A 52298-nucleotide genomic window follows, 5' to 3' on the forward strand; every position below is an offset into this window, starting at 1 on the left:
GCGGAGACGAAGGCGGCCTCGGCGGCGGCGTCAACGGCGGAGACGAAGGCGGCGTCGGCGGCGTCGGCGGCGGCAGCGGCGGCATCGGACCTGATATCGTCGGCTGGCCCAACAGCCGCAACCGACGCTATCAACAGGCTGCGCAAGACCGGCAGAGCTGTCAAATCTTCTTCGTACGCCCAATCCAGCACCGCGTCCCACCACACGGGCAACAGCCGCGCCGCGGCGCGCGACGCGATCCAGACCGACACCTCGCGCGATTGATCCTCCAGCCACGCCCTCAGGCTGTCCTCATCCTTGATATCCGCAATCTCGACCATTGCGTGCAGACTGCCCCGCGCGCGGGGCAAGGTAAAGCCTCAGCGCACCCGCCGCCTGAGCCACCGGCCCAGGTAGACCACCGGCCAGCGCAGCATCGACATGCCGCCCAGCATCACCAGCAGCCCCGCCCAGGGTCCGTGGGCATAGGTGACCAGCCCCAGGATCGGGATGCCGGCGCCGATCAGCCAATAGGCCCGGCGCCAGAGGTTGTCGCGCGACGGGATCAGCGCGGCCACGTTGGCGACCACCGCCCACAGGCAGGCCAGGATCAGCGATACGCTCATCCGCCGCCCCACAGTTGCAGGGCCAGCGCGGCGGCCGAGGCCACGAGCCCCAGAACCGGCACCGTCATCGGCACCCGGAACGACGCCTGCGGCTGCTCACGCTTCACCCCGATCAGGGCCGCGTTGACCAGCACGAATACCCCCAGCAGGATCGCCGAGGTCGCACCGGCCAGCGCCGCCACCGGCAGCGCCAGCGCCCCCGCCAGCACCGCCGCGCCGACCAGCGCCGTGGCCAGCACCGGCGTGCCGAACCGGGGGTGGGCGTTGTGAAACACCCCAAGCGCGGCGCTGCGCCGGCCCAGCCCGAACAGAACCCGGCTGGCCATGATGATCTGCGCCAGCACACCGTTGAGCGCCGCCGCCACCGCGATCAGCGCCAGCGGCGCCGCCGGCCCGCCGGTGGCGCGCGCCCATACCAGCGCCAGCGGCTGTTCGGACCCGGCCAGATCGTCCACCGGAACCGACCGCACGGCGGCCCAGGCCACCAGCCCATAGAGCGCAGCGGTGATGGCAAGCGACAGCAATATGGCGCGCGGCATGGTGCGTTCGGGGTGTTTGACCTCTTCGGCCATGTTGACCATGTCCTCGAACCCGATGAAGGCAAAGAAGGCCAGCGTCGCGCCGGCCCCGATGCCGGCCCAGGCGACGGCCTCGGGCATCTGCCAGTCGGCACTGGGCAGCGCCGTGCCGCCGGCCCAGATCACCAGCGCCAGGCCCGCCACCTCGATCACCGTGAACACCGCGGCGACGGCCAGGCTTTCCAGCACGCCGATCAGCGCCACGCCGATCAGCGCCAGTGTAGCGTGACACGCAATTTTTCAGAGTTTGACACGCAATTTTTCAGCAAACGACTTTTATTCGGGCGAGCGCTCAACACCCCTTTAAGGGCCGCTTAATCGCCCTCTTCATCCTCGCCGCGCTCGACGTCAACCCGGCTGCGCAGGCCGGCGCCGAGCTCGTGCTCCACGCGCCGGATGTGCCACTCCCCGGACAGCTCTGCCCGGATGTCCGGAAGGTCGACCAGTCCGCCCGCGAATAGCCCGGCGTCGAAGCCGCCGAGTTCGAGCGTGCCCTTGCCCAGCCCCCGGCGCGCCCGGTTGAGGGCGGCATCGGCCGCGCGCTTGGCAGCCTCCTCCGAGCCGTAGACTTCGCGCAGCTCGAGAATGGGCTCGCCCTCGCCCGCCTCGACCACGCGCACCTGGCCGGCGCCGATCTCCGCCCATTCGGCCTTCACGGTCTTGTAGACCTCGCGCCCGGACAGGTCGAAGTTCCAGCGCGCCAACCGCGAGAGCGGCAGGGGCACGGGCGGGATATCCCCACCCTCGGCCGTCTTCTTCGACCCCCGGCGCACGACGACGAGACGCCCGGCCGAGGGCTTGGCCGTCGCGTCCAGCGCCTCCGCCAGGCGGGTGAGGAGGTGCAGGTCGCTTTCCGCCGTCTGCGCGACCATGTCGTAATGTGTGGTGGCGATGTCCTCGCCGACCACCGGCTCGAGCCCCGCTTCGCCAGCGATCTTCTTCACGATGTCGCCCAGGGTCACGTCCTCCCAGGCGCGCGTCTTCGGCGCGCGGATGCGCCCGGTCATGTCGGCCGCCTGGGCGCGGATCGTGATCTTCTGGACGGGCCCCTCCACCGACACCGCGTCGACCACGTAGAGCCCCATGGGCGAAAGGCCGGTCTCCCGGTAGCCCAGGCGCAGCTTCAGCTCCGCCTCCCTGGCGGGCAGTGCCACCCGGCTGTCGCGATCGTCGATCGTCATCACCAGCCGGTCGGCCTCGAAGCCCTGCTCGTCGACCAGGCGCAGCGACACCAGCCTGTCGCGCACCAGCGGCGTGATGTCCGAGCCGTCAGCCTCGATCAGGAAGTCCGGCGTCACGCTTCTTTCCCCCAGAGCCGGATTTGCGACACCGCGGGCGCCGTGACGCTATCGGGCAGGCGCACCTCGACACCGGCGGGCAGGATCGGGCCGCGACCCGCGAGCCCTGGGTTGGCGCGCAAGAGGTCGAGCGTGTAGCCGTCATCGCCGTACTCGGCCCAGGCGATGGCATCGACGGTGTCGCCTTGCTGCGTGGTGTAGGTGGTCATAGCAGGTCCGCCCCGTAAGCGCGCAGGGTCACCGTGAACTCGATCTTGCGCGGCGCGCCATCGCGCATGAAGTAGCTCTTACGCTCCTCGACGCCGACGATCACCCACTGCTCCCAGATCCAGCCGAGCCCGTCGACCAGCATCATAGGCCGCCCCTGATCGGCCGTGGCGCGCATCAACTCGACCTGTCGCAAGCCCCCCTTGAAGTGCGGGTAAATCACCCCTTCAAGCACCAGATCGTGGGCGTCCGGTCCGAGGTATTGAAGGGCCGGCGCGCGGCCGACACGGTCGAGCTTTTCCCACCGCCATGCCGCCTGCCGCGTGAGCGACTGGTAGGCAGCATGGTTGACGCCGAAGCGGAACGCGCCGAGCGCCATCATCACCAAGCTAGTCCCGATCATACTGCCCTCCGTCGTGCAGGCCGTTTTCCGCGCCGCTCTCGCGCCCGATGCGCTCGATCTCACGCCGCACCTCGGCCGCGATGTCCTGCGGGCTCATACCGGGCGCTGCGTGGATGTGAATATCGCCGACCGTTACGCCACCGACCTGGCGCCCGCCCCCGGTACCCACCAGGCTGGGGCTGTGGTCGATGTTCGGCATCTCGGCCGCGATGGTCGCCGGATTGAACGACGCCAGCGCGGGCATGTCGACCGCCCCGGCCGCCGCGACCGCCGGCACCCCCGCCATGGAGGCGGCCATGATCATGCGCGCCGCCCGCGCCGGGATCACCCGGCCGGCGACATCCGGCACGAAGATTTCTTCGCCCTGCTCGTTGATGCGATAGCCGAAGCCCGGCCGCACCGAGCCGCCCAGCGCCCGCGCGCCGACCGGGCGCGGCTCGCCGCTGGTGGTGCCTGTCGGCGCCGCCCCGTTGGCCGTGCCGCCGGGAAGGGTGCGCAGCGCGCCCGACAGCTCGCGCACACGCTCAAGGGCGCGCTCGATCGACGTGATGTTGACATCCGGCGCCGCCTCGGTGTCGGACAGAAGCGCGAGCGCGGCCTCCAGCTGATCCGACTGCGTCTCGGCCTCGGCGATCTGCTCGACCAGCGCCTGCAGCGCCGCCTGGGCCCGCCCAAGCAGCTGCCGGCGCAAGCCCGACGCCATCATGTCGCCCGGCCCCATCGGGCCGGTGAGTTGATCCTCCAGCGCGGCGATCTCGGCGCGCGTGACTTCCGCCTCCTCTCGAAGCTCCGCGATGCGCTGCGCCGGCAGGGCGCTACGCCCCGCCGCCGCCTGCACCGTTTCGGCAGCTTGCCGCACCTCGGGCGTGAGCCGGTCGAAGCCGGGCATGTCCGCCGCCACCGGCGCCTCGACGATCGGGCTGTCGTCGCGCCCCATCAGCCAGAGCAGCCAGGCGGGCGGCTCGGGCCATGTGATCAGGTCGCCGAAGTCGATCCTGCCGATGAAGCTCCAACTCCAGTCGGGCAGGAAGTCGCTCCATTCGAACCCGAAAATCCGCTCCATCAGGGCGGTGAACGGGGCTATCGGCAGCCACGTCACCCAGGAAATCACCTCCAGCAGGTTTTCCCAGGTGAACCACTCCTTGATGTCCTCGATGTATCCGCTGAGCGCATCGAGGCTGAGGTACTCATCCCAGCCGAGGGGCTTGATGAGCAAGTGCCAGAGAAGCTCGCCCGCCAGCGCGGCCCAGCCAATCACGGGAATGAAGCGCAACGCGCCGCGCCCGATCCATGCGAGGGGCGTAATCAGCGAGCGCCAGCTCAGACGGCCGGCCAGCGACGCCCAGCCGATCGCCGGGATCAACCTGGAGACCCATCTGAGCGGCGTGACCAGCGCCGAGGCGGCCAGACGCGCGCCGCCCGCCGCCAGCGCGCGGAACCGCAGCGGCGACAGACGAGGGATGAGTGCCGCCGTCCATGTCAAGGGCGCGACCAAAGCAGAAACGGCAAGCCTGCTGCCCACAGCCAGCGCGACCCACGCCGCACTGGCCAGGCGAGGAATAAGGGCTGCCGTCCACACCAGCGGACGGATCAGTCCAACCACAAGGAGACGCCGACCGCCGGTCGCGAGGGCGCGAAACAGCGCAACAGTGAGGCGCGGAATTAGCGCTGCCCCCCACGTGAGTGGCCTCACAAGTCGCGAGAGCCGCAGCGCGCGCAGCCCCGACAGCCGCGCCAACGTCCCGACCACACCGCCGAGCAGGCGCCCGGCCAGCCGCAGCGGCAGGGCCACCACGCGAAGCGCCAGGCGCAGCCCCATGACGCCGGCAGTAACCAGCGCGACGCCCTTGGCGACGGCGGGGGATGCCTCGATCCACTCGATCAGCTGGGCGACTACGCCGCCGAGCCAGCTCCCGGCCGTCTCGCCCCATTCGGCCCACGCCTCGGCACTCGCATCCAGTGGCGCCACCAGGGCGCCGACCCATTCGGCCAGCGCCCGCGCCCGATCCACCAGCCAGTCAAGCAGGGGCGCCGCCGGCCCAAGCGCGGCGCGCAGCCCCACGCCGAAGCCCCGGAAGAAGACCAGCAGCCCCTCCCAGTTGTTCCAGATCCAGAGACCCGCAAGCGCAATGCCCGCGACGATCGCGCCGATCCCGCTGGCCAGCAGCGCCACGCGCAGGGCGATCATCGCCCCGCGCACCAGCGCGAAGGGGTTGAGCAGGGCCAGCAGTGCGCGCCCCAGAACCGGCAGGAAGGCCACCAGCCGCCCCCCCGCACCGATCAGGCGCAGCACCGGCACGGCCGCCGTGAGGGCGGCAAAGCGCAGCGCGAGCGAGGCCAGCCGCATCGCGAAGAGCCCCGCCGTGGCGATGCCGATCTGGCGGATCAGCTCGGGGTTTTCCGCGACCCAGTCGCGGAAGATGCCCACCACCGGCATGACACCTTCGAGCAAGGCATTGAGTTCGGGCAGCAGGACGGAGCCGAAGGTCGTCGAGAGCGCGGTGATGAAGCCGCGCAGCCGCGCCACCGCGTTCGCCGTGGTCGATGCCTGCTGCTCGTACTCCTCCAGCATCGCCCCGGCAAAGTCCGACGGGTCGGCGACCAGGTCGAAGCTCTCGCGCAGCAGGTTGAGGTTGTTGAGCAGTGGGGCGATGGCCCCCATGCTTTCCTCACCGAAGAGCTGCGAGAGCGCCGCGCCGCGCCGCGCGTCCGGCAGCTCGGAGAGCGCGGTCATCACGTCGGTGATTGCGCCTCGCGCATCGACCTGCATGCGCTCGGCCATCTCGGTGGCATCAAAACCCAGCCCTTCCATGACACTGCGCTGACGCGCCGTCATGGCCTCCCCGCGCGTGAGCGCGCCGGTGAAGTTCTTCAGGGCGGTGGCCGCGATCTCCGGACTGGCCCCGCCCGCCAGGAACGCCGCGGACAGGGCGGCGACCTCCGTTTCGGCCAGGCCGGCGGTCATCGCCACGGCGCCTTGCCGCCGGATCACCTGGACCAGGTCCGGCGCGGACGCGTTCATGCTGTTCGAGATGTGGTTGACCGCATCGCCAAGCCCGAGGGCCCGCTCCTGGGTGAGCCCGAGCGCGCCGCGCCACTGCGCCATGGCCTCGCCGGCCTGGGCGGCAGACATATCGAACGCGACACCCATCTGCGCCGCATCGCGGGCGAAGGCGATCAGCTGCGCGCGCCGCTCGTCGTCGGGCAGGGCATCGTCGATGATCCCGGCCTGCCCGGCCGCCTCGATGATCGAGGCCACGCCCTCGGCCGCCATCGGCAACCCCCCCGAAGAGGTCAGCGCAAGGATGTCGTCGCCGAGCCGTTCAATGGCGGTTTCATCGTCGAAGGTTACGACCCGCCGCACGCCCGCCATCGCGCTTTCGAACTCGATGGCGGGCTGCATCGCGCGGTAAAGGCCGTAGCCGATCGCGGCGGTTTCCAGCGCGGAGCCGCGCATCGCAGCCCGCTGCGCGTCAAGCGCCGCAACGTTCCGGTCGGCGAAGGCGGTGGCGCGGTTGCCGGCCTGCGTCGCGCTGTCAGCGATGCCGCCGAGCGCCCCGCGGACCTTCCGCGCCGGGGCGCTGACCCGATCGACCAGTCTCAGGATCATGGCGATGTTGAGATCGCTCATCGTCTCGGGCCCCCGTTCGCGCGCGCCTCCGCTTCCCTGCGCTCGCGCGCCATGGCGAGCCAGCGCGCAAGCTCTTCGATTTCCATGGCCAGCATTTCAGACGGCTGGACATTCAAGACCATGGCCACATCGGCCATGGCCTCTTCCACGTCATCGGGGAGCTTCAGGCGCTCCCCTGTGGCGCCAGCCCCTCCAGCTGCTCGGCCCGCGCGAAAAAAAGCAGAAGCTTTCCGGACAGGTCGGTGAAGTCGGCCGGGTCCAGCGCGGCCACCTGGTCGGGCGCGAGCGCGGGCTGCGTCACGCGCGGCAGGAGCGTCATCAGGGCGGTGACATCCATCTGCAGCACGTCGGTCATTTTCAGGCCGCGCAGCGCGCCGACCGAGGGCTTGGTGACCTCGACCTCGTGGATCTCCTTGTTGCCGACCTTGATGGGGTGGCTCAGCCGTGTCGTCTTGGTCTTGTCACTCATGGCTCAACCCCCTCAGATGCCCATGGCGCGGCGCAGCTCGGCGAGCTGATCGACCCCGCCGATGACGCGCACGCCGTTTTCGATGTCGATCTCCCACAGCTCCTCGCCGTCCTTTTCGAGGCGGTAGTAGTCGACCTCCATGGTGATCTTCAGGGTCGACTTGTCGCCGGCCTTCAGATCCTCGGGGCCGTTGACGCTGATGCGCCCGCCCAGGGTGGCGATGTAGGTGTCGGCCGAGAAATCATCCTCGCCCATGGCGCCGGGGCGCATGACGAAGCGCGTGCGCCGGCCGAAGGACTTGAGCAGCGCGGGATCCCATTCGGCGAAGGTGATCTCGGACTGCATGCCCTCCATGCCCATGTCGATCGCGACGGGGCCATCCATGCCCGCGCCACGATGCGCCTCGGTGTTGAGGGTGACCGGAGGGAGTTTCGCCTCATCGACGCGGCCGAAATAGCTTGTGCCGTCGACGAAGGCGTTGAAGTTGCGGATAGTACGAGGATATGCCATTTGCCGGTCTCCTTAGCTGGCCTGGGCAACATCGGCGACGAGTTCTTCGTAGTACTCGCCGTTGCGATGCGCGCGGAAGGTGAGGTGCTCGAGCGGTGCGGGTGGCTCGATGTCGAAGTCGAGATAGAGCTTGCCGGCCTTGAGCTGGGCCTCGGTGTTGAGCTCGGGGTCGAGCCAGACGCGCCCGCCAAGGATCGCGCCGAGCGCCTTGAGATGGCGCAGGTAGGCATCGACACCGTCGCGGATGTCGTTGATCAGCTGCCCCGAGAAGGGGCGGTCCATGGCCCACAGGTGCGCCTGCTCGACGCTCTCGTAGATCATGTCCGCGGTGCGGCGCACGCTCAGGAAGGCCCAGAGCGGATCGGCCGTGGTCGAGCGGTTGCCCCAGAGGCGGTAGCCGTCCTTGCGCACGATCGTCGCCACCTCGTTCTCGTTGAGGATGTTCGCGCGCGAGTTCGGATCGGACAGGCCGAAGGACACGGCCCGGGCGGTGCCGGTGATGCCGTTGATCAGCTTGTTCGAGGGCGACCACCAGAAGCCGTTGTCGGCGTCGGTGCGCGCGATCACGCCCGCCACCCGCGCCGAAACCGGGGCCACGACCTCTTTGGCGGCCACCGTGTCGAACACCGTCACCCAGGGGTCGACGATATAGAGCCGATCGGAGCCGAACTCGCCGCGATACTCGATCGCCTCGGTGTCGGTGGTGTTCGGCCCGTCGGCGATGATGACCGCGCGCAGCCGCCCGGCGATGCCGATCATCTCGCTGACCACGCCGGTGTTCTGGGTGAAGCCCGGGGCGATCAGGATGCGCGGCGAGACATGCACGATGCTCTCGGCCGCGGCGAGGGCTTGCAGGCCCTCGTAGTCGCCGGTCACGCCGTCGACGCCGCCGATGATGTTGGCCTGCGTCTCCGCGTCGTCGGCGCCCTCCTCGACCCGCACGACCACCACGACGGCACCGGCCTGGTCGAAGATCGCGTCGAGCGCGGCGGGCAGCGTGCCCAGGCCCTGGTCGGTCGCGTCGAGCTTGGCCGCCTCGCGCCGGCTGCCCGCGATGAGCACCGGCGTGTTGAGCGGAAAGGGCTCGGCGGCGCCATCCGCCAGCTTGGTTGCCGCCTTGGCGCGCACGACACCGGAGCCGTCGCTGGTGCCGGCATGTGCGACCGCCACCAGGGCAGCGGCATCGACATCGCCCTCGATCGCCGTCTTGACGTCGGCCGCGGTCGAGGTGATCGCGCCTTCGAGGTCGGTCGCCAGCGCCACCGAGATGGCGTTGCCATCCACGGTCACCGCGATCGCGGCGCTGATCGTGCCGGGGTCGGTGAACGCGACGGAAATCAGGTTGCCGTCGAGGCCGGCGGTCTGGGCGGTGAAGGTGAGCGCGGTATCCAGCGCGGTCGAGCCCAGGGTCAGGGTTGCCGCTGTGGCGCCGGCGGCGTCGGGCGCGGTGCCCACCACCCCGATCACCGAGGAGCGGACGGTACGGATCGGGCGCAGGCCGTCGTCAATTTGAACGACCTCCACCCCGTGAAGAAACTGCTCAGACATTGAAGCCTCCTTTAAAGAGCGTGTTCAGGGTTCGTGAAATCAGGCGGGAGCTCATGCGCACTGCCTCCTTTCGGGCTCGTGGGGTGCCACCTCGCGTGGCGGCGGGACGAAGACCTGCCCGCTGACCACTCGGCGGCGCAGCGTGTAGGTCTGGGCATGGGCGGCATGGCCGACCCAGCTGGCGACGACGCGTTGCACGCGATCCATGTCGATCTGGCCCGCGTGATACTGTTGCGCCATGCGCTTCATCTTCTTGCGCATCCGGCCGACGCTGTCCCGGCGCAGAAGCCGGTGCGTGGGCCATATCCTGTAGCCGAGGAAATCCAGTGACCGACCGCCGGGGCGGACGGGAAAGACCTGCGTCTTGCCGTTGAGGCGCAGCGCCAGGTGCGCGTAAAGAAACCCGTCGATCTCGCGGCGCAGCTCATGCAGCCGGGCCTTGTCGGGATCCACGACCGCGAAGTCATCCATGTAGCGCAGGTACCGCTGCACGCGCAGGTCGTTCTTCACGAAGCCGTCGAGCTCGTGGAGATAGATGTTGGCGAAAAGCTGCGAGGTCAGGCTGCCGATCGGGATGCCGCGCGGCAGCGGATCGCCGGGCTCGGCGGTGCTGTCGATGATGTCGTCGATCAGGCGCAACGTCGGTGCGCAGGCGATGCGGCGGCGCAGGAGGCGCTTGAGCGCATCGTGCGACACCGACGGGAAGTACTTGGCGATGTCGGCCTTGAGCACGTAGATGCAGCCCGCCTCGCGCTGGACGGCGCGCAGCATGGCCTGCACCCGGTCAGCGCCGGCATGGGCGCCCTTGCCGGGCCGGCAGGCATAGCTGTCATGGATGAAGCGGCGCTCCCAGATGGGCTCGATCACCTCGATCAGGGCGTGCTGGACGATCCGATCCTTCAGCGGCAGAGCCGAGATCGCACGTTCCTTGGGTTCGAACACCTTGAAGTTCCGGTAAGGTCCTGTGGTGTAGGTGCCCGCCAGCAGGCTTTCCTGCAGCGCGATCAGGTTGGGCTCGAGATCGCGCTCGAAGCGCAGTACGTCCGCCTGGGCGCGCCGGCCGCGGATCACGCGGCCCCAGGCGCGATGCAGCGCCTCGAAATCCGCGATCCGCTCGAAGAGGTTGTTGTAGGTGCAGGCCATCACGCGGCCTCCGAGAGATTGGGGCGGCCGGCGCGAAGGGTCGCGCATGCGCTACTGTCCCGCCCCGGCCTGTTCATTTTTTCCGGCGCTTGGCCGAGGGATACGGGGCCTTTCGAGGGTGCGCTGGACGGCGCCCCGTGAGGCACCGCCTTCCGGCATTCCACGAGAGCGGGCCGGAACCCGATGTTCGAGTTCGCGTTCGAACGCGGGTTGTTCAGGTTGAGGGCGAACACGCCGGCATTCACGCCGTTGTTCCAGTTGCCCCCACGGATCGGCAGACGTTCAAGCCACATTGCCCGCACCCCTTTGCTTGAGGCTCCGGAACCAGCCGCCCACCATGCGCCCGAGCTCGTCGAGGTGACGACTCCAGACCTCGTACTTGCGGAACGGCAGATACTGCAGCTCACGCGACAGCCGCACCTGGCTGCGCAGCAAGTCGAGATCCCCGTCGAGGTCCTGCATGGTGGTCTTCTTGTGGTAGCGGCGATTGCAGATGATGATCAGCCGCAGCACCCGCCACATGGTCTGGCGGATTTCCTGGCTCAGGACGTGACGCTCCGCCTTCGGGAACTGCCGCAGCGCGACATAGCCGTAGGCAATCATCTCTTCGCATTTGCGCCTGATCTTCAGATCATCCACTGGTTCGGGCCTTTTCCTTGGTGTTATCCGGGCGGGTTTTCACCCGCCCGGGCAGATTTCAGGTGGGCGGATTTCAGATCGCGAAAGCGGGCCGGAACCCGATGCGCGAGTACGCGTACGAACGCGGGTAGTGCAGGACGAGGGCGAACACGCCGGCACCCACGCCGTCGCTCCAGTAGCCCCCACGGACCGGCAGACGTTCCCCCTCGTTGTTCATGTAGAAGCGCGCGCGCGTCATATCGACTGCATGCGGGAAGAGGCCCAGAACCTTGGCGATCTCGGGCACCGTTACGCCGGCCTCGGCCGTCAGGTCCTTGTACATCGCCTGCGCATAGTTCGAGCCGTCGGACTGGCTGGTGACGCTGGTGTTGAGGATCGGATCGCCGGCGCCGGCAGCGCCGGTCGCGTCCCATTTCAGCGTGTCGGTCGTGCCGGGCGCGACCAGCGAGCCGTCCTGGAGGATCGCCTGCCAGAGCGTGCTGGTGTCCGAGTGATCGGCGTCGGTGGCGGCGGCGTTGTTGTCGGCGATGATCTGAATTTCACCGCCCACCAGGCGCAAGCCCCGGACCCACTCATGGACATTGCCGGTGAGGTCGGCGATGCCGGCCGGGCTGTTGTCGTGATACCAGCTTGCCGGGCCCGACCCGGTAAGTGTCCGCGCCACGCCCGAGTTGTCGCCCGGATCGCCGCCATCCTGGCGCCGGCCGGTCTCGTAGGTCTGGTCGTAGTCGCGGCCGTAGTCGGTGTTGCCGCGCGGCATGAAGCCGTTCTTCCAGCACCAGAGTGCCACGGCCGACCATTCGGCATTCGTCATCATGTGCCAGCCCGGCCCCTTGTCGGCGCAGCGCTGGTCGGCCGTGTCGAAGTTGATGCTCGTCGCCGGGTCCTGGCCGGGCAGGGACAGCGCGCGATCGTCGTGGATCGTCGCCTGGAACTTGCCGACCATGATCTCGGACTTCTGCGCGCCGTCGATCGTGAAGGCCGGATGCACGCCGGCGCCCAGTGCGGGGTCGATGTCCTCGATATTGAAGCGGGGCACGACGCACATGATCGAGGGGTAACCGCGATCGTCGTAGAGCACCGTGTTGACGCCGCCCGAGGCGGCCTCGACCGACTGCCGGAAAGCATCGGGGGCGGAAATGATGATGGACATTGTGGTTTACTCCTCGGTTTCCGTGGGCAGGTCCGGCAGCCCGTAGAGCTGCAGCGTCACGGCCGCGAGATTGAGCGGCTGGGCGACACGGTCCTGGTAGGTGATGGTTTCGCCGTCGCTCTCCTCGGTGACTTCGCCCATCTCGTAGCGGCGCGGCGGGATGATGATCGTGGCGGCGTGCAGGTCGCCCTCGGGGTCGAGCCCGCCGGCGGCGTCGGCGCGCAGGCCGATCACGACCTCGGCGTCGCGCTCGCGCGCGGCCAGGTCGATGACCTGCGCCGGGGTGCCGATATGCAGCTCGGTGCCCTCAAGGTGGTGGTCGAGCACGCGGCCCTTCGTCATGTGTTGAACGTTCATTTAAGCCTCACTGGTAGCGGGGGTTGAGAAGGGTCCAGCGGATGCGGATGTTGTCGGCCGAGCCGCTGGCCTTGATCTTGAAGCCGTTGCGCGCCTTGTCGTAGGCAGTCAGCGCGCCGACCCCGGCAAGATTGGTCGCGCCCTCGACCTCCAGCTCGACGCCGTAATCGGCCGCGGGCAGCGCCTCGGCGAAGGCGACGGAGACGAAGGGCGCAGCGTCGACCCACCATCCGCTTTGCGGGCGCACGACGCGCAGGTCGGTCAGCGTGACCGCCGACAGATCCCCGGCCGTGTCGTTCGCGGGCAGGTCGAGCCGGTAGAGCACCAGCCCGTCATCGGGCACCTGCTGGGCCACGCCGACGCCGTAGCCGCCGGGGCCGTCATGCAGGAAGGCGTAGTAGGTCACCGCCTCGTCGGTCTCGTTGGTCGGCACCGAGACGTGGGTCGCCTCGTCTGCCAGCGTGATGGTCAGCCCGTCGATCCAGGCGCGCGACGATCCACTGCCCACAGTGCCGCTCTGCGACAAATCCAGCGCGCGGATCCCCGACTTGCTCAGCACCATCCCCGAGATGACGTGCTTGTTCTTGAGCACCACCTCGCCCTGGGCGAGCACGCGGTTGCGGATCACGTCGATCTCGCGCGACAGGACGCCGGCCAGGCCGAGCGCCTCCTGCGTCGCGGCGATGATGGCCACCTGGTGCTCGGGCGCCAACGCCTGCAGCAGATCCAGCCGGGCGCCGAGCGACGCCTTGTCACCGCGTGCCTGCGCCACTTCGTCCGCGTACTGCTTGAGCCAGGCGGTCCGGTTGGCCAACTGTTTGGCCTGGACGTTATCAATCCCGTCCGGGCCGCCAACCACCGGGTCGGTGGTTTCGATCTGGTAGATGCCGCTCGGCCAGGAGGCGTTTTCGGGTAGGTTCGCCATGTTGTTTCCCCTCTAGAAGATGATGGTCCAGCTGCCGTCGAGACTGATGTCGTCGGCCTTCTCGATCGGTTGCCTGGTCTTGCGCGCAAACAGTGTGCCGTCGGCCGTGATCAGGCCGAACTCGCGGATCGCCAGCCCGTTGGCCTCGGTGGTCTCGAGGCGCCAGTCGAAGCGCACCTCGCCGGCAGCCGGGTAGGCAAAGCCGCTCACCGGCTTGGTGAAGGCGCCGGTCAGCCCGGTATCGCCGGGCGCCGGGCCGTCGCCATTGGTGCCCACGCCGATCTCGGCGATATCCTTGCCCGCGCCGTCGCCCGCGATCAGCGCCGCCAGACCCAAGCGGGCGGCCTCGAGGATCATGTTGGGCATGGCGATCCGCTCGATGATCACGCCGCGCCTGCGCACGGTGATGTCGAGCGCGCCCCTCACTGTCAGCTTGTCGGTTGCCTGCATTGTGCCCCTCACATTGCCGTCATCGCGGTGGTCTCTGCCCCGCTGTGGTAGATGCCCGCCCAGTGGGACTGGCTTGCGTCGAAGCTCAGCGCGCCATCATGGAGCGCGCCCGCATGCCGGTGCCGGCCGTCATGCAGCCGGTGGCGCGTGAGCCGGATCGGCATCGCCATGTCGGCCGCCGGCGGCTGGCCTGCGCCATGCGTGATCCCCGAGTGCCGGAACCGGCCGTCATGCCTGGGCGCGATCTCCATCCGGTCGGACTGGCCGAGGTCGATCCCGATCCGGGTCCGCGCGCGCACGGCGTCGTGGCGCCCCTCGATGTCGGTCCAGCCGGCATAGGCCACGGCCCCGCCGTGATCCTGCGCCCCGTCATGCGCCAGTCGCACCGCGTCGTCGTGCTGCGTCGCGCCATCATGGCGCCGCCCCCAGGGCAGGACGTCGGACGCGGTATGCGCGACTTCAGTCTCGGCGCTCTCGGCCAGCTCGGCGGTGTCGGCCACGCCCACCCGGAAGGCGAGATCGGCGAGGTGCGAGCGCACGGGCTTGACCCGCCCGACCGCGTCGATGACACGGGCCACACCCTCGTCGCTCAGCCCGCGCCACTCGCCCAGGTCGAGCAGGAGCGTGAACATGGCCCAGCGGGTGCCGCCGCCATGGGTCTCGGCGCCAGCGTGGGTTTCAGTGCCGTCGTAGCGCGCGATCGGCAGTCCCTCGTCGATCTCGACATCCGCGAACCCGATCGCCTCCAGCGCATCGCGCAGCGCGGCCGGCGTGCCCTTGCGGCGATGCACGGCCACCGAGCGGCGCAGCGTCTGGCGCTTGACCGCCTCGGGCCAGTCGGTCTCCCAGTTGTCGACCGAGAGCGCCCAGGCAAGCCAGGGAAGATGCGCGGCCGGGCAGGTGTCGGGGTTCCACAGGTGGCGCACCGGCACAGCCATCTCGTCGAGCCGCAGCCCGGTGCGCTCGACGCCGCGCTCTGCGTCGGTGGCGCTGGGTGGCAGAAGAGCGGCAAACTCAGACATCGCGCCCCCCCACGCTTACGGAGATCGCGCCGCAATGGGCGGCCTGGGTGTCATCGACCACGATGTCGGCCGCGGGCTGGATCAACTCGACGCGCTGGACGCCCTCGACATGCAACGCGGCAAAGAGACCCGAGCGCGTGATGTCGTGGCCGATCCGGTGATGACGCGCAGCAAAGGTCTCGGCCGAGGCGCGCGCGGTGGTGGCGACCACATCGGCGTCGGGGCCATGATAGAGCGTGAGCTCGGCCTCGATCGTGTAGTCGACCACCGCCGCGCTGGACACGGTGACATGATCGGTCAGCGGGCGCACATCCTCGGCCCCGACGGCCGCCTCGACCGCGTCCACCAGGTCCTGCGGCGCGGTGCCGTCGCCCGTCGATGCGAGCACGGTGACCAGCACCTCGCCGGCGCCGGGCGAAATCACGCTGGCGTCGCGGACGCGCTCGTCGGCCGCGCGAGCGTGGAAGAGATAAGCACCCTCGGGCCCGGCCACACTCTGTGCCTCGAGCGACAGCTGCACGCGCTGGCGCAGCGCGTCGTCGGTCTCCATCACCGCCGCGATGGGCGGGACGGCCTCCGGATCACCGGGCGAAATCGTGAGCCGCTCGACACCGAAGAGCGCCGCGAGGTTGTCGAGGTCCGAGCTCGTGGCGCGCGCCAGCATCACCGCCTCGGCCGCGTCATTGACGCGCTGGCGCAGCAGCAGCTCGCGATAGGCGAATGCCTCGATCAGCTTGACCGCCGGCTCGCTTTCCAGCGCCAGCACGTCGGCGAGCTCCGGCGCGGCCGCCTCGACGTCCGCCTTGATGGCCGCGACGATCGCCTCGTAGTCGAGGGTCTCGACGACATCGGGGGGCGTGAGCGCCGACAGGTCGATCTGGACGAAGCGGCTCACGCGCCACCTCCCAGGGCGGTGCGCACCACCCGGTTGACGCCGGCGACATCGCCCTCGACCACCAGGTCGAAGCGCCCGGCCTCGGCGCGCTCCACCTGGACGCGGCGCGCCCGGAAGCGCGGCTCCCACTCGGCGAGTGCCTCGGCGGTGGCAAGGAAGATATCGACGACCGTTTCGCCGTTCATCGGCTGGTCGACGATCTCCGCCAGCCGCGATCCGTAATCGCGCCGCATGACGCGGCTGCCCACCGGCGTCATCAGGATATCGCCGATCGACTGCTCCAGGTGCTCAATGTCACCGATCCGGCGAAGGGATGTGGTCGCGAGCCCGGCCATCACTGCGGCTTCCCTGTGACCGAGCCGACGCTCTCGGGGTGGGTGTGATTGACCAGGCTGATGCCGTTGGCGATCACGTCCTGGGTGACCGTGACGGTGCCGTCGATCTTGATGTCGCCGATGATCGACAGGATCGAGCCGCCAAGATCGATGGTCGGGGTGGCCGCGTCGGGTGCCACCGCGCCCCCGTCAACGGGGATTGAAGGGCCGATGAAAGCCCGCTCCATGTCGCCGCGCGGGGCATAGACCACGACCTGTTCGCCGGGCGAGGGCATCCACTGGAACCGGACGGTCCCCGAGCGCAGCTGCGTGACGGGCAGCGGCTGGGTGTCGAGCCCGCCGATGCGCACACGCGCGCGGTTGGTGCCGGTCTCGATCGCGGTGACCGCGCCGACCTGGACGATGTTGGTGGCCCGGCGATCGGCCTCGGCGTGCTGGAACCCGGCCATCAGTTCGCCCCTCCGATCTCGGTGTAGTCGCCCTCGTGTCCGGCCCCGACCTCCGGCGCCTGGCCGAGATAGAGCTCGATCGCCAGCGGCTCGGGCGTCGTGTAGCCCTGCACCACGGCCGGCTGCGACCAGGTGACCGCCCAGAGGCTCGTCGCCGCGTCGCGCGTCTCCGGGGTGACAAGCGATTGCAGGCGCACGGCCCGGGCCTGCCCAAGTGCGCTCTCGCCCCAGTTGTTGTCGGGGATCATGCTCAGCAGCACCTGCCCGATATTGGCCGCCGCCGCATCGCGGGGCAGGCCGAGCCGGTCCTTGGTGATGACGAAGGCGGCCATGTCGAGCAGGAAGCCGTGATGCGGCCCGGTCCAGTCCTGCTCCTGGCGCGCGCCGAGATGGGCGACCAGGACGGCCGGATGGCGGATCGACTGCTTGCGCAGCTCGCCCACGGAAAACCGCCCCGCGATGCCGCGGCACTCGGCGAGATCGGGGATCCGCGTGGCCACCTGCGTGGCGACCACATCGGGCAGCGTGGCGAGGAGATCGTCGCGCACTTCGCTCATTGCAGCAGCCCCCCCAGCCGATCGGAGACGAAGGTCTCGATCTCCTGGCGATCATCGTCCGACAGCCCCAGATAGGGGCGCGCCGGAATATCGCCGAAGGGGATGGGACTGCCGCGCGATGTGTTGCCGAACGCGCCCTGGGCTGCGCCGAACTGGTGCACCGCGGCGTAGACCATGTTGCTGCCGACCTCGACTTCGGTCGGGGTGGCGTAGCGCTGGATGCTTTCCAGCAGGCCCGGGTTGCCCGAGGCCACGAGTAGCGAGTGCTGGGCGCGCCGGGTGGCGGCGTAGCCTGCCGACCAGTCGGCCCAGGGCGTGCCGTCCGGCGCGGTCTTCTCGTCGGCGACGCGCACCTTCGTGCTGTCCTCGACGATCGCGCCGACCTCGTCGAGGATCTGCGCGGCGTCGAAGCCCGCCAGGCGTTGCAGCCCGTCGAGCGCGGCCTCCATGCCTTCGGTGGTCAGGGTGACAGCCATCAGAAGTCCCGCATCTTGTCGCGCGAGAACAGCCGCTCGGGGCCGTGGCGCACGACGGGCGTGGGCCCGTCGCCCTCGCCATCGCCGTCGGGGTCGGCCTCGAGCGAAGGCATGTGCAGCGCGGCCCGGCCATCGGCGATCCGCTTGAGGTGGTCGCGGCCGTCTTCGTAGCGCCGGCGATGTTCATCCGAGAGCACGTCGCGCGAAAGCGCCAGCCGGTAGAGCGCGAAGTCGACAGCGATCTGGCGCAGGATGCCCGGCACCTCGGGAAGCGGCAGGCGGTAGCGCACGGCGAGGTAGCTGTCGATCTCGTCGCTGGCCTGCTCGAGCGCCCGGGCCACCGCGTCAGTCTCGACCGTGCCGTCGCCGTCGCGATCGGCCACGTAGAGCGCGTCGGCGCTGTAGAGGTCGGTGATGTCGCTCTGCGTGGCATAGGCCATGTGTGAAACCTCTTCAAAACGGGCCTTTTAAGGTCCTGCCCAGGACCCGCCTTTCACTGCGGGGGGGGGGGTCGGCGACGCCCCCCCTCTCGGGTATTTCCTCGGCCGTCAGCCGGTCTCGCCGGGCGGCCGGAAGCCGCTCTGCGCCAGCCGGCGCATCGCTTCGTCGCGGGCCTCGTCGGTGATGAGCGCGTCGTCCATGCCTGGCAGGGCCGCACGCAGCGCCCGCATGCGCGGCTGGCCGTCCTGGGTGAAGTCCCCGGGCTCGAGCCCCGGGATCACCCGCACGAGCTCGTCGACCGGGCCGGGCGCCTCGTCCTCGACGAGGGTGTTCTCCTCGGCCTCGGCCACATCCTCGGGCGCCGCCTCGTCCAGCGGCTCGACCTTGACGGCCGGGTCGGCGCGCAGCCGCGCCCACTCGCGGGCGGTGAAGGCGCCGCGCTCGAACACCGCGCCCTTGTCGGTCAGCCGGACGCCGCAGCGCCAGATGTGCCCCGTGACGCCGGGGGCCGATACACGCGCCGCCATGATCACGCTCCCTCCGGCGGCTCGAAGCCCTCGGCCTGCATGGCCTGGAAGACCTCGTCGCGGATCGCGGCGGTGATCAGAACATCGTCCGCAAGGACGTCACGCAGCGCGGCGACCTTCGGCTTTCCGTCCTGCTGGTAGGCGGACGCGTCGAGGTCGGCGATGGCCTCCGCGATCGCGGCGCGCGCCTCCGCGTCCGCCCCCGGCGTGTCGTCCGGGGCCGGCGCGATCTTCAGGGAGGGCTCGGCGTGCAGCCGGGCCCATTGCGCCTCCGAAAAGGCGTTCGCGGCAACGCGGCGTCCCTCGCGCGGAAAGAAGGTCCCGCAGCGAAAGAAGCCGTCCGGCCGGGTGGAGCTGATCAGGTACATGCTCATCGGCTATCCCCTTATGCTGCCAGCCAGGGGATGACCTTGACATCGACGGCCTTGTAGTTGGGGTTCGAGGCCCCGCCGTCGCCGAGCATCACCTCGACGGTCTTGTTCGCGGCCGAGCGCAGCGCGGGCGGCACGACCAGCAGGTTCGGCATGATGCCCAGCGGACGCCCGCCATCGGCGGTGAACTCCATCATCGCCTGCATTGCGGCGTCGAGGTTGTCGGAGTTCAGCGGCTGCCGCGAGGCATAGGCGCACTGCCAGAAGCCGTAGCCCACGTTGTGCCGCGCATAAACGCCGTACTGGAACTGGTTCGAGGTGAAGACCGCGTCCGAGGTGCGCGGGTCGGTCTTGGCCTCGAACTCGGGCCGCTTGCGCTCCTGGAAGATGAACGGCTTGAGCGGGCGCGAGGTGTCCAGCAAATACCAGGTGGTTCCGGGGCTGGTGCCCGGAACATCGTAATTCGAGACCGTCGCCGCGGTGCCCGTGCCGTCGTGGTTCGGGTAAACCGGGTGGTCGGTGTCGAAGAAGTACTGCCCGTCGTAGCACTCGTTGGCGTTGCCGTTCTTGATCAGCTCGGCGATCAGGATGTCGGGGTGGCGCGCCGCGGATTGCCCCATGGACTGGACCATCGGCGTGTAGATGCCGAGATTGTCGTCCTCGATCTGCGGGCGCTTCACGCCGACCGTGCTCTCCCATTCCTTGTTGAGGACCTGGTAGCCGCTTTCCTTCATGTCCTTGATGACACGATCGCCGACCCACTCGCGCAGATCCGGGAAGTCCCCGAGCCAGCCATAGGTCTCGGAAGCGGTGGTGGACGGCACGATCGTCGCGACGTCGGTGTAGAAGGTCGTTGCCTTCATCGAGGCGTAGGCGTCCTCGAAGGTCTTCTTGAAGCCCGTGCGCAGGGCCTCCAGAAGCGATGCGGTGATGATGGCCATCGGTTACTGCTCCTCGCTTGCCTTCGCCTCGGCGAAGGTTTTCTGATCGATCCCCAGCTGGCGGCAGATGGCGATCTCTTCCTGGGTGAGTGTTCCGGCCTTGGTGCCCGGCGTCTTGTCGTCCAGGCCCGAGTTGCGCGCGATCACGGGCGCGGCCTCGATCATCTTCTCGAAGCGCTCCAGTCCGCCCTCGGCTTTGCAGGCCGCGAGGTGGAAGTCGCGGCTGGAGGGGGCGATCTTGCCGACCTCGATCGCCGCGTCGACTGCGGCGTTGATGGCCTCGTCGGTCCGCTCGGCTTCCACTTGCTCGAGCTCGCGGACGCGGTTCATGGCCAGGTCGTAGTCGCCCTTGGGCACGAACTTCTCGGGGTCCGGCGACTGCGCCCGGTTCAGCGCGGTCGTCTCGCGCTCCTTCAGCGCGTTGATCGCAACCACCGCATCGGCAGTCGTCGCGTCGGAATTGAGGCCCAGGGCCTCCAGGACAGCCTTGTCCATTGTCGTCTCCTCTTCTTCGCGCACGCTGTTGAGTGCGGCAAGCTGCAAGTTCGGGCTGTTGGTGAGTGCGGCCGAGACCATCTTCACGATCTCGCCCGCGGGCTTGGTGAATGCGAAGACGGGGCTGATGTAGCGATACCCGCGCGAGCTCAGCAGCGCGGCGCCGTCTTCCGTCCAGGTGACGCGCCCCCAGAGCGCGCCGTCGCGTGCCTCCATGTCGGAGATCCAGCCGACGGCTGGCGCGGGTTCGCCCTTCGCGCCCTTGATCTGGGTGGCGTGCTCGATATCGACGGGCAGCTCCGCGCCGTGCCGCTGGAAGGCCGCGACGACCTCCTCGGGACTGGGCAGCGTCCAGCGCCGACCGTCGCGCCCCTGGATATCGGGGCCGGCCGGCGTGAGCTGTATCCACTCCGGGGCCGCGGCCCCTTCGAGGTTCAGCGCCACCGCCTGAATTTGTGTGTAATGCGTCCTTGCCATGCGGCCACATTCGCGCACGGAGCGGGGCGTATCAGCCTTGAAGGAATTCAGGGGCAGGAAATCGTGCCGGGGCCGGTTGCGTCAGAGCCGCTCAGCGCGCCGAGGAGCGCGGCCTTTCTCCTGAGGGTAGATGCTCCGGGAAAACCCGGCAAGGGTATTAAATGGGTATTTAACGGCGCGCTGCGGCGGTGCTGGGCGCCCCGGCCGCCAGATCACTCCGCCCCGCCCCCGAAAATCCGCCTCAGGGCGTCCAGAAACGGCAGGTCGTCGCGCCACTCCGGATGCTGGCGCGCGCGCTCGGCCATCCAGCCGCCGCGCAGGTCGCGCTCGGCCACGCGGGCCACCTCCGGAGGGGCGCCGCGCAGGCGGCCATCCAGGAAGTCGATCGCCGCGCGCACCCGCTGGGCGCCGGGGTTGCGCTCCCAGCCCGGATCGATGCCGCGGGGCACATCGCGCACCTCGCCGGTGCGGCGATTGACCACCCGGCGCACCGGCACCTCGGGGCTTTCACTGACGCCCAGGCGCTCACCCTCCTCGCGGCTGACCTGGCGGACCCAGCATTTGCAGTTCCAGCCGTTGGGCGGCATCCAGCGATCCCAGAACGGATCGTCCACCGGCAGGACGAGCCCGGCCTTGGCCGCGTGCTCGGGCCGGTGGCGCTCGCTGGGGCCGAGCCGGTAGACCAGGTAGGGCCGCGTCTGCTTGGTGCGCTCGATGCGATCCCACTGCCCGGCGGCGCGAGCCGCGCGCAGGTTGGCGCGGTAGATCGTGCGCAGCCGGCGCGGCGAGCCGAGCTGGACGGTCTCGGTCAGGCCGGTGGCGGGATCAACCATCTCCCGGCGCCCCCACCAGCCATGTTTCTCCAGGCGCGGGCGCAGGGTGCGCTGGAACTCCTCGAAGGGCACGCCCTCGTCGATCGCGCGCTGCACCTCCTCGCGGATATCCGAGAGCACGTCGACCTGCATCGCCTTGGCCACGGTGAAGGACACGGCGTGTTCTTCCGGCTCTACGTCGCGCCAGGAGAAGGCCGGCTTCCACCCCTTGTTGGCGAGATAGCGCGATGCCTCGGGGGGCGGCCCCGACCTGAAGCTGTAGCCCGGCCGGTCAGTCATCGGTCACGTCACCCTGGGCGCGCGCCTTGAACATGCCCTTCACGAGGGTGTCGATGATGCGGCTCGCGGGCAGGCCGTCGAGCCCGGCCAGCCGCTCCATCACGTCTTCGTAGCTGCCGGCGCCGTCGATGATCTCCTCGATCGGATCGAGGGTTTCGCCCATCACCTCCTGCCAGTCCTCCAACATCTCTGCCTCGAGCTCGTCGAGCTCGTCCGTCGGCCCGGGCGCTTCGCGGTTCATCGCGGTGCCGGAGCCGGGCCGCTTGGGCTCGGGCGGGCCGCCCACCACGTCGTCGCCGGGCTCGGGGTCGGAGAAGCCCAGGCGCTGGCGCACTTCGGACTGGTTGAACCGCACGCCCGCGACGGCCAGCCGGGTGACGTTGCGGATGATCATGTCCGTATCTTCGGGCTCGGCGATCGGGATGGTGATGCGCGGGTACTGCTTCGGCACACCGAAGTTCAGATCGACGTAAGGCTTGACCAGGTCGCGGTTGAGCGTGCCGGCCACGGCGCGCGCATCGGCCGAGGCGATGTCGTGGCGCACGTTGTCGTGCACTTCCGCCTGGGCGCGCGACGAGCCGTTGTCGGACGTCATGGTCTGGCCCAGAACCGCCTTCGAGGTCTGCTCGTCGACATAGCGCGCGAGGCTCTCAAATATCCGGTCGCCGTTGACAGAGCCGGTCTCCTGGAACTCGATCTCCATACCCCGGGGCAGGACGGCCGCCGCGTCGGTGCCGATATTGGCGACGGCCGAGAACAGCTTCTCGATGTCCTGCGCCGAGTGCTCGCCGCCGTAGCGGCCGAGGCGCAGCGGCAGGCCGTAGGTCTCGATGAAGGCGACCCAGTCCTTGAGCGTGTACGCCTTGCACATCCAGCCGAAGGCCACGAGCCGGGCAAGCCCGCCGCGCGCGGGCAGCCCCGACTTCAGCCGGGTGCGGTGCTCGATCCACTTGAACGGCTCCAGCGGAATGCCCTCGGCCGGATCCTGCTCGTCGATGAGCCGCAGCTCGCGCCCGGTGGCGCGATCGAACCGGAAATACCGTTGGTCGCGATGGATATAGGCGCGCGGTGTCCAGCGCTGCGCGCCGCGCTTCCAGTCAATCTCGATTGCGGAGAACCCCTTGCCGAGCGCGTCGAGCATGTCCTCAATCAGGTCGGGGAAGGCATCGCTCATGGCGATGGTCTCGCGCACGTCCTCGGCGATCTCCTGGTCGCGCGGATCCTCGGAGGCGGGCTCGACGACGGGCTCCACGCCGGAGACCGCGCGCTTGCGCACGCCCAGCACCGAGGCGTAGTGCGGGTCGCGCTCCTCCATTTCCTCGGCCAGCACCAGGTAGTCGTGGGTGTTGCCGTCGTCGCAGGCGCGCAGGATCGCGGCGAGCCGCTGGGGTGTCAGCCCCGGCGCCACGCTGGGGCCGAACGCCTGGCGCACGCCGGTCAGGCCGGGCTCGGCCTGCATCTTCGTCAGCTCGGCACGGCGCACCGGGCGGCCGTAAGGGTCGAGAAGTGTTGGGGTTCGGGCCATGGTCTCTCCTACCTATCGCCGGCCGGGTCGGGCGGCACGTCCAGCGCCGCGGCAATCCGGTCGCAGGCCGCCTTGAAATACGCCCGATCGCGCTCGATGCCGATGAAGCGCCGCCCCTCCAGCGCGCAGGCCACGCCGGTCGAGCCGACGCCCATGAAGGGGTCGCAGATCACTTCCGCCTCGGGGAGTTGCTCCAGGCACCACCGCATCAGGTCCACCGGCTTCTGGGTCGGGTGCTGGCGCGTGCCGTCGCGGTTCGAGTGCCGCCCGTGATAGCACAACGAGAAAGCGTCCAGGCGCGCGCCCTTCAGGCTCGTGATCGCCAGCTCGCCCTTGGAATAGGACGGCATGCCCTGCCGCTTGTCCCAGTAGAGCCAGCGCCCACCCTGGGGCAGATGGTGTGCGAAGTACTGCCCGCCCCATATGATCCATGCCGGCGCGAGCTGCGCGCACATCTGCAAAACGATAGGGGGGGGGGGCAACGTCCCAGCTGCCCCGGGCATAGCGGCGCGCCGTGCGCGGCACCTTCTTGCCGTTCTTGCGTCGGGAATACCCGCCGCCGCGATGCCCGTAGCCCTGGCCGATGCCGTAGGGCGGGTCGGTCACGACGGCGTCGACCCCTTCAAGGAAGGGCATGATCCGCGCGCAGTCGCCGCGATAGAGCGTGGCGGTGCCGATCTGCCGCTTTTCCACGTAGCGCTCCATCACCAAACTCCTCTGCCTGCGCCGAACCCGGCCGTGGCGCGCACCGGCCGGTCGGTATCCCGCGCCCCGCGCGTGACGGGTCGATAGTCGAAGGGCTGATAGTCGATCTGCGCCGAGGCCACCGCCAGCGCGCCGGCCCAGAAGCGGTCGGCGTGCCCGTCGGTCTCGCCATCGGCCACCAGGCGGCGGATACCCGTCGCGCCGACCTGGCTCTTGATCGCGTGCAGGTCCGCGCGCAGGCGCGGATCGCCGGCGGGAATGCGGATCCTGCGATCCTGCATCCGGTCCTTGAGCCCGGTGGCCATGTCGAGCTTCGCGGCCGAGGTGAACATCACACCGTCGACGCGGCTTTCGCCGTGGGTGCGCTTGGCGTCCTCGACGGGCTTTTCGCCCATGCCGGTCTGGTCCATGGCGCAGCGCACTACGCGGTAGCGCGCGAAGGCATCCGCCAGCAGGTGATCCTGCTCGGCGAAGGTGGCCCGCCGCCGAACGATGATCTCGCGCGTCCAGAGCACGTCGCCAACCTGCTCGAGCACCCAGATCACGAACAGGTCGTTGCGCGCGGCGATATCCACGCCCACGAAGCAGGGGCCGCCCTGGTAATGGCCGGGCTCGCCCGCGGCCTCGCTCTCGCAGCCCGAGATGAGCTCGTAATCCAGCCAGCTCGATGCTTCGTCCATCCACTTGAGCTCGAACTCCTGAGCCCAGGCGTCCTCGTCCGCGATGCCCGCACGCAGCTCGTCGATGTCCACGTCGAGCCCCTCGGCGACAGCCTGGTAGATGTCGACCATGTGCTTCGACCAGGTGTCGTCCTCGGCCGTCATCAGCTCGTAGAACTTGTTGCCCTTGCCGTTGGGTGTGGAGATCACCCTGATCTTGTGCCCGCCGCGTGCAGCGACGGGAAAGGCCGAGGCCCAGATGCGGCGGCTGTCCTGGTGAAAGGCGAACTCGTCGAGCAGCAGGTTGCCGCCGAAGCCGCGCGCCGCGTCGGGGCTGGCCGAAAGCGCGGTGACACGGCTGCCGCCGGGGAAGCGCACCTCGTGCGTCTTGTAGCGGGCGTCGAGCTCCGGGGCGTAGAACTCGCCCTCGTCGAACTCCGGGGTGCCCTGCCGGGCGAGCTCGTTATAGACCGCGTAATACCCCCTTGTGATAGGCTTCAACGCATCTTCAAGGGCCTCTTTCGCGGTCGCCTCCGATCGCGACAGGATCGTCCAGCGCACCTTGCGCCGCTGCATCTCCGCCTGGATGCAATCGTCCACGATCTCGCCGCAGGAGCCGAAGGTCTTGCCGCCGCGCCGGGTGAACATGCCGATCTTGAAGCGCGCGGCATCCGATATCCACGCCTTCTGGTAGGGCAGGAAGGTGATGACGGGCTGGGCCATCAGGCTTCCTGCCAGTAGCCGTTGCGCAGCCAGCCGTGCCAACCGCAGTTCAGCTGACGCACCGAAGGCGCCAGCGTCGGCTCGGTAAGCGATCCGTTCCACGCCCAGGACGGCTCATGCGCCGGCTTGGCCCCCTTCCGGATGGAAACGCGGCACGGCCCTTCGCAGCCACAGGGGCAGAAGAACCACATGCCGACCGACCCATCGGGCTCCACTCTTGTCAGGTCGATGTGGACGCTTCCCGGCAACGCCAAACGGCGATGTTCCGCGCGATCGGCGATATGAATGGCGCGGATCATTGGGCTGCCTCGCGCATGGAGATCAGATAGGGCTTTCCCTTGCGCCATGCGACCAGGCAGCGCATGCCCAGGTGCTCGAAGCGCTGGCGCCGCCCGAACAGGAAGGCGAGCGCGGCAGGCCTGAACGGCCCGCGCCGCCAGTTGTGATCGCCAACCAGGACGACTGCGCCACAGGCAAGATCGATTGCCGGCTCCATCACACCACCCCGACCAGCAGAGCGGCCACCAGGAGCCAGACACCGGCGGCACCGACGATCAGCAGCGGCACGTGCCGCCAGAACGTGCCCGCCCGATCCGCCGCCCAGATGCCCGCGATCAAAAACCCCGCCGCCGGCAGCAAGGCCAGCACCCCCGCTGCGATGATATGCAAAACCCAGTCCAGCATGATATGCCTCCTCCTGTCAGCCGAAGCCCATGATTTCCCGCGCCTTGGTCGCGGCCGCCTCGTCGATCGCCCCGTCGGCCACGGCCTCGTCGAGCCGCGCCGACTGCGCCTCGCGCTCCGCCCTCAGGATGCCATCGCGCAGCGAGGTCGAGCGGATCAGGTTGTTGAGCGCCGTGGTCAGATCCTTCATGCCCCGCGGGTCGGGCATCGCGTCCGGATCGGCCATCATCATCTGCAACCGCCACTGGATCGTGGTGAGCTGCTGGAAGAGCGCCGAGGTCACGTCGACCTCCTCCTTGAGGCTCGCCTCCTCCAGGAAGGTGCGAATTTCCTCCTGCGCCTGATCCTGCATCCGCGCGTAGTCGCGGAACTCCTGGCCGTAGGCGTGCAGCGCGGACTTGCCGACGCGCAGCTCGAGCCCGGCCTCCTCGAGGCGGAAGTTCAGCGCCTCGGCCAACTCCTCGTAGCCGGCAAACCCGCGCGCGCGCAGCTCCTCCTGGAGCCACCCGCGCAGCTCCGGTGGCAGCAGGTCGATCTTGCGGGGTTGCGGCATGGATCAGCTCCTCGGGCGAGGGCGCTGGATGTCGGGATGGCTCGACGCGCCGCGCGCGATCTCCACGCCGTCGCCGGTCGCGGTGACCACCACGAAATCGGCCCGATCGTCGTAATCGACGAAGCCGTTCTCGCGCAGCCAGGCGAGCTCGGTAATCACCTGGCTGCGCGTCGAGGTGACGCCGAGGCCGGCCAGGACATCCGTCAGGATCGCCGCGTTCGAGGTGTACTCGGCGCATTGCTCCAGGTGCCTCAGGATTGCGAGGCGGCGATGCCGCCGCAGGGTTTCGGAATAACTGCTCATCTGTTTCTACCCCCTTCGAGAAGGTGATCCTCGTGCCGCGTCACGACCCGCTCGAGCCGGGCGAGGATTTCATTCTGTCCGCTCATCGACGCCGACATGGCGCTCATCGACCCGGCCATCTCCGTGAGCCGCAGCTCCAGCCGGTGGGTCTCGTCGCGCCCCGGCATGTCGTGGACCGTCTGCTCGAGCCGGGCGATCCGCGCCTCCAGGCTGTCCATGCGCTTTGAGCCCTCGTGCAGCCGGCCGTCGACAGCCTTTCCGCGCGTACGCACCCAGGTGAAGACCACAGCCGCGATCGACAGAATGAAGCTCGCGGACTTCAGCCCGATATCGATCACGTCCGCCATCATGCAGGCGCCTCGCACCCGGCCGCAAAACCGCGCAGAAGACGGGTCCCCGTCTCGATCGCCGCCGCGTCATCCGAGCTTGCCAGCGCCCGCGCATGGGCGCGGGCCAGCGACTCCAGCCCAGAGCAGATGGCTTCACCGCTTGGGCGCACCGCCGTCTCCGTATTGCTGCAGCCAGCTGCGATCATCATCACCGCCATCAGTGCCGCTCGTCGCATCGTCGATCCTTTCGCGTGTCTTCTGGTAGTCCTGCGCCGCCTGCGCCGCGACCTCCTGCTCGGTCTCGCGGCGCCCCTTGCGGCGCGAGCGGGCCATCAGCGCAAAGAGCGCCCCCACCGCGGCGGCGATGCCCAGCAGGATTTCGACAACGCCGCTCATGTCAGCACCCGCCGGAACACCAGCCGGAAGCGCGGCGCCCGGCGCTCCAGCCACGCCCAGAGCCCGAACAGCGCCGGCATGATCGCGACGACGAAGTCGAGCAGCTGGCGCTCGCCGGCAAAGCCGAGGCGCTCGATCCAGCCGGCAACGTCGATGCCCGCCGCCTGGGCGAGCACGGTGACGATCAGCAGGATCTGGGCGTAGAAGCTCCGCGCGTGCCAGGCAGGGAGTTCGGGGGCGGTCTCGCTCATTCCGGCGGCTCCTTGAGATAGTTCTCCACGACCCAGCCCTCGGCGCCGCCGAAGGCCACTTTCACCCAGCGGCGCCCGGAGAAGCTGCCCGCCTTGACAACCGGCACCAATGTGCCGTCGGGGATGCGATCGATGACGTTGGGGTTGAAGCTCGGCCAGCGGCGCATGTTGAGCGGGTCGCCGCGGGTGTCGACCTGCATCAGCTCGTCGCCGTCGATGTCATCCGCTGCGGCATCGGCCTGCCACTCGGCCGGCTCCTCGCGGCCGACGATGCGCGCGCGGACATGGCTCAGGGGGAAAAGCGGGTTGGTGTCGACCTTGCGGCCGGGCGAGATGTACCAGTGGGTGACGATATCCTCGAGTGCGTCGCACCCGTCGAACAGCGCCTCCAGCAGCCGCAGGACCGCCTCGATCTGCTCTTCGGGATAGGCCATCCAGAGACCGTGGCCATGCGCCTCGGTGCGCAGCTCCTGGATGCCGTAGGTGTTGATGTCGAACTCCTCGCCATACCAGGCCCGCGCAAAGCCGCCAGGCGCGGCCTCCATGCGGCCGGGATTGACAATCTCGATGCCGACCGAGAAGGCGTTGACGTGATCGCGGCCGTGGTAGTGCGATCTTCCCGCATGGTTCGCCCGCACGCCCACCGGGACCTGCTGGACAACCCGGCCGTCGCGCTCGATCACGAAATGCACCGACACCTTGCGCGCGTTGTCGGCCAGGTACCTGGCCGCGGCGCCCGGCGTCAGCCGGCTGGCGGTGTCGTGGAGCACCACGACGGTGGGGGTGATTTGTCCTCCGGTCCAGCGCGCCTCCGTAAAGGAAACACCCTCGACCCGGCCATCCTTGAGTTGCATGCGTGCCTCCGGGTTCTACGACCCGACAGTCGCATGCACCGGCACGGCAATTCAGTCTTGAATGTATTCAGGGGGAACGGTGTTTTGCGCGGCGCAAGGTGCTTCGCAAGGTTGCAGGCGCCGGCTCAGCTGTCAAATGGCAGATCCATCTGGCCGCTGTCGCGGTCGATCTGCGCACGATAGTTGGACACGGTGCGAATATGGAGGTCGCACGCCAGCGCGACCTCCTGAAGCGAGTGGCCCTTGCGCAGCATACGCATGGCGCGCGCCCGCCGCGCGCCGACGCCGCGGGCGCCGGCCGTCGGTAGCGTGAGCTTGCCGGGCCCGAAGGTGTCGATCATCGCCTGCGCTTCCGCCTCACCCACGAGGCGCGCCAGCATGGACCCTGTTGCGCGCACCGGGATCGATATCTGCGTACCGCCCCGCGCCCCCAGAAGGCGCAGGGCGGCGGCCTCGCCGATCACCTCGGCAATCTCGGCAGCGACCGCGGGAAGATAGTTACCCATCGCCCGCCCCCTTTGACCGGCGGCGCGGCCTCCGGTGGTTGGGCATGTGGCTGGGCACGACGGTGGTGACCACCTGGCCGCGCAGCTTGTAGGTGAAGCCGCCGACGCGCACGCCGCAGGCGCCCGGGTGCGCCATGGCGCGATCGACCTTACGCCCGACCTCGCGCCGATGCGTCTCGACATCGATGCGAAGGACGCGCTCCAGGTAGCGCAGCAGCGCGTGATCGGAGACTTCAGCGACCGGCTTTTTCATCTGCCGCGCTCCTGCTCGTCCACCTCGATGCCGGCGCGTTCGCACCAGTCCAGCAGCGCCTGGATGACCGTGTCGATCTTCTCCCAGTCGCGCAGCATGTCGATATCGGCCGGCATCGAGCCCCAGGCATCGCCGAAGCGGCGGCGGATGAAGGCGTTAAGCCCGGCGCGTCCGGGCTGCTTGAGTTCGCCCGCGTCGCCCAGCAGGCGCCAGAGCACATGCACCAGGCGCAGGTCGGCGCGCGGCGCGCGCGGGTGGCGCACGCGCCCCGGCGTCGGATCGAAACCAGATGCCTTGAGGCGATCCACCACCAGTCGCAGATCGGCCTCGGTCATGTCCCGCATGCTGGCCTTGCCCGTCGTGGCGTGCTGCAGGTCGCGGCGCGCATCGGCGTCGAGGCCCAGCTCGCGACACCCGACATGGATCATCTTCTGAAGGTCGCGCGCGCCCATGTCACACCTCCTCCACCGTGCCCGCCTGCTCCAGCGCCATCCGCGCCAGCGCCGCGCGGATCATCGCGTGCTGCAGCTCGTCCATGCCGATGACAAAGACCCGGTCGTCGATGCGCAGCTCCAGCCTTGCGTCGTCCACCAGCTTCACCTGCCCGGCCGCGCGGGGCCCCTTGTCGCGGACCGGCAGATCTATGATCGCGATCTGATCTGCCATGGATCACACCCGTGCCAGGTCGAGCACGGCCGGCTCCCAGGCCGCCTCGGCGTGATCGCGCATGTAGCAGCGCACGTAGGTTTTCGAGCCGACCACCCGCATCGCGTCGCGGATCGCCCGCATGGCACGCTGCCAGCGCGCATCCTCGATATCCAGCCGCAGGAGCATGAAGATTTCCGAGCGGTTGATCTGGCCTTCCTTGTCGGTATTGAAGGCGCGGGTAACGATGGCGCGGATTTCCGGGCGGGCCTCAGCGGCCCACTCGTTGAGGCACTCGTCGATCAGCGTCTTGGCGATCTGCAACTCAGGCCCGAAATCCACCCGGTCGGCCACGGCAATCTGAACTCTGAAGCAGCCGTCATAGGACATCAGCGTCTTGTTGCCCTTGGCGCCGCCCAGCGTCAGCTCGTACTCCTGGGCAAGCAGGGCCTCCAGATCACCGACATCCTCGAAGACATGGGTCTTGAACCGCCGCATCTGCTCGCTCAGCGCCCTGGCATACCCCACGATCTTGCGCACCGTTTCGTCCTGCAGCTGATCCTGTGGCTTGACCACCTCAACGGGCACGAGCGCACCCTTGGCGTCGCGCATGTATGTCTTGCCGTCCATCTCGATCTGACCCGAGTGGATCGGGGCGGGCGTGTGTTCGGTCATTGGTCATCTCCTGTTGAAGAGGGGGTTGAAGAGGCGGTTTGCACCTCATCGTTTTGGTGCTCGGGTGGCACCAGCGCACCGGAGGCCACCAGCACGCCGGCCATCGCCTCAATCTCGTTCATAGTGCACAGCGTGGTGCCGCGCGGACCGAGAATGTCGATCTTGTGGACCGCCTTTGCCGCCAGGCGCAGCATCTCGCTCTCCGCAAAGCGCTCAGTCATCTTCACCTCCATCGTCGAGGATCGCGTCGACCAGGTCGTCATGCGCCACCGCCGTTTGCAAAAGCGCACCGGCAAGCTCCGAAACGGTGATCCCGCGCGCCTCGGCATGGGGGATGAGCGCATCGCGCAGCCCGTCGGGCGGATCGAGGATCACGAACCGCGTCCGACCGGCGGTGGGCCCTGTCTTGAAAAACGGGATGTCGGCGCCCTTGCGCCGCTCGCGGCTCAGTAAGTCCGAAACCGTTTTGCCACCCAATCCGAGCATTTCCGAGATTTCGCGCGGCGGATGCCCCTGCCGCGCAAGGTCGAGTATCCGGTCCCGGTGAGCTATCCGTGACTTACCCATCAGAGCCTCCCTTGTTGATCGGGCAGCGGTTGCAGGCCCGGAACATGGTCACGTTGCGGGTGTTGGCGTTCGACAGCTTGCGCGACTTGGCACGCCAGTGCCGGCACTGGTCCAGCGGCATCACCCCCATCGCCGGGCAGTCGACGGTCTGCGCCTCGAAGGCGCCGCGATAGAGATCCTCGACCCGCGCCATGTCGCCCGGGTACTTGCCCGCGATCACGTTCGAGATCATGGCAGCAGACACACCCATACGCTTGGCGACGCGGTTCTGACTGGTCTCGGCGCAGGCCCGCGCCAGCCCCTCGACCCAGTCGGGGATGTCCGCGCCATAGGCCGCCCGCGCGCGCTCGATCGGTGTCACCTGGCTCATGCGACACCTCCGGCGATGTAGGCGTATTCGCCGCGGTTGTCGTCCCAGACCGCGCGCACCCGCTTCTCGCGCGGCGGGCGGGGGCCGGTGTCGCGCACCAGGCGGTAGACCGCCAGCCGCCCCTTGGGGCGCGCCTTGCGCTCGACACGCAGATACCCGGCATTGGCCAGCATCCGGCAGTAGTCGCGCGCAGCCCCCTCGGAGACCGGCACGCTGCTTGTGTTGGCGTGCATCGCCACGTCGCGGTAGGTGAAGGCCCCCAGCCCGCGGATGGCGCGCCACATGTTGCCCTGCGGCGTGGCGACCCTGGCGCGGTTGCGCGTCATGCCGAGATCCTCCGCGCGTCGGGCGTGATGCCGGTGAAAAAGTCGCGCCGCCCCCAGTCCTCGAGCGTCAGTCGATCGAGGTTGCGGGTGGCGGCGATCTCGCGGGCCAACTCGAGGTTCTCCACGATCCGCCGCGCCGAGCCGCCCGACGCCGTGCGCATCTTGGCCAGCAGCGCCGCGTCGATCTCGACCTCGGGGCAGCGGATGCGCCGCAGGAGATCGAAGTCGTCGTCGTCCGCGGGCTCGGCTGCGACCCAGCTCAGGATGCGGCCGTGCACCCGCTCCCACTTGCGCAGCTTCTGCGGCAGGAGCTCCTCGCCGATCAGGATGACCGGCACGAAGGAGCTCTCGTAGATGTCGCGCACGATCTCGATCATGCCCTTCTTGACCAGGAAGTCGGCCTCGTCGATCAGCAGCGGCACGCCATCACGCGCCAGCACCTCCGCGATCTGGTCGACCATGTCGCCGATGACCTTCGCGGGATGCACACCCAACTCGGCGAGGATCGCCTGGCAGAGCTTCTTCTGGGTCCAGACCGACTTGACCTGGACGACGCATGCCTGCTCCTCGTTGGCGACGTAGACGCTGGCGGTCGTCTTGCCCAGGCCCGAGGGGCCGTAGAAGCACCCCATCCCCGGCAGCCCGTGGCCGCGGTTCTCCAGTCGGCGCATAAGCGTCAGGAACGCAGTCACGTTCCGCATCGGCGCCAGTGTATTGTATAAGGCTCTTGTCTCTGCCATGTTTACCTCGCTTGTGTTAAGCATCGGCGCGGACGGGCTGGCGGGCCCGCCGCGCCACCTTTCACCCCAGCATGTCGGGATGTTTCCTCAGCACATCGCGTTGCGCGATGTACTCGGCCGTGGATTGGTAGCTCGCCAGCCACGCGGCCTGCTCGTCTCCGATCTCCTCTCCGCGCCCCAGGCGCGCCTCCAGCTCGATCGCCGCCCGGAAGCGTGACCGCTCGGTCTCGGCGCGCGGGCGGGTCGCCTCGGCCTGCCGCCGCTTCGCCTCGAAATCCGCCACCACTGCCTCGTGCGCGGCGTCCTCCTCGGGGCTGCGCTCGCGCGGCTTGAGGGCGTTCGCCGGCGCGGGCTTGCGCTCGAAGGTCGGGCGGACGACCTGCGCCTCGACGGCCGGCGCCTCGCCGGTCGGCCGGGTCGCGTCCAGGTAGCCGCCGATCTCCGCGGCGCGCATCCGTTGCAGCGCATCGGCCGCGGCACGCTCCTTCTTGACGAAGTGGCGCTTGGCGGCGGCGTGGTTGCGCGCATCCTCCAGGTCGAAGAAGCCGCCCTTCTCGATGCACTCGGCATGGCCGAGATAGGCGCTGTCGAGACCGTAGAGATGCAGCCCGGCATGCAGGTCGGCCGGATCGAACCGCGCGACGACGCGGCGCCCGGCTACCTGGTGCATCCAGGGCGCCCAGTACTTGTTCTCCATGAACTTGATCTCGCCGTTGCGGCTATGCGCGTGCATGCCCTCTGCGCCCATCAGCCAGAGCCGGCGCTGCTCATCGGTCGCCTTGCGGATCGGCGCGGTCGCGTAGCTCTCGTCGAAGGTCTCCAGCAGGCTCCGGCCCTGCGTGGTCTGGCCGCGCCGCCCGGGGCGCGCGTTGTGCTCCTCGATCCCCTCGGCCAACACCGCGAGAAACTCCTCCAGCGGGATCGCGCGGTTGCCGTAATTCTCCGGTTTTGCATCCGGCCGATTGCCCGTATAGGCGCCGGCGAGACGTGGATCTTTGGCGATGTCGTCGCAGAAATCGCGGAAGGCGCGCTCGATCGGCTTCGACTGTCCGCTGTAAGGGGTGGCCCAATGGACCTCGCAGCCCAGCGTCTTGAGGATGCCGGGAATGTCGTCGTCCTTGACCTTGAAGCGGTAGCGCGTCGGCACCTGGCCGGTGAGGAACTTGTTGGCGAACTCGCGGCCGTTATCGAGAAGGATGTGCTCGGGGATGCCGAAGCGCTCGATCATGTCGCCCAGCGCGAGGCTCACGCCCACCTTGTTCGGCGTCCGGTCGACGCGCCAGCTCACGATGCGCCCCGAATAAATGTCCTGGAACGCGACCAGCTGGGGCCGGACGATCTCCTCGCCGCCCGCCAGCCCCTCCGAGGGCCAGCGCACGAAGACGTCGAAGCGATGATAGTCCGCGTTGACCGCCTCCATCGCGTGCAGCGCGGTGCGGTCCCTGATCTGCGACGGGTAGAGCCGCTTGAGCGCCTCGACGCCCTGGCGGCAGAGCACGATCGTGGTTTCGGGAACCTCCGCATCCAGCCGGCGGCGCATCGTGCGCTCGGGCAGTGTGGTCCAGCCCTCGGATTTCGCGATGCGCGCCGCGCGACGATAGCACGCCGAGAAGCTCGGCTGTTCAAGGCGCAGGTAATCGGCCTTGAGCACATCCCAGAACTCCGGGCTGCAACCGGCCGATGTTTCGCCGCGCACGGCGGCGCCATGGCGCGGCGCAAGGTGGGGCAGCCGGTCGTCGCTGCGCACGCCCTCGATCCGCCCCAGCCAGTTCCAGACCGTGCGCGCGCTGCATCCGAACTGGCGCGCCACCTGGTGGCAGGCCAGATCGCGGGTCATCCCGCCGCGCTCCAGCGCCTCGACGGTCTGTACTGCCTCCAGGGCGCGGTGCGCCTTGCGCTTCGTGCGCTCCGCCAGTCGGTCGAAGCGCGCCCAGAGGGCCTCGCGATCCACCGGCGCGGGCGCACCCGGGGGTGGCGCGGCTTGCGCCAGCAGCGCCTGCTGCGCCCGGCTCGGCAGCAGCGTCCAGTGATACTCCCATCCGCCGCCGCGGCTCTTGCGCCGCCGTGCCGCGCCCGGCGCCTGCCGCCAACCTAGCCGCTTGACGGTCAGCTCGACCCCCTGCCGGCTGGCCGGAAGGTCCGGCAGCGCGGCCTCGGCCAGCTCGGCGGCGGTCCACCATTCGCGATCCGGGCGGCGCTCACTCATCGCGATCCCACCCCATCTGCTCGATGTCCTCGGACATGTGATCGAGAAACCGGCGCCGCGCCGCCATCGGCGCGCGCGTCCATGCCTTCATCAGCGCTTGAAACCCGTCTTCAACGGGGTCTTTGGGCGCGGGCTCGACGTCGCCCTGGCGGTACGCCTTGCGGGCGGCATTGACGGTCCCGGCCTCACCGTTCGAGAGCGCAATGCAGACCTTTGCGCGCTCGGCGTCATCTGTGATCTTCGAGATAGCCTGAAGGTCAGACATGGTGGGCGGTTTGGGCGCTGCGCGAAGCCACCGCGCCTGATCGGAAGACAGGGCCGCCCCCGCCGCCACGATCCGCTGGATTTGTCGCGTCGACAAGCCGAGAAGATCGCCCACGAAATCTGCAAACGACAAATTTGTCAGTTGCAGACCGTGCCTGGCGAGCGCACCGGCCGTGCCGCGTGCTGTCTCCGGGTGCAGAGCCTCATACATGTCCTTGCGCGCTGCCAGGCTCAACGCGAGGTCGAGTGGCTGCATATGTGTGAATGACACGTTCGCGTCAGCCTCCATCAGCCGCGCCTGGTCGAGCGTGCACTCCCAGACCTTGGCTGAGATGGTCTCATGACCGAGCTGGCGCGCCGCCTCCAGGCGGTGCCGACCGTCGATCAACTGGTATCCATCCTTGGCCTTCCTGACATGGATCGGATCCCGGATCGCACCGACCTCCTCGACGGACGCCTTGATGATCTCCACTGCCTTGTCGTGCAGGGGCGTCACGCGCACGCGGCTCGTGTCGATCTCATCTACAGGCAGGTCGATCAGCTTGGCGTCACGCATCCCTCGGTCCTTTCGTCATCGTGTATCGACAGATCAGCCGGTCCTTGCGGCGCTCCCGCGTGCAGGCGATCTCGGCGCCGTTCTGGCGCAGCTCGGCGATGCAGCTGTTCACCGCGCACACCCCGGCCGCGCGAACGATCTGACGCGTCGTGTGCGGGCGCCCGTCCTTCAGGACGGCCAGCACGCGCTGCAGGCGCGGGGAGGTGAGCGGCGCGGCATGCATCACGGCACCATCTGCGGATCGACACCGCCCGCCACCGCGCGGCAGTGGTTGCACATGCGATGCCCCGGCCCGGTCGAGACAAATTCCGCCTCGCAGCGCAGGCAGTTGCGTGGCCGGCGCTGGCGCTCGATCGCGATCCGGTCGCGCCTATTCTCGGCCAGGTGTTTTTGGGACAACTCCGGTGTGACGGGCTTGCCGCCCTCGAACACCGCCCAGCCATACCCGTATTTGCGCACATCAAGGCTCATGGCAGCACCTCCGGCAGCCAGAGACCCGCGAACAGAAGGATGAAAAGCGCCGCCACCCCGAGCGCAGCGCCCAGCAGGCTGTTGTCGAGATACCAGGCCACGCGCCGGAATAAGCCGCCGCGGCCGCGGGGCTCCGTGAGTGGTGGCGTGCGGCCGGGGCGTTCCCTACCATCGGAAGCGCCAACAACCAGATGGAGGAAACTCATGGATAAAGAAAACGAAGACCTGAAGGCTCGCGTAAGGGCGTTGGAGATCATGATCCTATCCCTCGCCGCTCTGAGCGATGGCGACCTCGCATCGCGCCTCGCCGATATGATCAAAGGTCAGGCCGCTGCAGCCGAGCGGCAGGGTGACCTTCGTGCTCACTACCGTCTGCATTCGCTCAAGGACGAGCTCGAGCAGATCCTCGGTTGAAATCAGGCCAAGCTGCTGATCCAGCCGGGCCAGCCTGTGCCGCCGCACGTCCTGTCGCGCGACGCCGGCGTCGAAAAAACCAGTCATCATCCGCACTCCTGTTCGAATTGGCAGCGCAGGATGCGGCTGCTGGCGGCCGTGGCTTCCTCGGCCAGCCGGCTCAGCGCGCCGATGCAGCGCCCATCCTCCACGTCGCGCACCAGCAGGATCGCCAGCTTGACGCGGTCGGCCTGCGGAATGCGCGCGATGTCCTGGGCCACGCCGGGCGCATCCAGCGCCCCGGGCAGTCCGCGTTTGGGGTGGGTCATTTGATGTCCTCCGGGTTGGCGATTCGTTGGTGGTGATCGACCCGCCTGCCGGCGGACCGGCAGGGCGCAGGGGTGCGGATTTCAGAATGCGAAAGCGGGCCGGAACCCGATGATCGAGAGCGCGACCGAACGCGGGTTGTTCAGGCTGAGGGCGAACACGCCGGCATTCACGCCGTGGAGCCAGTGGCCCCCACTCAGGGCGATGGTGACGCGCCCCGACCAGTGCCCCCAGGCCCGATCAGGGATGACCGCGGCCTCCTTGTCCGCCACAACCTCCGAGGGCAGGAAGAGCGGCGACAGATCGAAGCCGGAGCCGCGCTCGTCGTGGAAGTCGACCGGATAGCCGTCCTTCTCGCCGGGGCCGTAATGCACGCCGGTCGCGACCCAGTCGTCGCCGCCCGGCACGTCGGCGCTCCACAACACGATCTCGCCATCCTCGGCCAGCTGCAGCCCGTCGACGAACTGCCAGACATTGCCCCACAGATCGTGGATGCCGCGCCAGACGGCCGAGGTCTCGCCGGTGGGCTTGACCCCGCCGCCGTCGACATTGCCGCGCCCCAGCGCGCCCTGCATGTCCGTCCCGCCGATCTCGATCAGCATCAGAAGCTGGATTGCCGCCAGGTCGTAGATCGAATAGAGCCGCCAGCCCTGACCCAGCGCCGCGCAGTGCTCGCGCGCGTCACCGATCGTTACCCCGGTCCAGGGCTTGTTGCCCGCCTCGCCGACGATGCGACCCTCACGCTCCGAAGCCGGATACTTGCCGACGCGCAGCGCTGCGCAGGCAGTTCCATCGGGGCGCAGGAAGGCCGGGTGCAGGCGGTAGCCGGGGCGCGCGCAGGGCGAGACCAGCCAGAGCCGCTCGTCGCCGCGCCGCTCGCTGCGCACCCAGAAGCGCGGGATTTCCACGGTGACCACGTCCACATTTGTCGGCACGTCGCGGATGCCCGCCCAGACCGGGTGCGTGTCGAAATACGTCCGCTCATGGTGAAGCGTGCGGCCCGCCGCATCCACGCGCCGCCAGGCGCCGTTCTTGTGCAGGGCAATGCCGACGACATCACCCTCCGCGCCGATCGTGCCGCGGTATTCCACCGCCTCGATCGCGCCATCGGAGCCGTACGGCCCCTGCACGAAATCCCACAACGCGCGCGCCTGCCCCAGCGCCTCGGCTGGCTGCAGTCCGGCGTCGAGGGCGCGATTGACCAGGTATAGCCGGGTCTCCATTGCGTCATTCATCTGCATGAAGGTCTCCTTGCGGGTTGGGGTGAGGTGGATCATGCGGCGTCCTCCGATTTGCCGGAGGGGCGCGGTATGTCGGCGGGCCACTCAAGATCGCAGGGCCAATTGCTCGAGAACCAATGAAGCGCGCGCTGGTATGTTTTGACGGTGCACCCCTTGCCGGAGCGCAGCCGACTGAACAGCCGCGCGTGTCCAGCGATATGGTTGGAGATCGTCGCCTCACTGCGCCGAACGTGTGAGCCGTAAGCCTCCGCCAAGGCTATGAGGTGTAGGTTGTCCATGCCATTGTGGTAGTAAATTTACACTGCATGAGCAAGGCAAAATTACACTCATTTGGAAACAGCGTGTTTTCTTGCATCTTGGGCGGGTCTAGTGCATTTTTACACCGTGAATGTCAGAGAGCAGATATACACGCTCTTCGAGGGGCGCCGGAAAGCGCTCGGTTTCTCGCAAGCCGAGCTTTGCCGTCGTGCGCTCGGCACGCCCAGCACCTCCGCGATATAAAACATTCGACGAGGCGCATCACCTTCGGTCGAGACAGTCAAGAAGCTGGCCGACGCACTCGATCTCGAGTTCTACGTTGGCCCGCCGCGCGAAGAGGGTCACATCTACACCACCGAGATCGCCGGCGAGGAGTTTTCCCCGATCCCGCGCTACGACGCGCAGCTGGCCGCCGGCGGCGGCGCTTTCAATGGCGAGGGCGACCCGATATCAACCCTCGCCTTCCGGCGCGAATGGCTGGCACGAAGCGGCATCTCGCCCGCCTCGGCCTGTATTCTGTCGGTTCGCGGCGACAGTATGCGGCCAACCCTGCACGACACCGACCTGGTGATGATCGACACGCGGCGAAAGCAGATCCGAAACCGGCGCATCTACGCCTTCGTCGATCGGGATGGCGAGGCCCGCGTCAAGCGCCTCGAGGCGATACCGGGGCGCATGATCCTTCTGCTTTCCGACAACCCTGACCACGAGACCGAGTTGCGCGAAGGCCCCGACATGGATAGCCTACAGATGCTTGGCGAGGTCGTGTGGTCTGCCCATACCTGGCTGGACCAGGTCCACATAAAGGTGCCGGAGGCATTATGAACCGCAACGCTCTACTCGCCCTTGTCGCGGCATCCCTCCCCGCCGGAGCTGACGCGATGGAGAGCGATCTTCTTCACTGCCTTCAAGGGCACTTCGTGATCTCGGACGTCGAGGTTGATGTTGTGGAGGAAGCGGTCGATGTCACTTTTGGGGTGGCCAACAATCTGAGCTATCCCGTCGGCGGCGCACATGTGATGATCACTGTCACGCACGCCGATCGGCCCACTCCGATCGCGAGCTGGGGGAGCCAGGCGCTGCTCACCATTCCGGGCGGCCTCCTGCCTGGCGAGAGTATGACCACCGAGACATACATGTACATCGAGCCCCGAGTGCAGGCCATGATCGAGGACCCCGGCCAGCTGTCCGTTCTTGTTGAGGTCGAGAGTATAGCGAATGGCGATCTCATAAGCGTGCGCAACGGGCTTTGGGTAAGCAGCTGGACCGAGGGGCCGTCGGGTGACGGCTGCCCGTAAGCTGGCCCGGTCATAGGCCGTGAGAGCAAAAATCGCTTGCAGGTTATGGTCTGCCCCGCGCTGCGCTTCATGAATATTAAGTCTTTGATGCCACGCCAAAATTCGCCAAGGTGCAAGCGCCACCGCAACCTGCAAGTCGAGTTGCATGTTTCGCGCCCAGCCCGCGGCCGGAAACACCCGCTTCAACGCCCCTTTTCAGTGCGATTTATGGCGCGTTAAACGGCACTTAGCTTGATCGTCCCGCGAGAAGCCCACGACGCCACCGAAGCGATCCACACCGGCCACACATGTCGATTTCCGTGCCTCTCTGCAATTTCACGCGAGCGCCGCCGCTTCCCGCAGCATCTTTATTAAGGTCCTGTTTTTGCGGCCTCATCCGCCTTCATCCGGCCTCACCCGGTCTCTTCCGGCTTTCTGAAAGAACAGGTGTCAACGCACAGCCAGCCCGACGACCAGCGTCGTCGCCAGCGTCGGCAGCGTGACCACCGATGTCAGGTAGCCCACCCCGCCGCGCAGCACCGCCGCCGCCGAGACCGTGCCCGCGGCCACGATGGCCAGCCCGACCAGCACCGCCAGCGCGCGCGAGTGCAGCCCCCGCTCCACGAACGCCGCCTCGCCGGCGGCCTCGGGCATGCGGGTGGACAGCTCGGCATAGCTCAGCGCCGAGGGCACCGCGATCAGCCCGGCCAGCACGAACGACAGCGGCGCCCAGGTGCCGGCCTGCGCGGCCACGGCACCGACCAGCACGTAGATGCCGGCACCCACCATGACGCCGACGCCGTAGGCGGTCAGCAGGCCAAGGCCGATGCGGCGTTCAAGCCCCGCTTGTGCCATTGTTTTCCGCCTTTCGCAGGCGTTCGGGTAATTCGTGCGCCCATGTGCTGATGGTGCCGGCGCCCAGGCACACCACCATGTCGCCGGGGCGCGCGACCTCGCGCACCAGCGCGGCGAGGTCGTCGCAATTGTCCAGCGCCCGCGCCTGCCGGTGGCCGTGGCGGATCAGCCCGACGACCAGGTCGTCGCGGCTGGCACCCTCGACGGGGTCTTCTCCGGCGGCATAGACCGGGGCGATGGCGACCACGTCGGCCTCGTTGAAGGCACCGCAGAAATCGTCGAACAGCGAGTGCAGCCGCGAATAGCGGTGCGGCTGGTGCACGGCGATCACTCGGCCCTCGGTCGCCTGCCGGGCGGCGCGCAGCACCGCGGCGATTTCCACCGGGTGGTGGCCGTAATCGTCGATGATGGTGACGCCATTCACCTCGCCCACGCGGGTAAAGCGGCGGTTGACGCCACCAAAGCCCGCGAGTGCGGCGCGGATATCGGCGCGTTTCATGCCCAGTTGACGCGCCACCGCCACCGCGGCCAGCGCGTTCGACACGTTGTGATCGCCCGGCATCGGCAGGGTGCAGCCCTCGATGCCTGTGTCCTCGGCCTGCAGCACGATATCGAAATGCGCCACGCCGCGGGCGTAGCTCAGGTTCACCGCCCGCACATCGGCCTGGGCGTTGAACCCGTAGGTGACCACGCGGCGGTCTGTGATCCGGCCCACCAGCGCCTGCACCTCGGCGTGGTCGGTGCAGCATACCGCCATGCCGTAGAAGGGGATGTTGCCGACGAAATCGTCGAAGCCGCGCCTGAGCGCGTCGAAGTCGCCCCAGTGGTCCATGTGCTCGGGGTCGATATTGGTGACAATGGCGATGGTCGCGGGCAGGCGGTTGAAGGTGCCGTCGCTCTCGTCGGCCTCGACCACCATCCATTCGCCCTGGCCCATGCGCGCGTTGGAGCCATAGGCGTGGATGATGCCGCCGTTGACGACCGTCGGGTCGATACCGCCCTTGACCAGCAATTCGGCCACCATGGTGGTGGTGGTGGTCTTGCCGTGGGTCCCGGCCACGGCGATGTTGGACTTGAGCCGCATCAACTCGGCCAGCATCTCGGCGCGGCGCACCACCGGCAGGCCACGGGTGCGCGCGGCGTCAAGCTCGGGGTTGCCGGGCTTGATCGCCGACGAGATCACCACCACCGTGACCCCGTCGAGGTTGCCGGCATCCTGGCCCGTGAAGATGCGCGCGCCCAGGCTCTCCAGGCGCTCGGTCAGCGGCCCGGTTTTCAGGTCCGAGCCCTGCACGTCGTAGCCCAAGTTCAACAGCACCTCGGCGATACCCGACATGCCGATACCGCCGATACCGACGAAATGGATCGGCCCCACATCGGTGGGCAGCTTGGTTGCGGCGTTCATGTCCTGCCTTTCGCGGCCAGCGTTTCGACCATCTCGACCAGCGCCTCGGTCGCGTGCGGCTTGCCGCAGCCCATCGCGGCGCGGGCCATTCGCTCGGCCCCTTCGGGGTTGGTCAGTACCGTCTCCAGTTGCGCGGTCAGCACCCCGGCGTCAAGCCGCGCCTGCGGAATCAGGATGGCGCCGCCCGCCTCGACCAGGCCACGGGCATTGGCGGTCTGGTGGTCGGCGGTGGCGGCGGCGTAGGGCACCAGAATCGCCGGGCGGCCGATCGCGGCGATATCGGCGATGGAGGACGCGCCGGCGCGGCTGACGACAAGCTGTGCCTCGCTCATCCGCCGCGGCACGTCGCGGAAAAAGGGCTGCACCTCGGCATCGACGCCAGCGTCGCCATAGGCCGCAATCACGCGGTCCTGGTCTTCGGCACGGGCCTGGTGGCTGACCCGAAGGTTGCGCCTGAGCCCTTCGGACAGGCCGGCCACCGCCTCGGGCACCACGTCGCTGAGGATGCGCGCACCCTGGCTGCCGCCCATCACCAGCAGGCTCATCGGGTAATCACCGGGCGGGATATAGGGCGCGCCGGCGCGGTCCCTGACCGCCGCGCGCACCGGGTTGCCGGTGGCGGTGCCCGCGACCCCCTTGGGCAACTCGGTGGGCCAGGTGCCGCAAGCCACGGCATCGACGCGGCACGCGAACAGGCGGTTGACGCGCCCCAACACGCCGTTCTGTTCATGGATCATGCGCGGTCGGCGCAGCAGCATCGCCGCCGCCAGCGCCGGGATCGACGGGTAGCCGCCGAAGCCCACCACCACGTCGGGGCGCGCGCGCCACATGCGCCAGGTCGCCGCCAGCACGCCGCCCAACACCCGCGGCGCCACCAGCGCCCGCGCCAGCACACCGCCGCGCGCGAAGGTGGCGCTGGAGACCTGCTCGATCTCGACGGAATGGGGGAAGCCGCCCACGTAGCGCGCGCCGCGCGCATCGGTGCTCAGCCGCACACGCCATCCGCGGCGCAGCATCGCCTCGGCCAGCGCCTGGGCGGGAAACATGTGCCCGCCGGTGCCACCCGCCGCGATCACCAGCAATGGCGCCGTCCCGGTCATCTGAACCGCCCCCGCAGGATATCGCCGATCTCGCCCTGCGGCCGCGCGCGGGTGAACGCCAGCAGCATTCCCATGGCGATACCGGCGGCGATCAGCGACGATCCTCCGTAGCTCACGAACGGCAGCGTCATGCCCTTGGCCGGCAACAGCCGCACCGCGACGCTCATGTTGATGAAGGCCTGCACCCCGAACACCGCCGCCAGGCCGGTGCCGGCCAGGCGGATGAACGGGTCACGCTCGCGCATCAGCCGCACCAGCGAGCGCAGCACGATGGTGCCATAAAGCGCGATGATCGCCAGCACCAGGATAACGCCATATTCCTCGGCCGCCACGGCGATGATAAAATCGGTATGGGCATCGGGAAGCGACCATTTCACCTCGCCCTCGCCGACGCCGACGCCCAGGAACCCGCCCTCGCGGATGGCGTTGGTGGCGTATCCAAGCTGCGTTGTCGGGTCCAGGTCGGGGCTGAGAAAGCCGTCGATGCGGCGGGCGAAATGTTCGGACTGGTTATAGGCCACCGTGCCGGCCAGCACGGTCAGCCCCCCGATTCCGACCAGAAGCAAAACCGGGGCACCGGCGACGAAATACATCACGCCCCAGCCGAACAGGACCAACAGCGCCTGCCCGAAATCGGGCTGCATCGCCAGAAGCCCCGCGATGACCGTGGCCAGCAGAAACGACAGGCCCCGCCCCGGCGGGCCGTTCAGGTCCTGCGCGGCGGCCATGAGCCACGCCACCACCACCACGAAGCCCGGCTTGAGAAACTCGGAAGGCTGGAAACTGCCGAATCCCAGCGAATACCAGCGCACGGCGCCCTTGCCGAAATCGGTGCCGAAAAACGGCAGCCCTATCATTGCCGCCAGCGCGCAGAAGAACCCGATCACCGCCAGCCGGCGTACCAGTACCGGCCGCATCATCGACACCGTCAGCATGGCGATCAGCGCCAGCGCGCCAAACAGGGCCTGCCGCTGGACATAGTGGAAAGGATCGAACCCGTTGCGCTCGGCCAGCGGGGGCGATGCGGCAAACCCCAAAAGCAGCCCGATCGCGAACAGAATAAGAACGCACGACACCGACCACTTGTCGATGGTGCGCCACCACTTGGGCAATACCGGCTCGCCTTCGCGCACCGGTGCCGTGCCATAGACCATTTCCGTCATGGAAAACCGCCGCTCGCTGCCTCATTCGCCGCCCCTTTGCGGGGTCTGGCAGCAATCGTATCACGGCTCTTCATGCTTGGGAAGGCATGGCCTCCCGCCGCGTGGGCGCGAGGCCGGGGCAACGCCGGCAGGCGCGCGCGCGCGATCTCAGGCGGCGTGGGTGCCGCGAATGGGGTAATCCTTGGCGCGGATGAAGGCCAGCCCGCCGGCCAGCCCCTCCAGCTCGGGGCGCGCGAAGGGCGCGTTGGAGATATCCACAAGGTGCAGCGCACCCTCGCTATTGATGACAAACACGCCGGGCTCGGGGAACGGGCGGTCGGTTTCCTCGGCCGAGCGCGGGTCCGAGACATAGAGCCCCAGTTCGTGCATCTGCGCGACGCTCAACCCGTAGCCCACCGGCACGGTCAGGCCCAGGTCCTGCGCGAAGTCGCGGGCCTTATCCTCGGGATCGCCCGAAACCGCCACCACATCGATACCGGCCTCGTGGAACTTGTCCTGAAGGCTCTCCAGCGTTGTCAAATACTTGCGGCAGATCGGGCAGTGCTTGCCGCGGTAGACGACGACCAGTTGCCAGTCGAAGCCCTCGCGCGGCGTGCCCAGTTTCATCTCGCCGCCCGCAAGGGACGCCACGGTCTGTTTGGGAAATTGCTGCCCCGATTGAAGTTTGCGGCTCATCGTGCGCTCCTTTCGTTTCATGTCGTCTCGTGTTGCGCGACACCTGCGCCCTTGGCCGGCATGCCGCAACAGCGCCCACGTCGGTGTCACCGGCTTGTGATCGCGCGTGCGCGCGGCCACGCCGCCCCCTTGCCAAGGCGCCCGGCCTGCGGCACAGGGCACCCATGAGCGCAACGCCGGACCATGACACGCTGATACTGGGCGCCGGTGCCGCGGGGCTGATGTGCGCGGCCCATGCCGGCGGTCGGACACTGGTAATCGAGCACGCCCGCGCCCCGGCTGAGAAGATCCGCATTTCCGGCGGCGGGCGATGCAATTTCACCAACCTGCATACCGGGCCGGAAAACTTTCTCGGCGCCAACCCGCATTTTCCCAAGTCGGCGCTCAGTCGCTACACGCAGTGGGATTTCATCGACCTGATCGACCGCCACGACATCGCCTGGCACGAGAAGACGCTGGGCCAGCTTTTCTGCGACGGCTCGGCACGGCAGGTCGTGGCGATGCTGATGGACGAGGCCGCCCGCGCCGGGGCCGAGGTGGCGCTGCGCACCCGGCTGGTGGAACTGGACAAGGACGCGCGCGGTTTCACCGCCACCCTGGAGACCGACGGCACCCGCCGCCACGTCACGGCGCGCAACCTGGTGGTGGCGACCGGGGGCAAGTCGATCCCCGCGATGGGGGCCACCGCGATGGCCTACGACATCGCCCGCCGGTTCGGCCACGCGGTGACCGAGACCCGCCCTGCGCTGGTGCCGCTGACATTCCCAGATGGTCGCTTCAAGCCGCTGGCGGGGGTGTCGCTGCCGGTGCGCGCCAGCGCCGGTGGCGCGGCCTTCGACGAGGCGATGCTGTTCACCCATCGCGGGCTGTCGGGGCCGGCGATCCTGCAAGCCTCGTCCTACTGGCGCGAGGGCCAGCCGCTGACGCTGGACCTGGTGCCGGGCGTGGATGTCTTCGACTGGCTGCGCACGGAACGACACCGCGCCGGGCGGCGCAAGCTGGCGACGGTGCTGGGGCAGATTCTGCCGGCACGGCTGGCGGCGTGGCTGGAGGCGGAGCTTTCCCTGCACGGCAACCTCGCCGACCAGAACGACATGGCCCTGCGCGACCTGGCTACGCGGCTTTCCCGCTGGCACCTGACGCCCTCGGGCACCGAAGGCTACCGCACCGCCGAGGTCACGCTGGGCGGTGTCGACACCGGCGCCCTGTCGTCGAAGACGATGGAATCGCGCCTCGTGCCGGGGCTCTTTTTCATCGGCGAAGCGGTCGATGTCACCGGGTGGCTGGGCGGTTACAACTTCCAGTGGGCGTGGTCCTCGGGCGCCGCCACCGGCCGCGCCGTCGCCGCTGCCCGTGCCGCGCAAATCTGAACGCGCCGCCCACTCAGACCAGCCCGGGCAGCCACAGCACGATCATCGGGAAAGAGACCAGCAACCCGATGGTGATGCCGTCGGCGATGAAAAAGGGCATCACGCCACGGAACACGTCCTGCACGCTCAGATCGGGCCGCACGCCCGCGACCACGAAACAGTTCAGCCCGATGGGTGGCGTGATCAGGCAGAACTCGGCCATCTTGACCACCAGAATGCCGAACCAGATCGCGCACATCGGCCCCGACATGCCGAAAGTGCTGTCGGCCGCGGAAACGAACTCGCCGCCGTTCAATGCCATCACGGCGGGGTAGACCACCGGCAGGGTCAGCAGCAACATCCCGATCGCGTCCATGAACATGCCCAGCACCGCGTAGGCCAGCAAAATGCACACCAGGATCAGCATCGGCGACACGGAAAGTGACGTGATCCAGTCGGCAAAGGCCGAGGGCAGGTCGGCAAAGCCCAGGAACCGCACGTAGATCAGCACCCCCCAGATGATGGTGAAGATCATCACGCTCAGCTTGGCGGTTTCCAGCAACGCATCCTTCAACTCGGGCCAGCGCATGCCGCGGTAAAGCGCCATCACGAACACCACGAAAGCGCCGATGGCGCCGCCCTCGGTCGGCGTGCCCCAGGCATCGCCGCCGAACGGGTTGTAGACGAAAAAGATGATGGTCACGACGACGAACAGGATCGGCAGCGCCGGCGGTAGCGAAACCAGCCGCTCGCGCCAGGTAAACCCGCTCACCGGCGGGCCGAACCCCTTGATCGTCAGCGCCATGCCGATGATCAGCGCCGCATAGACCAGCGCCGAGAATGCGCCGGGGATGAACCCCGCCAGCAGCAGCTTGCCGACGTCCTGCTCGACGATGATGGCGTAGATCACCAGGATCGCCGAGGGCGGGATCAATGAGGCCAGCGTGCCCCCCGCCGCCACCACCCCGGCCGCGAACCGCTTGTCGTAGCCGATCTTGAGCATTTCCGGGATGGCGATGCGCGCGAACACCGCCGCGGTGGCTACGCTTGCCCCCGACACGGCGGCAAAGCCGGCGGTGGCAAAGACGGTGGAAACCGCCAGCCCGCCGGGCACCCAGGCGATCCAGCGTTTGGCGGCCTCGAACAGCGCCTTGGTCAGCCCCGCGTAGTAGGCCAGGTATCCGATCAGGATAAAGGTGGGGATGAGGCTCAGCGCCTGGCTTGAAACCTTGGAATGCGGCACCTGCCCGGCGGTCTTGGCCGCCACCGTCAGCGCCCAGCCGAATTCGCCGGCGTCGTAGCCCTTCTTCGACCAGAATATCCAGATCAGCCCGACCATGCCGGCCAGCGCCGCGGCAAAGGCCACGCGCATGCCCAGTACCACCAGGACCAGCAGCCCGCCGGTGACGGCCAGGCCGATATCAATGGGGTCCATGCCGGCGCCCTCCGCTACTCGTCATGGCCGGACAGGTGCTCGGCCTCCATCTGCGCCTGCGTCGCCACATCTAGTACCAGCGGCACCGCGACGGGTTGCGACGTGCCCGTGACCAGCGCCCGCCCGAACCCCCAGACCTGAAGGCACAGCCTGAGACACAACACGGAGAACGCCACCGGCACCAGCAGCTTGGCCGGCCAGATCGGCAGCGCGATGTCCATCGAGCTGTCGCGGCTCCATAGCGGCGCGTTCCAGTCGAAGCTGCGGTCGAAATGCGCCCAACTGCCCCAGACCAGCAGCACCATCAGCGCCAGCACCAGCAGCGTGGTAAGCAGTTCCACCGCATACAGAACCCGCCCCCTGAGCGCGCCGACGACGATATCCATGCGAATATGCCCGCCCTCGCGCTTGACATAGGACACGCCCATGAACGCGATCAGCGGCATCGCCTGTTCGATCCAGTCAACGTATCCCGGCAGCGGCCGGTCGAGGAAATTGCGCCCCCCAACCGACACCACCGCCAGCACCATCAGCCCGAACACCGCCAGCCCGCTGAGCAGGGCAAAGGCCCGTTCCAGCCGCAACAACGCGCGGTCGAGGCGGCTGAGCGCGCTGTCGTCGCTCAGAACCGAGGCGGCACCGGCCATAGGGTGCTCCTTTCGCTGTGCCGGGCAGCCCCGGTCAGGACTCGCCTTTCAGCTCCGCCAGCTTGTCGGTCGCGAAGTCGTAAAGCTCCTGCGCCGGCAGGCCGCGCCCGGTATTCTCATCGATCCAGGTTTGCGCGGCGGGCGCGGCGACGGCGGCCTTGAACGCGGCCAGTTCGTCGTCGGAATAGGTGATCCGCTCGATCCCGCGCTCGTCCAGCGCCGGGCCCCACCGGAACATCGTGTTGTTTTCATAGTTCGCGATGTAATGGTCGAGCGCCTCGTCGATCGAGCCCAGAAGCGCCTCGCGCTGCGCATCGGGCAGGCTTTCCAGCGCATCCGTGTTGGCCACGACGGGGCAGTTCACGGTGCCGGGGTTGAGGTTCGTGGTCCACCATTCCGCGTTCTCGATGGTGCCGAAGGCCATGTGTGCATGCGGCGCGAAGGCCACCGCCTTGACGACGCCCGAATCCAGCGCCTGGCGTACCTCGGTGGCCGACATCGACGTGGGCACCGCGCCCAATGCCGCCATCGCCGCGCCGATACCGCCGGTGGCGCGCACCGCCAGGCCTTCGAAATCGGCCAGCGTCTCGGGTTTGTCGCCCAGCCCGGCGATGTTGTATTGCGGCAGCGGCGAAGGCATCAGCAGCGTCGCATTCCAGCGCGCCAGATCCTTCTGCACGGCCGGGTGGTCGTAAAGCGCCATCGACAGCTTGCGCTCCTGCTCCAGCGTCTCGACGCCGAGGAAGGGAAGTTCCAGCACCGTGATCGAGGGGTTCTTGTCGCGGTGGTAGCCGGCGCAGAACTGCGCCATCTCGAAGGCGCCGATGCTGATCCCGTCGAGGTTCTCGCGGTTCTTGCTCAGCCCGCCATAGCTGATGTTGAGGGTGAACTCACCGTTCGTCTTCTCTTCGACCAGTTCGGCCAGCTTCTCGACCTGCTCGGTGAAGGCGCGGCGCTTGCCCCACAGCGAGACGTTCCATTCTGTCGCCATCGCCTCGGCCGCGAAGCCCAGACTCACCCCCGCCAGTACGGCGGTCGATAGGAATTTGTTCATCTTTTTCATAATGTCCTCCCGTTATGCGGTCATTTTTCCTGACCTGACACACAACAGGCTAGCGCAGCCGCATGCGTCTGCCAACCCGCCAGGGCGGCAAAGTGGCCCCGCAAACAGGGCGCGCGGCTCGGTACGCACGGCCGGGACAAACCGTACCGGTGGCGCCGCCGCTCAGGCGCCGGTGGCTTTTGCGTGGGCCTCGGATTCGGCGGCCAGCAGCGCGGCATTGCCGCCCGCGGCGGTGGTGTCGATGCAGATGTGCCGTTCCAGCCGGCAGCGCGCCGCCAAATCGCCCGGCCCGCAGGCCAGCCCGATCAGCGCGCCGTCGCGTCCCGCCAACGCCCGGCGCGCGGCGCGCATGTCGTCCGTGTCCGACCACAGCGCCACCACGTCCACGCCGCGCAGCGCCGACAAGTCGTCGCGCGCGAGGCAGCCATCAATCCCGGAATTGGCATCCACCCCCGGTGCCACGGCCAACGCGCGGCAGCCGTTGTCGCGCGCAATGCGCGCCTGTTCGACGGCGTCCTCGGCCGTGGGGCCAAGGCACAGAACCGTGCCGCGCCCGATCACCGACAGCCGGTTCGATTCACCCGTGGGGCTGGGCAGGTCTTGCGCGCCGAGCGCGCGCACCGGCATGCCGGCCAGCCGGTCGAGCCGCGCCTGCACCTGCGCCACCGGCACCGCCGCGCCGGGGGCGGGAGCATGCGCGACACGCTCTTGCGCGGCAAAGCGCGGCACGTAGGCCGGCCCGCCCGCCTTGGGCCCGGTGCCCGAAAGCCCTTCCCCACCGAAGGGCTGGCTGCCGACGATGGCACCGATCTGGTTGCGGTTGACATAGGCGTTGCCGACCCGCAGGCGCGACGTCACCTGTTCGACCCGCCCGTCGATGCGGGTATGCAGACCGAAGGTCAGGCCGTAGCCGCTGGCGTTGACGGCATCGACCACCGCGTCGAGCCGGTCGGCGCGAAAGGTCGCCACGTGCAGCACCGGACCGAATATCTCGCGCTCGAGATCGGCGATGCCGTCAACGCGGATCACCGCGGGGCCGAAGAAATGCCCGCCGCCCGGCGCGTCGAGCCGTTTCATGAGCCGCCCCTCCTTCGCCGCCTGGTCCACGTAATCGGTGAAATCTGCCTTTGCGTCCTCGTCGATCAGCGGGCCGACATCGGTGGCAAACGACCACGGATCGCCCAGGCGCAGCTCGTCCATGGCACCGAAAAGCATCTTGAGAAAGCCGTCGGCAATGTCCTCTTGCAGATAGAGGCACCTGAGCGCCGAGCACCGCTGGCCGGCGGATTGGAAGCTCGACGCGATGATGTCGCGCACCGCCTGTTCGGGCAGCGCGGTGCTGTCCACTATCATCGCGTTCAGGCCGCCGGTTTCGGCGATCAGCAGCGCCTCGGGCGCCACGCCATCGGCCATGGTGCGGTTGATGCGCTGCGCCGTGGCGGTCGAGCCGGTAAAGCACACCCCGGCGACGCGCGCGTCGCCGGTCAGCGCCGCGCCCACATCGCGGCCATGGCCCGGTACCAGTTGCAGCGCCGTGCGCGGCACGCCGGCGTCAAGCATCAGTTGCACCGCACGGTGCGCCAGCAGCCCGGTGGGTTCGGCCGGTTTGGCCAGCACCGCGTTGCCGGCGGCCAGCGCCGCGGCAATCTGTCCGGTGAAGATGGCCAGCGGAAAGTTCCACGGCGATATGCAGCTTATCGTGCCGCGCGGGCCGGACGACAATTCCTGCCCGCGCGCGGCGTAGTAGCGCAGGAAATCCACCGCCTCGCGCAGCTCGGCCACCGCGTCCAGCGGCGTCTTGCCGGCCTCGCGCCCGAGGATCGCGAAAAGCTCGCCGAAGTTTTCCTCGTATAGGTCGGCCGCGCGGCCCAGCACCCGCGCGCGCTCCTCGGGTGGGGCCTGCCAGGGGCGGGCACCGGCCAGCGCCGCCTCGATGTCGTCGGGGGTGGCCAGCACCATATCGCCCACCGTGTCGGCGGTGTCAGAAGGGTTGGTGACCGCCAGCACCTCGCCGCCCGTAGCGTCGGTGGCCAGCAGCGGCCCGCCCGTCCAGCGGTAGGGGGCGGCGAACGGGGCGCGCGCGGCCTCGATGCGGGCGATGTCGCGCGGCTCGTGCAGATCGAACCCCTTCGAATTCGGCCGTTCCGGCGCGAACAGCTCGCACGGATCGACCACCGCGTCAGAGCGTCGCCCGCCCGGCCCGTCGAGCGCCTCGAACGGGTCGGCGGCGACGACCTCGGGCGGCACGTCCTCGTCGACGATCTGGTTGACGAAACTGCTGTTGGCGCCGTTTTCCAGCAGCCGTCGCACCAGGTAGGCCAGCAGATCGCGATGCGCGCCCACCGGCGCGTAGATGCGGCAGCGGGTGCCGGGTTCGCCCTTCATCACCACGTCATAGAGCGTCTCGCCCATGCCGTGGAGGCGCTGGAACTCGAACACCGACCGGTCCGGCGCCATTTCCAGCACCGCCGCAACGGTATGGGCGTTGTGGGTCGCGAACTGCGGGTAAATGCGGTCGGTCATGTCGAGCAGCTT

Annotated in this window: 72 protein-coding genes (1 of these 72 running past the window's edge); 3 read left to right on the plus strand and 69 right to left on the minus strand. The window is 68.5% G+C overall.

Translation table 11 applies throughout. The features are described 5' to 3' along the window. The 60 genes from Q0L89_RS04805 to Q0L89_RS05100 all read right to left on the minus strand — a co-directional run. A partial coding sequence (locus tag Q0L89_RS04805; protein WP_296762985.1) for a hypothetical protein occupies positions 1–320 on the minus strand: 320 nt, incomplete at its 3' end. A 39-nt stretch (positions 321–359) separates the two neighbouring features. Then, a complete protein-coding gene (locus Q0L89_RS04810; protein ID WP_296762986.1) occupies positions 360–605 on the minus strand; it encodes a DUF2484 family protein in 246 nt (81 codons plus the stop codon). Then, positions 602–1420 (minus strand): APC family permease, encoded by an 819-nt coding sequence (locus Q0L89_RS04815; protein ID WP_366937896.1) that lies wholly within the window; start codon positions 1418–1420, stop codon positions 602–604. The genes Q0L89_RS04810 and Q0L89_RS04815 overlap by 4 nt, the downstream gene beginning before the upstream one ends. Positions 1421–1497: 77 nt before the next feature. After that, positions 1498–2481 carry a phage late control D family protein gene (locus tag Q0L89_RS04820; protein ID WP_296762987.1) on the minus strand — a complete coding sequence of 328 codons (984 nt, stop codon included), beginning with the start codon at positions 2479–2481 and terminating at the stop codon, positions 1498–1500. Further along, a complete protein-coding gene (locus Q0L89_RS04825) occupies positions 2478–2690 on the minus strand; it encodes a tail protein X (RefSeq protein ID WP_296762988.1) in 213 nt (70 codons plus the stop codon). Before Q0L89_RS04825 ends, Q0L89_RS04820 begins: the two co-directional genes overlap by 4 nt. After that, the gene (locus Q0L89_RS04830) at positions 2687–3091 is read right to left on the minus strand and encodes a phage tail protein (protein ID WP_296762989.1); all 405 of its coding nucleotides are present in this window, start codon (positions 3089–3091) and stop codon (positions 2687–2689) included. The genes Q0L89_RS04825 and Q0L89_RS04830 overlap by 4 nt, the downstream gene beginning before the upstream one ends. Continuing rightward, a complete protein-coding gene (locus Q0L89_RS04835) occupies positions 3078–6722 on the minus strand; it encodes a phage tail tape measure protein (protein WP_296762990.1) in 3645 nt (1214 codons plus the stop codon). Before Q0L89_RS04835 ends, Q0L89_RS04830 begins: the two co-directional genes overlap by 14 nt. Continuing rightward, entirely contained in the window at positions 6719–6859 is a 141-nt protein-coding gene (locus Q0L89_RS04840; protein ID WP_296762992.1) for a GpE family phage tail protein, read from the minus strand. The genes Q0L89_RS04835 and Q0L89_RS04840 overlap by 4 nt, the downstream gene beginning before the upstream one ends. Positions 6860–6885: 26 nt before the next feature. Next, positions 6886–7191 (minus strand): phage tail assembly protein, encoded by a 306-nt coding sequence (locus Q0L89_RS04845; RefSeq protein ID WP_296762994.1) that lies wholly within the window; start codon positions 7189–7191, stop codon positions 6886–6888. Between the two features lie 12 nt (positions 7192–7203). Next, the gene (locus Q0L89_RS04850) at positions 7204–7701 is read right to left on the minus strand and encodes a phage major tail tube protein (protein ID WP_296762995.1); all 498 of its coding nucleotides are present in this window, start codon (positions 7699–7701) and stop codon (positions 7204–7206) included. Between the two features lie 12 nt (positions 7702–7713). Beyond that, positions 7714–9249 (minus strand): phage tail sheath subtilisin-like domain-containing protein, encoded by a 1536-nt coding sequence (locus Q0L89_RS04855; protein ID WP_296762996.1) that lies wholly within the window; start codon positions 9247–9249, stop codon positions 7714–7716. Between the two features lie 51 nt (positions 9250–9300). Beyond that, positions 9301–10392: a reverse transcriptase/maturase family protein gene (locus tag Q0L89_RS04860; protein WP_296762997.1), complete on the minus strand. Its 1092-nt coding sequence runs from the start codon at positions 10390–10392 to the stop codon at positions 9301–9303. Continuing rightward, complete coding sequence (locus Q0L89_RS04865; protein ID WP_296762999.1) at positions 10392–10685, minus strand: hypothetical protein; 294 nt, start codon at positions 10683–10685, stop codon at positions 10392–10394. Before Q0L89_RS04865 ends, Q0L89_RS04860 begins: the two co-directional genes overlap by 1 nt. Then, positions 10675–11031 carry a diversity-generating retroelement protein Avd gene (avd, locus tag Q0L89_RS04870; protein WP_296763001.1) on the minus strand — a complete coding sequence of 119 codons (357 nt, stop codon included), beginning with the start codon at positions 11029–11031 and terminating at the stop codon, positions 10675–10677. Before avd ends, Q0L89_RS04865 begins: the two co-directional genes overlap by 11 nt. Positions 11032–11104: 73 nt before the next feature. Then, positions 11105–12184 (minus strand): SUMF1/EgtB/PvdO family nonheme iron enzyme, encoded by a 1080-nt coding sequence (locus Q0L89_RS04875; protein ID WP_296763003.1) that lies wholly within the window; start codon positions 12182–12184, stop codon positions 11105–11107. A gap of 6 nt (positions 12185–12190) precedes the next feature. Next, positions 12191–12541, minus strand: a complete 351-nt coding sequence (locus Q0L89_RS04880; RefSeq protein WP_296763005.1) for a hypothetical protein — start codon at positions 12539–12541, stop codon at positions 12191–12193. Positions 12542–12548: 7 nt separating this feature from the next. Next, positions 12549–13466 carry a hypothetical protein gene (locus Q0L89_RS04885; RefSeq protein WP_296763007.1) on the minus strand — a complete coding sequence of 306 codons (918 nt, stop codon included), beginning with the start codon at positions 13464–13466 and terminating at the stop codon, positions 12549–12551. Positions 13467–13478: 12 nt separating this feature from the next. Beyond that, positions 13479–13916, minus strand: a complete 438-nt coding sequence (locus Q0L89_RS04890) for a hypothetical protein (RefSeq protein WP_296763008.1) — start codon at positions 13914–13916, stop codon at positions 13479–13481. A gap of 8 nt (positions 13917–13924) precedes the next feature. After that, positions 13925–14938, minus strand: coding sequence for a phage tail protein I (locus Q0L89_RS04895; protein ID WP_296763010.1), 1014 nt, complete (start codon positions 14936–14938; stop codon positions 13925–13927). Further along, a complete protein-coding gene (locus Q0L89_RS04900) occupies positions 14931–15833 on the minus strand; it encodes a baseplate J/gp47 family protein (protein WP_296763012.1) in 903 nt (300 codons plus the stop codon). Before Q0L89_RS04900 ends, Q0L89_RS04895 begins: the two co-directional genes overlap by 8 nt. After that, on the minus strand, positions 15830–16168 hold the full coding sequence (locus Q0L89_RS04905) for a GPW/gp25 family protein (protein ID WP_296763014.1): 339 nt from the start codon (positions 16166–16168) through the stop codon (positions 15830–15832). Before Q0L89_RS04905 ends, Q0L89_RS04900 begins: the two co-directional genes overlap by 4 nt. After that, entirely contained in the window at positions 16168–16617 is a 450-nt protein-coding gene (locus tag Q0L89_RS04910) for a phage baseplate assembly protein V (RefSeq protein WP_296763016.1), read from the minus strand. Before Q0L89_RS04910 ends, Q0L89_RS04905 begins: the two co-directional genes overlap by 1 nt. Then, positions 16617–17174: a hypothetical protein gene (locus tag Q0L89_RS04915; RefSeq protein ID WP_296763018.1), complete on the minus strand. Its 558-nt coding sequence runs from the start codon at positions 17172–17174 to the stop codon at positions 16617–16619. The genes Q0L89_RS04910 and Q0L89_RS04915 overlap by 1 nt, the downstream gene beginning before the upstream one ends. Further along, a complete protein-coding gene (locus Q0L89_RS04920) occupies positions 17171–17650 on the minus strand; it encodes a phage virion morphogenesis protein (protein ID WP_296763019.1) in 480 nt (159 codons plus the stop codon). Before Q0L89_RS04920 ends, Q0L89_RS04915 begins: the two co-directional genes overlap by 4 nt. Beyond that, on the minus strand, positions 17650–18090 hold the full coding sequence (locus tag Q0L89_RS04925) for a DUF1320 domain-containing protein (protein WP_296763021.1): 441 nt from the start codon (positions 18088–18090) through the stop codon (positions 17650–17652). The genes Q0L89_RS04920 and Q0L89_RS04925 overlap by 1 nt, the downstream gene beginning before the upstream one ends. Before the next feature lie 108 nt (positions 18091–18198). Beyond that, complete coding sequence (locus tag Q0L89_RS04930) at positions 18199–18618, minus strand: hypothetical protein (RefSeq protein WP_296763022.1); 420 nt, start codon at positions 18616–18618, stop codon at positions 18199–18201. A gap of 2 nt (positions 18619–18620) precedes the next feature. Continuing rightward, positions 18621–18992 (minus strand): HI1506-related protein, encoded by a 372-nt coding sequence (locus Q0L89_RS04935; RefSeq protein ID WP_296763023.1) that lies wholly within the window; start codon positions 18990–18992, stop codon positions 18621–18623. Between the two features lie 11 nt (positions 18993–19003). Further along, positions 19004–19930 carry a Mu-like prophage major head subunit gpT family protein gene (locus Q0L89_RS04940; protein ID WP_296763024.1) on the minus strand — a complete coding sequence of 309 codons (927 nt, stop codon included), beginning with the start codon at positions 19928–19930 and terminating at the stop codon, positions 19004–19006. Between the two features lie 3 nt (positions 19931–19933). Then, positions 19934–20869 (minus strand): phage protease, encoded by a 936-nt coding sequence (locus Q0L89_RS04945; protein WP_296763025.1) that lies wholly within the window; start codon positions 20867–20869, stop codon positions 19934–19936. 245 nt (positions 20870–21114) lie between these two features. After that, a complete protein-coding gene (locus Q0L89_RS04950) occupies positions 21115–22014 on the minus strand; it encodes a phage minor head protein (protein ID WP_296763026.1) in 900 nt (299 codons plus the stop codon). Further along, positions 22007–23539 carry a DUF935 domain-containing protein gene (locus Q0L89_RS04955; RefSeq protein WP_296763027.1) on the minus strand — a complete coding sequence of 511 codons (1533 nt, stop codon included), beginning with the start codon at positions 23537–23539 and terminating at the stop codon, positions 22007–22009. The genes Q0L89_RS04950 and Q0L89_RS04955 overlap by 8 nt, the downstream gene beginning before the upstream one ends. A gap of 8 nt (positions 23540–23547) precedes the next feature. Continuing rightward, a complete protein-coding gene (locus Q0L89_RS04960; protein ID WP_296763028.1) occupies positions 23548–23994 on the minus strand; it encodes a site-specific DNA-methyltransferase in 447 nt (148 codons plus the stop codon). Positions 23995–24243: 249 nt separating this feature from the next. Beyond that, entirely contained in the window at positions 24244–25626 is a 1383-nt protein-coding gene (locus tag Q0L89_RS04965) for a terminase family protein (RefSeq protein WP_296763029.1), read from the minus strand. Then, a complete protein-coding gene (locus Q0L89_RS04970; RefSeq protein ID WP_296763031.1) occupies positions 25626–25925 on the minus strand; it encodes a DUF6527 family protein in 300 nt (99 codons plus the stop codon). The genes Q0L89_RS04965 and Q0L89_RS04970 overlap by 1 nt, the downstream gene beginning before the upstream one ends. After that, positions 25922–26122 (minus strand): hypothetical protein, encoded by a 201-nt coding sequence (locus Q0L89_RS04975; RefSeq protein ID WP_296763033.1) that lies wholly within the window; start codon positions 26120–26122, stop codon positions 25922–25924. The genes Q0L89_RS04970 and Q0L89_RS04975 overlap by 4 nt, the downstream gene beginning before the upstream one ends. Beyond that, complete coding sequence (locus tag Q0L89_RS04980; RefSeq protein ID WP_296763035.1) at positions 26122–26310, minus strand: hypothetical protein; 189 nt, start codon at positions 26308–26310, stop codon at positions 26122–26124. Before Q0L89_RS04980 ends, Q0L89_RS04975 begins: the two co-directional genes overlap by 1 nt. A 16-nt stretch (positions 26311–26326) precedes the next feature. Beyond that, on the minus strand, positions 26327–26863 hold the full coding sequence (locus Q0L89_RS04985; protein ID WP_296763036.1) for a phage protein Gp27 family protein: 537 nt from the start codon (positions 26861–26863) through the stop codon (positions 26327–26329). Positions 26864–26866: 3 nt separating this feature from the next. After that, positions 26867–27166: a hypothetical protein gene (locus tag Q0L89_RS04990; RefSeq protein WP_296763037.1), complete on the minus strand. Its 300-nt coding sequence runs from the start codon at positions 27164–27166 to the stop codon at positions 26867–26869. Further along, on the minus strand, positions 27163–27513 hold the full coding sequence (locus tag Q0L89_RS04995; protein WP_296763038.1) for a DUF2730 family protein: 351 nt from the start codon (positions 27511–27513) through the stop codon (positions 27163–27165). The genes Q0L89_RS04990 and Q0L89_RS04995 overlap by 4 nt, the downstream gene beginning before the upstream one ends. 135 nt (positions 27514–27648) lie before the next feature. Further along, the gene (locus tag Q0L89_RS05000) at positions 27649–27891 is read right to left on the minus strand and encodes a hypothetical protein (RefSeq protein WP_296763039.1); all 243 of its coding nucleotides are present in this window, start codon (positions 27889–27891) and stop codon (positions 27649–27651) included. Then, entirely contained in the window at positions 27888–28142 is a 255-nt protein-coding gene (locus tag Q0L89_RS05005) for a hypothetical protein (RefSeq protein ID WP_296763041.1), read from the minus strand. Before Q0L89_RS05005 ends, Q0L89_RS05000 begins: the two co-directional genes overlap by 4 nt. Next, entirely contained in the window at positions 28139–28996 is an 858-nt protein-coding gene (locus tag Q0L89_RS05010; protein WP_296763042.1) for an N-acetylmuramoyl-L-alanine amidase, read from the minus strand. Before Q0L89_RS05010 ends, Q0L89_RS05005 begins: the two co-directional genes overlap by 4 nt. Before the next feature lie 125 nt (positions 28997–29121). Continuing rightward, positions 29122–29502, minus strand: coding sequence for a helix-turn-helix domain-containing protein (locus Q0L89_RS05015; RefSeq protein WP_296763043.1), 381 nt, complete (start codon positions 29500–29502; stop codon positions 29122–29124). After that, positions 29495–29755 (minus strand): hypothetical protein, encoded by a 261-nt coding sequence (locus Q0L89_RS05020; RefSeq protein WP_296763044.1) that lies wholly within the window; start codon positions 29753–29755, stop codon positions 29495–29497. The genes Q0L89_RS05015 and Q0L89_RS05020 overlap by 8 nt, the downstream gene beginning before the upstream one ends. Further along, a complete protein-coding gene (locus tag Q0L89_RS05025; protein ID WP_296763045.1) occupies positions 29752–30207 on the minus strand; it encodes a gp16 family protein in 456 nt (151 codons plus the stop codon). The genes Q0L89_RS05020 and Q0L89_RS05025 overlap by 4 nt, the downstream gene beginning before the upstream one ends. A gap of 1 nt (position 30208) precedes the next feature. Then, positions 30209–30421, minus strand: a complete 213-nt coding sequence (locus Q0L89_RS05030) for a hypothetical protein (protein ID WP_296763047.1) — start codon at positions 30419–30421, stop codon at positions 30209–30211. 3 nt (positions 30422–30424) lie between these two features. Beyond that, on the minus strand, positions 30425–31075 hold the full coding sequence (locus tag Q0L89_RS05035; protein ID WP_296763049.1) for a DUF3164 family protein: 651 nt from the start codon (positions 31073–31075) through the stop codon (positions 30425–30427). Continuing rightward, positions 31072–31296, minus strand: a complete 225-nt coding sequence (locus Q0L89_RS05040) for a hypothetical protein (protein ID WP_296763051.1) — start codon at positions 31294–31296, stop codon at positions 31072–31074. The genes Q0L89_RS05035 and Q0L89_RS05040 overlap by 4 nt, the downstream gene beginning before the upstream one ends. Then, a complete protein-coding gene (locus Q0L89_RS05045) occupies positions 31289–31642 on the minus strand; it encodes a hypothetical protein (RefSeq protein ID WP_296763052.1) in 354 nt (117 codons plus the stop codon). The genes Q0L89_RS05040 and Q0L89_RS05045 overlap by 8 nt, the downstream gene beginning before the upstream one ends. Next, entirely contained in the window at positions 31635–32012 is a 378-nt protein-coding gene (locus tag Q0L89_RS05050; protein WP_296763054.1) for a helix-turn-helix transcriptional regulator, read from the minus strand. Before Q0L89_RS05050 ends, Q0L89_RS05045 begins: the two co-directional genes overlap by 8 nt. Next, complete coding sequence (locus Q0L89_RS05055) at positions 32009–32338, minus strand: hypothetical protein (protein WP_296763055.1); 330 nt, start codon at positions 32336–32338, stop codon at positions 32009–32011. Before Q0L89_RS05055 ends, Q0L89_RS05050 begins: the two co-directional genes overlap by 4 nt. Beyond that, positions 32335–33030: an ATP-binding protein gene (locus Q0L89_RS05060; RefSeq protein WP_296763057.1), complete on the minus strand. Its 696-nt coding sequence runs from the start codon at positions 33028–33030 to the stop codon at positions 32335–32337. Before Q0L89_RS05060 ends, Q0L89_RS05055 begins: the two co-directional genes overlap by 4 nt. A gap of 109 nt (positions 33031–33139) precedes the next feature. Next, a complete protein-coding gene (locus Q0L89_RS05065) occupies positions 33140–35284 on the minus strand; it encodes a transposase domain-containing protein (RefSeq protein ID WP_296763059.1) in 2145 nt (714 codons plus the stop codon). After that, positions 35277–36104 carry a ParB N-terminal domain-containing protein gene (locus Q0L89_RS05070; protein ID WP_296763060.1) on the minus strand — a complete coding sequence of 276 codons (828 nt, stop codon included), beginning with the start codon at positions 36102–36104 and terminating at the stop codon, positions 35277–35279. The genes Q0L89_RS05065 and Q0L89_RS05070 overlap by 8 nt, the downstream gene beginning before the upstream one ends. Continuing rightward, positions 36097–36327, minus strand: coding sequence for a helix-turn-helix domain-containing protein (locus Q0L89_RS05075; protein ID WP_296763061.1), 231 nt, complete (start codon positions 36325–36327; stop codon positions 36097–36099). Before Q0L89_RS05075 ends, Q0L89_RS05070 begins: the two co-directional genes overlap by 8 nt. Beyond that, the gene (locus Q0L89_RS05080; RefSeq protein ID WP_296763063.1) at positions 36327–36575 is read right to left on the minus strand and encodes a hypothetical protein; all 249 of its coding nucleotides are present in this window, start codon (positions 36573–36575) and stop codon (positions 36327–36329) included. Before Q0L89_RS05080 ends, Q0L89_RS05075 begins: the two co-directional genes overlap by 1 nt. After that, positions 36572–36832 (minus strand): hypothetical protein, encoded by a 261-nt coding sequence (locus Q0L89_RS05085; protein ID WP_296763064.1) that lies wholly within the window; start codon positions 36830–36832, stop codon positions 36572–36574. The genes Q0L89_RS05080 and Q0L89_RS05085 overlap by 4 nt, the downstream gene beginning before the upstream one ends. A 4-nt stretch (positions 36833–36836) precedes the next feature. Next, a complete protein-coding gene (locus tag Q0L89_RS05090; protein ID WP_296763065.1) occupies positions 36837–37076 on the minus strand; it encodes a hypothetical protein in 240 nt (79 codons plus the stop codon). Further along, complete coding sequence (locus tag Q0L89_RS05095; RefSeq protein ID WP_296763066.1) at positions 37076–37297, minus strand: hypothetical protein; 222 nt, start codon at positions 37295–37297, stop codon at positions 37076–37078. Before Q0L89_RS05095 ends, Q0L89_RS05090 begins: the two co-directional genes overlap by 1 nt. Before the next feature lie 81 nt (positions 37298–37378). Beyond that, complete coding sequence (locus tag Q0L89_RS05100) at positions 37379–38536, minus strand: hypothetical protein (RefSeq protein ID WP_296763068.1); 1158 nt, start codon at positions 38534–38536, stop codon at positions 37379–37381. 663 nt (positions 38537–39199) lie between these two features. On the opposite strand from Q0L89_RS05100, the gene Q0L89_RS05105 reads away from it, so the two are divergent. Together Q0L89_RS05105 and Q0L89_RS05110 are read left to right on the plus strand one after the other, a co-directional pair. Next, positions 39200–39619 carry a S24 family peptidase gene (locus Q0L89_RS05105; protein ID WP_296763112.1) on the plus strand — a complete coding sequence of 140 codons (420 nt, stop codon included), beginning with the start codon at positions 39200–39202 and terminating at the stop codon, positions 39617–39619. 56 nt (positions 39620–39675) lie between these two features. Further along, positions 39676–40092, plus strand: a complete 417-nt coding sequence (locus Q0L89_RS05110; protein ID WP_296763069.1) for a hypothetical protein — start codon at positions 39676–39678, stop codon at positions 40090–40092. 429 nt (positions 40093–40521) lie between these two features. On the opposite strand, the gene Q0L89_RS05115 is transcribed toward Q0L89_RS05110, so the two are convergent. The 5 genes from Q0L89_RS05115 to Q0L89_RS05135 form a co-directional block, all read right to left on the minus strand. Then, positions 40522–40926 (minus strand): amino acid permease, encoded by a 405-nt coding sequence (locus Q0L89_RS05115; RefSeq protein WP_366937894.1) that lies wholly within the window; start codon positions 40924–40926, stop codon positions 40522–40524. Beyond that, positions 40907–42331, minus strand: a complete 1425-nt coding sequence (murC, locus tag Q0L89_RS05120) for a UDP-N-acetylmuramate--L-alanine ligase (RefSeq protein WP_296763070.1) — start codon at positions 42329–42331, stop codon at positions 40907–40909. Before murC ends, Q0L89_RS05115 begins: the two co-directional genes overlap by 20 nt. After that, the gene (locus tag Q0L89_RS05125) at positions 42328–43431 is read right to left on the minus strand and encodes a UDP-N-acetylglucosamine--N-acetylmuramyl-(pentapeptide) pyrophosphoryl-undecaprenol N-acetylglucosamine transferase (RefSeq protein ID WP_296763071.1); all 1104 of its coding nucleotides are present in this window, start codon (positions 43429–43431) and stop codon (positions 42328–42330) included. The genes murC and Q0L89_RS05125 overlap by 4 nt, the downstream gene beginning before the upstream one ends. After that, complete coding sequence (gene ftsW / locus Q0L89_RS05130; RefSeq protein ID WP_296763073.1) at positions 43428–44594, minus strand: putative lipid II flippase FtsW; 1167 nt, start codon at positions 44592–44594, stop codon at positions 43428–43430. Before ftsW ends, Q0L89_RS05125 begins: the two co-directional genes overlap by 4 nt. Before the next feature lie 147 nt (positions 44595–44741). Next, positions 44742–45269, minus strand: coding sequence for a peroxiredoxin-like family protein (locus Q0L89_RS05135; RefSeq protein ID WP_296763075.1), 528 nt, complete (start codon positions 45267–45269; stop codon positions 44742–44744). Positions 45270–45433: 164 nt separating this feature from the next. Here Q0L89_RS05135 and Q0L89_RS05140 point away from each other — a divergent pair, with 164 nt between their 5' ends. Further along, entirely contained in the window at positions 45434–46639 is a 1206-nt protein-coding gene (locus Q0L89_RS05140) for an NAD(P)/FAD-dependent oxidoreductase (protein WP_296763076.1), read from the plus strand. A gap of 13 nt (positions 46640–46652) precedes the next feature. On the opposite strand, the gene Q0L89_RS05145 is transcribed toward Q0L89_RS05140, so the two are convergent. The 4 genes from Q0L89_RS05145 to putA all read right to left on the minus strand — a co-directional run. Next, positions 46653–48053 carry a TRAP transporter large permease gene (locus tag Q0L89_RS05145; protein ID WP_296763078.1) on the minus strand — a complete coding sequence of 467 codons (1401 nt, stop codon included), beginning with the start codon at positions 48051–48053 and terminating at the stop codon, positions 46653–46655. Positions 48054–48067: 14 nt separating this feature from the next. Beyond that, entirely contained in the window at positions 48068–48700 is a 633-nt protein-coding gene (locus tag Q0L89_RS05150) for a TRAP transporter small permease subunit (RefSeq protein ID WP_296763080.1), read from the minus strand. Positions 48701–48734: 34 nt separating this feature from the next. Further along, on the minus strand, positions 48735–49754 hold the full coding sequence (locus Q0L89_RS05155; protein WP_296763082.1) for a C4-dicarboxylate TRAP transporter substrate-binding protein: 1020 nt from the start codon (positions 49752–49754) through the stop codon (positions 48735–48737). Positions 49755–49925: 171 nt separating this feature from the next. Further along, positions 49926–52298: the 3' portion of a bifunctional proline dehydrogenase/L-glutamate gamma-semialdehyde dehydrogenase PutA gene (putA, locus tag Q0L89_RS05160; protein ID WP_296763084.1), read on the minus strand. Its footprint extends 1149 nt past the window's final position; the window shows 2373 of its 3522 coding nt (coding positions 1150–3522); the start codon falls outside the window, past its right edge; its stop codon occupies positions 49926–49928.

The organism is Sediminimonas sp. (genome assembly GCF_024637375.1).
Classification (GTDB): domain Bacteria; phylum Pseudomonadota; class Alphaproteobacteria; order Rhodobacterales; family Rhodobacteraceae; genus Sediminimonas.

Bases quoted from the DNA above. Each gene is read 5' to 3' on its own strand.
- Q0L89_RS04810 (WP_296762986.1), bottom strand. From the start codon at position 605: ATGAGCGTATCGCTGATCCTGGCCTGCCTGTGGGCGGTGGTCGCCAAC.
- Q0L89_RS04825 (WP_296762988.1), bottom strand. From the start codon at position 2,690: ATGACCACCTACACCACGCAGCAAGGCGACACCGTCGATGCCATCGCC.
- Q0L89_RS04830 (WP_296762989.1), bottom strand. From the start codon at position 3,091: ATGATCGGGACTAGCTTGGTGATGATGGCGCTCGGCGCGTTCCGCTTC.
- Q0L89_RS04835 (WP_296762990.1), bottom strand. From the start codon at position 6,722: ATGAGCGATCTCAACATCGCCATGATCCTGAGACTGGTCGATCGGGTC.
- Q0L89_RS04840 (WP_296762992.1), bottom strand. From the start codon at position 6,859: ATGGCCGATGTGGCCATGGTCTTGAATGTCCAGCCGTCTGAAATGCTG.
- Q0L89_RS04845 (WP_296762994.1), bottom strand. From the start codon at position 7,191: ATGAGTGACAAGACCAAGACGACACGGCTGAGCCACCCCATCAAGGTC.
- Q0L89_RS04850 (WP_296762995.1), bottom strand. From the start codon at position 7,701: ATGGCATATCCTCGTACTATCCGCAACTTCAACGCCTTCGTCGACGGC.
- Q0L89_RS04855 (WP_296762996.1), bottom strand. From the start codon at position 9,249: ATGTCTGAGCAGTTTCTTCACGGGGTGGAGGTCGTTCAAATTGACGAC.
- Q0L89_RS04860 (WP_296762997.1), bottom strand. From the start codon at position 10,392: ATGGCCTGCACCTACAACAACCTCTTCGAGCGGATCGCGGATTTCGAG.
- Q0L89_RS04865 (WP_296762999.1), bottom strand. From the start codon at position 10,685: ATGTGGCTTGAACGTCTGCCGATCCGTGGGGGCAACTGGAACAACGGC.
- Q0L89_RS04875 (WP_296763003.1), bottom strand. From the start codon at position 12,184: ATGTCCATCATCATTTCCGCCCCCGATGCTTTCCGGCAGTCGGTCGAG.
- Q0L89_RS04880 (WP_296763005.1), bottom strand. From the start codon at position 12,541: ATGAACGTTCAACACATGACGAAGGGCCGCGTGCTCGACCACCACCTT.
- Q0L89_RS04885 (WP_296763007.1), bottom strand. From the start codon at position 13,466: ATGGCGAACCTACCCGAAAACGCCTCCTGGCCGAGCGGCATCTACCAG.
- Q0L89_RS04890 (WP_296763008.1), bottom strand. From the start codon at position 13,916: ATGCAGGCAACCGACAAGCTGACAGTGAGGGGCGCGCTCGACATCACC.
- Q0L89_RS04895 (WP_296763010.1), bottom strand. From the start codon at position 14,938: ATGTCTGAGTTTGCCGCTCTTCTGCCACCCAGCGCCACCGACGCAGAG.
- Q0L89_RS04905 (WP_296763014.1), bottom strand. From the start codon at position 16,168: ATGGCCGGGCTCGCGACCACATCCCTTCGCCGGATCGGTGACATTGAG.
- Q0L89_RS04910 (WP_296763016.1), bottom strand. From the start codon at position 16,617: ATGGCCGGGTTCCAGCACGCCGAGGCCGATCGCCGGGCCACCAACATC.
- Q0L89_RS04915 (WP_296763018.1), bottom strand. From the start codon at position 17,174: ATGAGCGAAGTGCGCGACGATCTCCTCGCCACGCTGCCCGATGTGGTC.
- Q0L89_RS04920 (WP_296763019.1), bottom strand. From the start codon at position 17,650: ATGGCTGTCACCCTGACCACCGAAGGCATGGAGGCCGCGCTCGACGGG.
- Q0L89_RS04925 (WP_296763021.1), bottom strand. From the start codon at position 18,090: ATGGCCTATGCCACGCAGAGCGACATCACCGACCTCTACAGCGCCGAC.
- Q0L89_RS04930 (WP_296763022.1), bottom strand. From the start codon at position 18,618: ATGGCGGCGCGTGTATCGGCCCCCGGCGTCACGGGGCACATCTGGCGC.
- Q0L89_RS04935 (WP_296763023.1), bottom strand. From the start codon at position 18,992: ATGAGCATGTACCTGATCAGCTCCACCCGGCCGGACGGCTTCTTTCGC.
- Q0L89_RS04940 (WP_296763024.1), bottom strand. From the start codon at position 19,930: ATGGCCATCATCACCGCATCGCTTCTGGAGGCCCTGCGCACGGGCTTC.
- Q0L89_RS04950 (WP_296763026.1), bottom strand. From the start codon at position 22,014: ATGACTGACCGGCCGGGCTACAGCTTCAGGTCGGGGCCGCCCCCCGAG.
- Q0L89_RS04955 (WP_296763027.1), bottom strand. From the start codon at position 23,539: ATGGCCCGAACCCCAACACTTCTCGACCCTTACGGCCGCCCGGTGCGC.
- Q0L89_RS04960 (WP_296763028.1), bottom strand. From the start codon at position 23,994: ATGTGCGCGCAGCTCGCGCCGGCATGGATCATATGGGGCGGGCAGTAC.
- Q0L89_RS04965 (WP_296763029.1), bottom strand. From the start codon at position 25,626: ATGGCCCAGCCCGTCATCACCTTCCTGCCCTACCAGAAGGCGTGGATA.
- Q0L89_RS04970 (WP_296763031.1), bottom strand. From the start codon at position 25,925: ATGATCCGCGCCATTCATATCGCCGATCGCGCGGAACATCGCCGTTTG.
- Q0L89_RS04975 (WP_296763033.1), bottom strand. From the start codon at position 26,122: ATGGAGCCGGCAATCGATCTTGCCTGTGGCGCAGTCGTCCTGGTTGGC.
- Q0L89_RS04980 (WP_296763035.1), bottom strand. From the start codon at position 26,310: ATGCTGGACTGGGTTTTGCATATCATCGCAGCGGGGGTGCTGGCCTTG.
- Q0L89_RS04985 (WP_296763036.1), bottom strand. From the start codon at position 26,863: ATGCCGCAACCCCGCAAGATCGACCTGCTGCCACCGGAGCTGCGCGGG.
- Q0L89_RS04990 (WP_296763037.1), bottom strand. From the start codon at position 27,166: ATGAGCAGTTATTCCGAAACCCTGCGGCGGCATCGCCGCCTCGCAATC.
- Q0L89_RS04995 (WP_296763038.1), bottom strand. From the start codon at position 27,513: ATGGCGGACGTGATCGATATCGGGCTGAAGTCCGCGAGCTTCATTCTG.
- Q0L89_RS05000 (WP_296763039.1), bottom strand. From the start codon at position 27,891: ATGAGCGGCGTTGTCGAAATCCTGCTGGGCATCGCCGCCGCGGTGGGG.
- Q0L89_RS05005 (WP_296763041.1), bottom strand. From the start codon at position 28,142: ATGAGCGAGACCGCCCCCGAACTCCCTGCCTGGCACGCGCGGAGCTTC.
- Q0L89_RS05010 (WP_296763042.1), bottom strand. From the start codon at position 28,996: ATGCAACTCAAGGATGGCCGGGTCGAGGGTGTTTCCTTTACGGAGGCG.
- Q0L89_RS05015 (WP_296763043.1), bottom strand. From the start codon at position 29,502: ATGGGTAACTATCTTCCCGCGGTCGCTGCCGAGATTGCCGAGGTGATC.
- Q0L89_RS05020 (WP_296763044.1), bottom strand. From the start codon at position 29,755: ATGAAAAAGCCGGTCGCTGAAGTCTCCGATCACGCGCTGCTGCGCTAC.
- Q0L89_RS05025 (WP_296763045.1), bottom strand. From the start codon at position 30,207: ATGGGCGCGCGCGACCTTCAGAAGATGATCCATGTCGGGTGTCGCGAG.
- Q0L89_RS05030 (WP_296763047.1), bottom strand. From the start codon at position 30,421: ATGGCAGATCAGATCGCGATCATAGATCTGCCGGTCCGCGACAAGGGG.
- Q0L89_RS05035 (WP_296763049.1), bottom strand. From the start codon at position 31,075: ATGACCGAACACACGCCCGCCCCGATCCACTCGGGTCAGATCGAGATG.
- Q0L89_RS05040 (WP_296763051.1), bottom strand. From the start codon at position 31,296: ATGACTGAGCGCTTTGCGGAGAGCGAGATGCTGCGCCTGGCGGCAAAG.
- Q0L89_RS05045 (WP_296763052.1), bottom strand. From the start codon at position 31,642: ATGGGTAAGTCACGGATAGCTCACCGGGACCGGATACTCGACCTTGCG.
- Q0L89_RS05050 (WP_296763054.1), bottom strand. From the start codon at position 32,012: ATGAGCCAGGTGACACCGATCGAGCGCGCGCGGGCGGCCTATGGCGCG.
- Q0L89_RS05055 (WP_296763055.1), bottom strand. From the start codon at position 32,338: ATGACGCGCAACCGCGCCAGGGTCGCCACGCCGCAGGGCAACATGTGG.
- Q0L89_RS05065 (WP_296763059.1), bottom strand. From the start codon at position 35,284: ATGAGTGAGCGCCGCCCGGATCGCGAATGGTGGACCGCCGCCGAGCTG.
- Q0L89_RS05070 (WP_296763060.1), bottom strand. From the start codon at position 36,104: ATGCGTGACGCCAAGCTGATCGACCTGCCTGTAGATGAGATCGACACG.
- Q0L89_RS05075 (WP_296763061.1), bottom strand. From the start codon at position 36,327: ATGCATGCCGCGCCGCTCACCTCCCCGCGCCTGCAGCGCGTGCTGGCC.
- Q0L89_RS05080 (WP_296763063.1), bottom strand. From the start codon at position 36,575: ATGAGCCTTGATGTGCGCAAATACGGGTATGGCTGGGCGGTGTTCGAG.
- Q0L89_RS05085 (WP_296763064.1), bottom strand. From the start codon at position 36,832: ATGATCTCCAACGCCCTTACGCGAGCCTTCAGGTCTTCGTTTTCTTTA.
- Q0L89_RS05090 (WP_296763065.1), bottom strand. From the start codon at position 37,076: ATGACTGGTTTTTTCGACGCCGGCGTCGCGCGACAGGACGTGCGGCGG.
- Q0L89_RS05095 (WP_296763066.1), bottom strand. From the start codon at position 37,297: ATGACCCACCCCAAACGCGGACTGCCCGGGGCGCTGGATGCGCCCGGC.
- Q0L89_RS05100 (WP_296763068.1), bottom strand. From the start codon at position 38,536: ATGCAGATGAATGACGCAATGGAGACCCGGCTATACCTGGTCAATCGC.
- Q0L89_RS05110 (WP_296763069.1), top strand. From the start codon at position 39,676: ATGGAGAGCGATCTTCTTCACTGCCTTCAAGGGCACTTCGTGATCTCG.
- Q0L89_RS05115 (WP_366937894.1), bottom strand. From the start codon at position 40,926: ATGGCACAAGCGGGGCTTGAACGCCGCATCGGCCTTGGCCTGCTGACC.
- murC (WP_296763070.1), bottom strand. From the start codon at position 42,331: ATGAACGCCGCAACCAAGCTGCCCACCGATGTGGGGCCGATCCATTTC.
- Q0L89_RS05125 (WP_296763071.1), bottom strand. From the start codon at position 43,431: ATGACCGGGACGGCGCCATTGCTGGTGATCGCGGCGGGTGGCACCGGC.
- ftsW (WP_296763073.1), bottom strand. From the start codon at position 44,594: ATGACGGAAATGGTCTATGGCACGGCACCGGTGCGCGAAGGCGAGCCG.
- Q0L89_RS05135 (WP_296763075.1), bottom strand. From the start codon at position 45,269: ATGAGCCGCAAACTTCAATCGGGGCAGCAATTTCCCAAACAGACCGTG.
- Q0L89_RS05140 (WP_296763076.1), top strand. From the start codon at position 45,434: ATGAGCGCAACGCCGGACCATGACACGCTGATACTGGGCGCCGGTGCC.
- Q0L89_RS05145 (WP_296763078.1), bottom strand. From the start codon at position 48,053: ATGGACCCCATTGATATCGGCCTGGCCGTCACCGGCGGGCTGCTGGTC.
- Q0L89_RS05150 (WP_296763080.1), bottom strand. From the start codon at position 48,700: ATGGCCGGTGCCGCCTCGGTTCTGAGCGACGACAGCGCGCTCAGCCGC.
- Q0L89_RS05155 (WP_296763082.1), bottom strand. From the start codon at position 49,754: ATGAACAAATTCCTATCGACCGCCGTACTGGCGGGGGTGAGTCTGGGC.